Annotated in this window: 46 protein-coding genes and 1 pseudogene (1 of these 47 running past the window's edge); 10 read left to right on the top strand and 37 right to left on the bottom strand. The window is 49.6% G+C overall.

Annotation, left to right across the window (positions count from 1 at the left end):
• The 12 genes from AC6RNO_RS27110 to AC6RNO_RS27055 form a co-directional block, all read right to left on the bottom strand.
• On the bottom strand, positions 1–1311 hold the 5' portion of the coding sequence (locus AC6RNO_RS27110; protein ID WP_497107381.1) for a glycoside hydrolase family 3 N-terminal domain-containing protein. It extends 1134 nt beyond the left edge of the window; only the first 1311 of its 2445 coding nucleotides appear in the window; the start codon lies at positions 1309–1311; its stop codon lies beyond the left edge, outside the window.
• Positions 1312–1345: 34 nt separating this feature from the next.
• The gene (locus tag AC6RNO_RS27105) at positions 1346–1747 is read right to left on the bottom strand and encodes a hypothetical protein (protein ID WP_497107380.1); all 402 of its coding nucleotides are present in this window, start codon (positions 1745–1747) and stop codon (positions 1346–1348) included.
• Positions 1665–2228, bottom strand: coding sequence for a family 43 glycosylhydrolase (locus AC6RNO_RS27100; RefSeq protein ID WP_497107379.1), 564 nt, complete (start codon positions 2226–2228; stop codon positions 1665–1667). Before AC6RNO_RS27100 ends, AC6RNO_RS27105 begins: the two co-directional genes overlap by 83 nt.
• 50 nt (positions 2229–2278) lie before the next feature.
• Entirely contained in the window at positions 2279–3163 is an 885-nt protein-coding gene (locus AC6RNO_RS27095; protein WP_474683530.1) for a carbohydrate ABC transporter permease, read from the bottom strand.
• Between the two features lie 22 nt (positions 3164–3185).
• A complete protein-coding gene (locus AC6RNO_RS27090) occupies positions 3186–4142 on the bottom strand; it encodes an ABC transporter permease subunit (protein ID WP_497107378.1) in 957 nt (318 codons plus the stop codon).
• A 73-nt stretch (positions 4143–4215) separates the two neighbouring features.
• The gene (locus tag AC6RNO_RS27085; RefSeq protein WP_497107377.1) at positions 4216–5955 is read right to left on the bottom strand and encodes an extracellular solute-binding protein; all 1740 of its coding nucleotides are present in this window, start codon (positions 5953–5955) and stop codon (positions 4216–4218) included.
• Positions 5956–6186: 231 nt separating this feature from the next.
• Positions 6187–7794, bottom strand: a complete 1608-nt coding sequence (locus AC6RNO_RS27080; RefSeq protein WP_497107376.1) for a response regulator — start codon at positions 7792–7794, stop codon at positions 6187–6189.
• 5 nt (positions 7795–7799) lie between these two features.
• On the bottom strand, positions 7800–9521 hold the full coding sequence (locus AC6RNO_RS27075; protein WP_497107375.1) for a histidine kinase: 1722 nt from the start codon (positions 9519–9521) through the stop codon (positions 7800–7802).
• A 348-nt stretch (positions 9522–9869) separates the two neighbouring features.
• Complete coding sequence (locus tag AC6RNO_RS27070) at positions 9870–10799, bottom strand: SMP-30/gluconolactonase/LRE family protein (protein WP_497107374.1); 930 nt, start codon at positions 10797–10799, stop codon at positions 9870–9872.
• Between the two features lie 34 nt (positions 10800–10833).
• Positions 10834–11601: an SDR family NAD(P)-dependent oxidoreductase gene (locus AC6RNO_RS27065; RefSeq protein WP_474683524.1), complete on the bottom strand. Its 768-nt coding sequence runs from the start codon at positions 11599–11601 to the stop codon at positions 10834–10836.
• Positions 11602–11624: 23 nt separating this feature from the next.
• Positions 11625–12482 (bottom strand): fumarylacetoacetate hydrolase family protein, encoded by an 858-nt coding sequence (locus AC6RNO_RS27060; RefSeq protein ID WP_497107373.1) that lies wholly within the window; start codon positions 12480–12482, stop codon positions 11625–11627.
• A 99-nt stretch (positions 12483–12581) separates the two neighbouring features.
• Positions 12582–13217, bottom strand: a complete 636-nt coding sequence (locus tag AC6RNO_RS27055) for a GntR family transcriptional regulator (protein WP_488437033.1) — start codon at positions 13215–13217, stop codon at positions 12582–12584.
• A gap of 74 nt (positions 13218–13291) precedes the next feature.
• Here AC6RNO_RS27055 and AC6RNO_RS27050 point away from each other — a divergent pair, with 74 nt between their 5' ends.
• Positions 13292–13921 (top strand): GntR family transcriptional regulator, encoded by a 630-nt coding sequence (locus tag AC6RNO_RS27050; protein WP_488437034.1) that lies wholly within the window; start codon positions 13292–13294, stop codon positions 13919–13921.
• A gap of 51 nt (positions 13922–13972) precedes the next feature.
• Here AC6RNO_RS27050 and AC6RNO_RS27045 read toward each other — a convergent pair whose 3' ends face one another.
• The 10 genes from AC6RNO_RS27045 to AC6RNO_RS27000 form a co-directional block, all read right to left on the bottom strand.
• The gene (locus AC6RNO_RS27045) at positions 13973–14977 is read right to left on the bottom strand and encodes an alcohol dehydrogenase catalytic domain-containing protein (protein ID WP_497107372.1); all 1005 of its coding nucleotides are present in this window, start codon (positions 14975–14977) and stop codon (positions 13973–13975) included.
• Between the two features lie 16 nt (positions 14978–14993).
• Positions 14994–16142, bottom strand: a complete 1149-nt coding sequence (locus AC6RNO_RS27040) for an enolase C-terminal domain-like protein (RefSeq protein ID WP_497107371.1) — start codon at positions 16140–16142, stop codon at positions 14994–14996.
• A 236-nt stretch (positions 16143–16378) separates the two neighbouring features.
• Positions 16379–17914, bottom strand: a complete 1536-nt coding sequence (locus AC6RNO_RS27035; protein ID WP_497107370.1) for a DUF5597 domain-containing protein — start codon at positions 17912–17914, stop codon at positions 16379–16381.
• Between the two features lie 36 nt (positions 17915–17950).
• Positions 17951–19759, bottom strand: coding sequence for a family 43 glycosylhydrolase (locus AC6RNO_RS27030; protein WP_497107369.1), 1809 nt, complete (start codon positions 19757–19759; stop codon positions 17951–17953).
• 145 nt (positions 19760–19904) lie between these two features.
• On the bottom strand, positions 19905–21419 hold the full coding sequence (locus AC6RNO_RS27025) for an apiosidase-like domain-containing protein (protein WP_497107368.1): 1515 nt from the start codon (positions 21417–21419) through the stop codon (positions 19905–19907).
• A 217-nt stretch (positions 21420–21636) separates the two neighbouring features.
• Positions 21637–23646: a beta-galactosidase gene (locus tag AC6RNO_RS27020; protein ID WP_488437091.1), complete on the bottom strand. Its 2010-nt coding sequence runs from the start codon at positions 23644–23646 to the stop codon at positions 21637–21639.
• Positions 23647–23825: 179 nt separating this feature from the next.
• Positions 23826–25409 carry a family 20 glycosylhydrolase gene (locus AC6RNO_RS27015; RefSeq protein ID WP_497107367.1) on the bottom strand — a complete coding sequence of 528 codons (1584 nt, stop codon included), beginning with the start codon at positions 25407–25409 and terminating at the stop codon, positions 23826–23828.
• 207 nt (positions 25410–25616) lie between these two features.
• The gene (locus AC6RNO_RS27010; protein ID WP_488437040.1) at positions 25617–26441 is read right to left on the bottom strand and encodes a carbohydrate ABC transporter permease; all 825 of its coding nucleotides are present in this window, start codon (positions 26439–26441) and stop codon (positions 25617–25619) included.
• A 12-nt stretch (positions 26442–26453) separates the two neighbouring features.
• Complete coding sequence (locus tag AC6RNO_RS27005) at positions 26454–27344, bottom strand: ABC transporter permease subunit (protein ID WP_497107366.1); 891 nt, start codon at positions 27342–27344, stop codon at positions 26454–26456.
• An 86-nt stretch (positions 27345–27430) separates the two neighbouring features.
• Positions 27431–28771 carry an extracellular solute-binding protein gene (locus AC6RNO_RS27000; protein ID WP_497107365.1) on the bottom strand — a complete coding sequence of 447 codons (1341 nt, stop codon included), beginning with the start codon at positions 28769–28771 and terminating at the stop codon, positions 27431–27433.
• 193 nt (positions 28772–28964) lie between these two features.
• Here AC6RNO_RS27000 and AC6RNO_RS26995 point away from each other — a divergent pair, with 193 nt between their 5' ends.
• The 4 genes from AC6RNO_RS26995 to AC6RNO_RS26980 all read left to right on the top strand — a co-directional run bounded on the left by AC6RNO_RS26995 (position 28965) and on the right by AC6RNO_RS26980 (position 35234).
• Positions 28965–30782: a histidine kinase gene (locus AC6RNO_RS26995; RefSeq protein WP_497107364.1), complete on the top strand. Its 1818-nt coding sequence runs from the start codon at positions 28965–28967 to the stop codon at positions 30780–30782.
• Positions 30779–32374: a response regulator gene (locus AC6RNO_RS26990; protein WP_497107363.1), complete on the top strand. Its 1596-nt coding sequence runs from the start codon at positions 30779–30781 to the stop codon at positions 32372–32374. The genes AC6RNO_RS26995 and AC6RNO_RS26990 overlap by 4 nt, the downstream gene beginning before the upstream one ends.
• Before the next feature lie 392 nt (positions 32375–32766).
• Entirely contained in the window at positions 32767–34329 is a 1563-nt protein-coding gene (locus tag AC6RNO_RS26985; protein ID WP_474683509.1) for a PAS domain S-box protein, read from the top strand.
• Positions 34330–34586: 257 nt separating this feature from the next.
• Positions 34587–35234, top strand: coding sequence for a hypothetical protein (locus tag AC6RNO_RS26980; RefSeq protein ID WP_497107362.1), 648 nt, complete (start codon positions 34587–34589; stop codon positions 35232–35234).
• On the opposite strand, the gene AC6RNO_RS26975 is transcribed toward AC6RNO_RS26980, so the two are convergent.
• The 5 genes and pseudogenes from AC6RNO_RS26975 to AC6RNO_RS26955 all read right to left on the bottom strand — a co-directional run bounded on the left by AC6RNO_RS26975 (position 35207) and on the right by AC6RNO_RS26955 (position 39785).
• On the bottom strand, positions 35207–37102 hold the full coding sequence (locus tag AC6RNO_RS26975) for a PrkA family serine protein kinase (RefSeq protein WP_488437045.1): 1896 nt from the start codon (positions 37100–37102) through the stop codon (positions 35207–35209). The two genes, AC6RNO_RS26980 and AC6RNO_RS26975, sit on opposite strands and share 28 nt — an antisense overlap.
• 157 nt (positions 37103–37259) lie before the next feature.
• Positions 37260–37445, bottom strand: a complete 186-nt coding sequence (locus AC6RNO_RS26970) for a hypothetical protein (RefSeq protein WP_474683671.1) — start codon at positions 37443–37445, stop codon at positions 37260–37262.
• A gap of 67 nt (positions 37446–37512) precedes the next feature.
• Positions 37513–37728, bottom strand: a pseudogene (locus AC6RNO_RS26965) (IclR family transcriptional regulator domain-containing protein); the annotation flags it as partial.
• A 140-nt stretch (positions 37729–37868) separates the two neighbouring features.
• Complete coding sequence (locus AC6RNO_RS26960; RefSeq protein WP_488437046.1) at positions 37869–38069, bottom strand: hypothetical protein; 201 nt, start codon at positions 38067–38069, stop codon at positions 37869–37871.
• Between the two features lie 396 nt (positions 38070–38465).
• On the bottom strand, positions 38466–39785 hold the full coding sequence (locus tag AC6RNO_RS26955) for an iron-containing alcohol dehydrogenase (protein WP_497107361.1): 1320 nt from the start codon (positions 39783–39785) through the stop codon (positions 38466–38468).
• Positions 39786–39954: 169 nt separating this feature from the next.
• On the opposite strand from AC6RNO_RS26955, the gene AC6RNO_RS26950 reads away from it, so the two are divergent.
• Positions 39955–40674, top strand: a complete 720-nt coding sequence (locus AC6RNO_RS26950) for a DUF2161 family putative PD-(D/E)XK-type phosphodiesterase (RefSeq protein WP_497107360.1) — start codon at positions 39955–39957, stop codon at positions 40672–40674.
• 164 nt (positions 40675–40838) lie between these two features.
• On the opposite strand, the gene AC6RNO_RS26945 is transcribed toward AC6RNO_RS26950, so the two are convergent.
• From AC6RNO_RS26945 to AC6RNO_RS26925, 5 genes are all read right to left on the bottom strand, one after another.
• Entirely contained in the window at positions 40839–41789 is a 951-nt protein-coding gene (locus AC6RNO_RS26945) for an NAD(P)/FAD-dependent oxidoreductase (RefSeq protein ID WP_474683504.1), read from the bottom strand.
• A gap of 112 nt (positions 41790–41901) precedes the next feature.
• Positions 41902–43131 carry an MFS transporter gene (locus AC6RNO_RS26940; RefSeq protein WP_474683503.1) on the bottom strand — a complete coding sequence of 410 codons (1230 nt, stop codon included), beginning with the start codon at positions 43129–43131 and terminating at the stop codon, positions 41902–41904.
• A 108-nt stretch (positions 43132–43239) separates the two neighbouring features.
• Entirely contained in the window at positions 43240–44562 is a 1323-nt protein-coding gene (locus tag AC6RNO_RS26935; protein WP_497107359.1) for an extracellular solute-binding protein, read from the bottom strand.
• A gap of 144 nt (positions 44563–44706) precedes the next feature.
• On the bottom strand, positions 44707–45543 hold the full coding sequence (locus tag AC6RNO_RS26930) for an ABC transporter permease subunit (protein WP_497107358.1): 837 nt from the start codon (positions 45541–45543) through the stop codon (positions 44707–44709).
• Positions 45544–46410, bottom strand: coding sequence for a carbohydrate ABC transporter permease (locus AC6RNO_RS26925; RefSeq protein ID WP_474683665.1), 867 nt, complete (start codon positions 46408–46410; stop codon positions 45544–45546).
• Positions 46411–46586: 176 nt separating this feature from the next.
• On the opposite strand from AC6RNO_RS26925, the gene AC6RNO_RS26920 reads away from it, so the two are divergent.
• The 4 genes from AC6RNO_RS26920 to AC6RNO_RS26905 are packed head-to-tail and all read left to right on the top strand — an operon-like array spanning position 46587 to position 51538.
• Positions 46587–48374 (top strand): histidine kinase, encoded by a 1788-nt coding sequence (locus tag AC6RNO_RS26920; RefSeq protein ID WP_497107357.1) that lies wholly within the window; start codon positions 46587–46589, stop codon positions 48372–48374.
• A complete protein-coding gene (locus AC6RNO_RS26915) occupies positions 48371–49993 on the top strand; it encodes a response regulator (protein WP_497107356.1) in 1623 nt (540 codons plus the stop codon). The genes AC6RNO_RS26920 and AC6RNO_RS26915 overlap by 4 nt, the downstream gene beginning before the upstream one ends.
• A 46-nt stretch (positions 49994–50039) precedes the next feature.
• Entirely contained in the window at positions 50040–50471 is a 432-nt protein-coding gene (locus tag AC6RNO_RS26910) for a hypothetical protein (protein ID WP_497107355.1), read from the top strand.
• Positions 50471–51538 carry a phosphodiester glycosidase family protein gene (locus AC6RNO_RS26905; RefSeq protein WP_497107354.1) on the top strand — a complete coding sequence of 356 codons (1068 nt, stop codon included), beginning with the start codon at positions 50471–50473 and terminating at the stop codon, positions 51536–51538. The genes AC6RNO_RS26910 and AC6RNO_RS26905 overlap by 1 nt, the downstream gene beginning before the upstream one ends.
• A gap of 280 nt (positions 51539–51818) precedes the next feature.
• Here the strand turns inward: AC6RNO_RS26905 and AC6RNO_RS26900 are convergent, their stop codons facing one another.
• From AC6RNO_RS26900 to AC6RNO_RS26880, 5 genes are all read right to left on the bottom strand, one after another.
• Positions 51819–52073 (bottom strand): AbrB/MazE/SpoVT family DNA-binding domain-containing protein, encoded by a 255-nt coding sequence (locus AC6RNO_RS26900; protein WP_474683664.1) that lies wholly within the window; start codon positions 52071–52073, stop codon positions 51819–51821.
• Positions 52074–52281: 208 nt separating this feature from the next.
• A complete protein-coding gene (locus tag AC6RNO_RS26895) occupies positions 52282–53370 on the bottom strand; it encodes a sialidase family protein (protein ID WP_474683496.1) in 1089 nt (362 codons plus the stop codon).
• 42 nt (positions 53371–53412) lie between these two features.
• A complete protein-coding gene (locus tag AC6RNO_RS26890; protein WP_474683495.1) occupies positions 53413–54288 on the bottom strand; it encodes a carbohydrate ABC transporter permease in 876 nt (291 codons plus the stop codon).
• Positions 54289–54300: 12 nt separating this feature from the next.
• Positions 54301–55272 carry an ABC transporter permease gene (locus AC6RNO_RS26885; RefSeq protein ID WP_474683494.1) on the bottom strand — a complete coding sequence of 324 codons (972 nt, stop codon included), beginning with the start codon at positions 55270–55272 and terminating at the stop codon, positions 54301–54303.
• A gap of 120 nt (positions 55273–55392) precedes the next feature.
• Complete coding sequence (locus tag AC6RNO_RS26880) at positions 55393–56985, bottom strand: type 2 periplasmic-binding domain-containing protein (protein WP_497107353.1); 1593 nt, start codon at positions 56983–56985, stop codon at positions 55393–55395.
• Between the last annotated feature and the right edge of the window lie 686 nt (positions 56986–57671).

Genomic DNA, 57671 nt, shown 5'->3' with positions numbered 1-57671 from the left:
CATCGTGTTCCCGACATTGTGCATGGCATCGAACAAGCTCGTATACGAATAGCCGCCGAAAAACGATCTGGTGGATGCCGCATGGTGGCCGATAACGGCGATTTTCTTTTGCGCGTTCCTTTGCAACGGAAGCAGGCCATCATTCTTCAGCAGAACGATCGATTGACGCGCTGCTTCCAAGCTGGTTGCTTTATTATTAGGATCTGCATAAATCCGTTCCACGGCATCGCTCGACATCGGATAAGGATTCTCGAACAAGCCCAATTCAAACTTCGCGATCAATACGCGACGGACAGCTTGATCGAGAAACTCCATGGAGATCTTCCCGTCCCGAATACGCTGCATTAACTCGTCGTTATAGCAGTCTTTCGAAGGCAACTCTACTTCCATTCCGGCCTTCAAGGACAATTCACCGGCATCCGTTATGGTCTCGGCAACCCTATGCCTCGAATGAATCTCAGAGATGGAGACGTAGTCGGATACGATCAAGCCGTCAAAGCCCATTTCCCCGCGCAGAAATTCGGTGAGGTACTTACGGGAACCAGCTACGGGCTCGCCATCGACGGTGCTGTAAGTATTCATGATCGATTTCATGTTTGCAAGCGTCATAGCAGCCTGGAATGGCTTCGCATAAACCTCCCGAAGCATTCTTGGCGGAACCGGCGTCGACGCAGCATGAATGCCTCCCTGGGTCATATGGTAGCCGATAAAATGCTTGGCGCATGCCAGCATCCCTTCTTTGAGGTCACCATCGTTTTGCAAACCCGACACATAAGCCGTTCCCATTGCCGCCGCCAATGCCGGGTCTTCCCCATACGTTTCACCAAGACGACCGAAGCGAGGATCGCGGTTAATATCCAGCACGGGGGCGAACGCATGCGAAACGCCGACGGCCCGGGCCTGATTGCGAATAATTGTGGCCAGTTCCTTCTGAAGCGCGGGGTTCCAGGTGGAGGCTTGTCCGATTCCCGTCGGGAAGCTTGTTGCTTCAGGAAGCATTGCACCGGTTAATGTTTCCACATGAAAAATAGCGGGGATGCTGTGTTCGCTTAACTCCATAATTTTATTCTGGATGTGGGTAACATTTTCAACGACGGACTCCTTGTTATCCAATCCACCCGCGAATAACATGACGACTTCCCCTGCGCCCTGGGGAAAGTCCTTCTCCAGCTTTTCAATCGACCCTTTATCCGGCATATAGCCGACAATTTGGCCCATTTTTTCTTCAATACTCATACGCTGCAATAAATCTTCCGCACGCTCTTGAGCAGATAGGGAAGAATCCAAATAGTTAAACGTTCTTCTGTCCATGCGTATCTTCCACTCCCGTTTAAGTCAATTATTATTATTCGTAATCCTCTGTTTTCCATTCTTCCTTCCAATCCAGGTAAGCCATTGTCCCATCAAACCGGACCGGAAGCCATACATAATCGGAATTGCAAGTATCGAAATCGATCGATACAGGCAGTTTGTCTTCCTCTTTCAGCACATAGTCGATTTCCGGGTCGAAGACCGACTTATAAATGTCGGCTGCGATGCGGGATTGCGTTCCGTCCGCAAAACGATCCCCTACAAGCTCCGGAAGGTTCGGTATCCATCGATCCGCGAGCGCGATATAGAGATCTTTCTTGAACGGGTGCTTAAAGACGGACGTAATCTGCGAATTATAAGACGTGCGCGACCGGTCGTCCGGATGCGGATCCCCCAGAACCTCCGGCGCAAATGAGTTCGGAATGGACTCTTTCAAAATAATAATAAGCTTTGCCGTCCGGCGCGACGACCAAATCGAAATCGCCGGCGCCCATGTTTAAAGGGCGAATATCTTTGTTTACGACCGTGTAGGGACCAAGGATATGGTCCGCTGTCAGGATCGTAGATTTTTGACCTTCTTGCCTCATGACTTTAACCCAACATACGAATTTCTGCGTCGACTGATTAAAGATAATATGCGGTCTGTCCATATATTGTGCAGGATGCAGCGGCGAATCAACGTCATCTACGTCCGGAGGAATGATCACGCCTTTGTCTTCCCAATTGTATAAGTCTTTGGAGGCGTAGCATCTTACTCCCCAGTGCCAAATCCCGCTGCCAGCCTTCGTCTTTTCTTTGTTTTCCCCATACCAATAGAACGTATCGCCTACGGTAATAATAGATCCGCCGTGGGCCTGAATACGTTTGCCCTCGGTGTCCAGCCATACCTGGCCCGGTCTGATCGAATTGTATGTCATGCGACTAACTCCTTCGTTGTAAACATCTTTGGGATTTCTCCTGAATACTGCTATTCTTTCACGCTGCCGAGCACGATCCCACTCATAAAGAACCGCTGCAGAAATGGATACACGAGCAGAATCGGCAGCGAACCAAGGAAGATCTGCGCGGATTTAAAGGTGCGGTCGCTGATTTTCGATAATTCCGCTATCGTTTCAAGACTTGCGTTATTAAAATTTTGCTGAATAATCACGGTCTGCAAGTAGCTTTGCAGCGGGTAATTTCCCGGCGAATTCATGAAGATGAGTCCGTCGAACCAGGAATTCCAGTGGAATACCATGGTGAACAGCGTGATGGTAGCTAAGGCCGGCGCGGATAACGGCACGTACACTTTCCAGAGTGTCGTCCAGTGGCCGGCACCATCCATAAAGGCTGCCTCTTCCAATTCCTTCGGCAAACCCCGGAAGAAATTGAGCAAGAGGATCATATTAAAGATCGGCACCGCTTGCGGCAATACAAGCGCCCATACGGAATCGAGAATTCCGGTGTACTTCACCATCATGTATAACGGAATAAGCCCGCCGTTAAAAAGCATCGTAAACACAAACACCCAAGCGTAGACTGTCCGCCCCCGGAATTTGTTTACCTCTTTCGACAGGGGGTAAGCGACGAGTATCGTCAGCACCATATTGACGCTCAAACCGACGGCAACGCGTTTGATCGTCACCAGGATCGACTTGAAAAACTCTTCTTTTCCCAGAACGTACTTATAAGATTCCAGCGTGAATTCGACCGGCCATAGCTTGACGTAACCTGCGGAGGCCGCGGAACTGGAGCTGAACGATACAGCCAGCACATGAATAAGCGGTAATATGCACAGAACCGACAAGAGAGTCAGGAAAATGTAATTAAACCCTATAAACATTTTGCGGCTCAGCGTAAAGCGTTCCACCATGATTGCTCGACTCCTCTCACTCTTAGAATATCCTGTAGTTGGCGAAACGGTAGGCAAGGAAGTAAGACCCCGAAAGCATAATCAGAGAAACGACCGATTTAAAGAGACCCACGGCAGTCGCTACTCCGTACTGTGCATCAACGATGCCAATCCGATAAACGAAGGTGTCGATAATGTCGCCTGTTTCATACACTTGAGGACTATACAAATTGTATACCTGATCGAAGCCGGCATTGAGGACTTGGCCCAAAGCCAGCGTTGCTGTCAAAATAATGATCGGCGCCATACCTGGCAAAGTCACGTATAGCGTCTGCTTCCACCGATTCGCGCCGTCAATAACCGCCGCTTCGTATAATGTTGGATTAATGCCGGTCAGCGCGGCCAAATATACGATGGTATTAAATCCGAATTCCTTCCACACGTCCGATGTAACCAGAACGGAGCGGAACCAGCCGTTGCTGCCCAAGAAATAGATCGAGTCAATTCCGAGCCAATTCAACATTTGGTTAACGATTCCGTAAGAAGGGGACAAAATATCGATCAAAACCCCTCCGAGAATAATCCAAGACAAAAAGTGCGGCAAATAGACCAAGGTCTGAACCGTTCGCTTGAACAGCTCCTTGCGAATCTCGTTAAGCAGCAAAGCAACCACGACCGGAACAATCAAACCGACCACGATCTTCATCACGGCAATGATAAGCGTATTCCAGATAATCTGAAAGGATCCAGGCAAGGCCATTACATAACGGAGGTTATCAAGGCCGTTCCACTTGGAATCGAAAATGCCTCGTGCAGGGTTGAAATCCTGGAAGGCGATGACGGCGCCGAGCATAGGACCGTAACTATAGACGAGAATTAAGATCAGCCCTGGCAGAATCATCAGATGTAAGGGCAATTGAAACTTCCAAGCGCGCTTTTTCCCCGGCTTAGCCGCCGATTCCACGATTGTTATTCGATCTTCTGTCACTTTATTCAACACGGCGGATCATCCTTTCTTGCCCATATGGCCGAATTCTGCCCTCACAAAGGACAGAATTCGGACTTTTTTGCCATTAATGGGCTTTCATTAATTCATTAACTTCCTTCGTCATATCATCGCCGCCAAGCTTCTTCCAGTTCGCTACGAATTTGTCGAAGCTGTCGAGTGATTCACCGAGAATAATTTGCGTAAATGTCTGGAGTTCAAGCTTTAGCAGCGTTGCATCGCGTTTAATCATCGTCTCCGTATTGATCTGACTGAATGCGTTCGGCATCAGCAATTTGTTGTTTACATAGTTATCGATAACGGCGAATGCGGAATCCTTTGTTCCGAAGATGCGATTGATTGCCCAGTCAAACGTCTCCATTTTTTCGCCGGCAAGATACTTTTTGATCGCTGGGTATGCGGTTATTTGTTCAGAATTCAATTCCGATTCGCTCTTCGTGCCGGCAACAATTTCTTTAAACAAACGATGCGTATTCAGGTTCTTCTCCGGCTCGGCGGCATAAATAGAATACTGCCAACGTTCAACACTGCCATCAGGGCTCTTTCTTAGATTGTTGGCTTCTTCCGGGGAGTAATTCTTACCGTAGGAAGCTTCAAAGAACAGGTTGACCATTTTGAGCAGCGCCTCCGGATGCTTGGCATTCTTGGTCACCGCAAGGTATTGCGGTGTGTTTAAATAAAGGGACGGCACTTGCGATTTCGCCGGCTGCCCGTCAACGGTCACGAGCGGGAAAGACTGTATATCTGCATTCGGATCGTTGTTCTTTAGATCCTGCAATTGAAGCGGCACCGGCATGTTGCCGAACCACAAGCCTATTTTGCCGGCAACGATCAGTTCCTTCTCCTTGCTCCAATCCTTCACGCCGAATTCGGGATCGATATACCCTTTTTTATACAACTCCTGCAGCTTACCTAGCGCCGTCTTCACTTCCGGCTGAATGCTCCCGAACTCGATGGTGCCGTTTTCCTTCTTCACCCAGTTGCCTGTTCCTTGCTGGCGCGGGTATGCGCCATAGCTATTGAAGAACCCTTCCAGCCCGTCGAAGAACCCGTACAGATCCTTATCCATGGCCATACCGTACGTATCCTTCTTCCCATTGCCATCCGGATCTCTATTCACGAAGGCGTCCATAATGTTGAACACGTCCTGCATCGACTTTGGCGGCTGGAGCCCGAGCTTATTCAGCCAGTCGACACGGACCCAAACCATCGGAGCATTGTTAAGCGTTGACGAAACTGCAGGAATCGCCAGCAGTTTGCCGTCGAAGGTAGCGGAACTCATCGCAGCAGTTCCCGACTGTGTCAACATGTCTTTGGCCATTGGACTTGCGTATTTCTTGTAGATCTCGGTTAAGTCCGCCAATTTGCCCGCTTCTGCTAATTGCCGCAGCTGCGAGGCGTTGAGCGGAACGATATCCGGCAGATCGCCCGAGGCGATCGAGACGTTCATCTTCTGCTCCCCTTGTCCTCCAGGCTCATTTCCGACAACGCTCCATTTATTCGTGAGCTTAATTCCGAGCTTGTTTTCATATTCCTTATACCAGACGTTGTTGTCGATCGTATCTCCCCCCGCAAACTTTACACCAGTACCGAGAATACGAACCGTCGATACTTCAATGGGTTTGGCATACTTCCCTAGATATAGATCCTCTGGATTCGCGGACTCCGATACGGGTGTTGCAGCAGCGTTGCCATTCCCCTCTTTGCTCGCGTTATTCACAGGATCATTGTTAGAACTGCATGCGCTTACTACTAAGCTAAAGACCAACAGACTGGATGCAGCCAATAATCTGACACGTTTTTTCATGCTTTGTTCCCCCCGGTTTTGTTTGTAAGAGATCTCAATCTCTTGAATTAAGTATAGTAAAAAGGCCCCTTCACCGTATATTGCACTCTGTTTGTATTCTTTACTTTCCTTCGCAAGTTTCGTTCGCGGACTTCATCTTCAGGAGGAAAGGAAAAAGGAAAGCCTCGATTTAGGCTTTCCTTGCAATGTTCTCGTAATACGGTACCGGGACAATAGTCTCTCACTCCCAGGCTAAAGTCTGCTTCTGAATTCCTGCGGCGTTACGCCAACATGCTTCTTGAAAAACCGAGTAAAGTAAGCCGCAGTATAAAACCCGACCGCGACGGCAACATCCTGCACCTTCGCTTGAGATGTTGCTAGTAAAGCCTTCGCCCGTTCCACTCGAATCTCTGTGATGTAGTCGGAAATGTTGCGTCCGGTATAAGTCTTATACAGACTGGAAAGGTAAGACGGATTAAGATAGACGACGTCCGCGAGGAAGGCTAGCGAAAGATCCTTGTCCAGATGCTCGACGATATAGCGGTTAAGCTTGTTAATAATGCGTTCAGTGCGCTCGTCCTGCTCTTGTTTCCCATGCCGAATAAGATTGCAGCCAATGTCGCTCAGGAACTGTACCGCCTGCTCCTTTGTCTTGTGTGCAGTTACGTCAAACAACCTGCGTATTGTCATCTCGGCATCCGCATCGTCACTATTATCGTTACGGTTCATTTTGTTCCATTGATTGAGCAAAATAACGGCAACGGCATAATACGTCTGCGCATAAACGGTGAATTTATTGGGCAAGCTCCGGAACAGCACGTTTAGCAGCTCCAAGAACAACGGCATCTGCCCCATCTCGACGGCGCTCTCGATTCTGGATATGTTCAGTGCAGGTGCCTCTGAGAATTGAGCCGCATTTTCCTCGCGGTATAGGAGAATCATTTCTTCCCCGTTGCCCAGCCCCAGGATCAGACTTTGCTTCAAAAGATGATAGTTCCTCGCGATATCTTCCCAATCCGCTTGGCTTCCGTAACTAATAAACGACACCGGTATTTGCAGCAGCGCCCTGCACGTTTGCTGTATACTTTCCAGCGTTCCCTGAATGTAAGCCGGCAATTCGTCCCACTCCCTTTCACCGGAAGCCTTCGGCTGGATTAGCCATACGAAGTAAGCGCCGCCGAGCATGACGGGGAGCATGACGACCCGGTCCATGAACTCCTCGGCAATATTTTGGACTGCATATAAGAGCAGCGATTGATCGGACAGGCTATAACATTCATCCCAATGGTCGACGCGGCCGCAGACCATTATAATCGCCTCTTCGGGACGGAGCAGCGTGTCGAGCTCCCGAAGGCGGGCGGGGAGATTGTCGGTTACGGGTCTGCCCTGCTCCACGAGAGCCGTAAACCACTCGCGGCGCAGCATCGGAAGAAGCTCCTTCAATTGGCCTTTGGCCCGGATCAGCAGGTCCTCGTTGCGGAGGTCTTCCTGAATCGCGTCCGAAGCGCGCTGTAAGCTTTTGACGATCGCTTCGTCGCCTTCGGTTTTCAGAATATAGTCCACGCCGCCTCCGCGCTGCGCTTGCTGCGCAAATTGGATATCGTTAACTCCCGTCAGGAAGATCACTTTGCAGCGCGGCCAACGGGTCTGTATCCATTGCTGCAGCTGCAAACCGTCCATTTCCGGCATGCGGATATCGCTTAAGACGATATCCATCTTCGTGCGGGATAGCCACCCCATGGCTTCCTCCGCAGAGTACGCCCGGTAAATATCCAGGTCCATGTCCGGCTCATCTTGCAACATCTCGTAAAGCCCGTCCACGGTAAACGGTTCGTCGTCGACGATCATTAATCTATACATAGGTTTTAACCTCCTTGCAAAGGAATCGTGATGATGATTTGAAGTCCGCCGAGGGCACCTTTGCTTAAATGCAGGCCAGCCGAGCCGCCATATTTAATCTGTAGCCGTCTGTGTACATTGATCATGCCCGTCGTAACCGTAACGTCCTGCTGTCCGTTCAGTAGTGCCTGTAGAATGGCAACTTTCTCTTCGTCAATCCCCCCGCTGTCTTCCACGCGGATGCGCAACTCGGATTCCGTCATGCGGAAATCGACTTCGAGTATGCCGCCCTTTGCTCTTTTCTCCAACGAATGCACAAACGCGTTCTCGATAATCGGCTGCAGAATGAGCCGAGGTACGAGGAGTTGCTCTGCCTCCTTCGGTATATCAGTGAAATGAACCGTGATGCGGTTGGAGAACCGAATCGACTGAATCTCCGTATAAGATTTTGAGTGAGCCGCTTCGCTGGCTAGTGTGACTTCCTCGCCATTGTCCCGGGTGATAAACTGGAAATACTCACCGAGATGCTTCGTCAATCCCATAATCCTTTCGTTGCCGTCCTGCTTCGCCATGCGGTACAGAATAAAAAACGCGTTGTATAAAAAATGTGGGTTAATCTGAGACTGAAGATGCTTTAGCTCGGCTAGGCGAATCCGATATTGCTGTTCGTATACTTCCTGGATCAATCGTTTGACCTCCCGTACCATTGCATTCAGCTGCTTGTATAAATAACCGAACTCGTCTTTGAAGGGATATTCGATTGACACATCGAATCGGCCTTGCTCAATCTTTCGGAATGAACGGACAAGCACCATCAGTGGCCGATGTATGATACGGTACATGCTGAACGAGAAGGCGATAATAACCAACACGGAGACGCCATAGAGGATAAATCCCCAGTTGCGATACCGTTCGAGCGGTCTCTCGACCTTATCGGACGGTACCATCATCAGCAGTTTCGTGTTTAGAATTTCCGACTTTTTGACGGCTAACAGATAATCCCGGTTGTCGATCGAGACTCTTCGGTTGCCTTCCTCCGCCGTGTATAACAAGGTTCTCGTCTTGTCGTCCAATGCCGGGGCGCTTGCGCTTAATGACGACCATACCATCTGGTCGCTCGACAGAACGGCAACACTGTCTTCCAAGGCAAACTGCTTGAGCTGTGCGGTTATTTCCGAGCTTGATATCTCCACGGCAATTAAAAACAACGGCGAATCGTTGAGGTACCCATACGGCATCGTAATAAAGACACGGTTATCCCAAATAAGAAAAGGCGAATCAAGCGGATTCACCGGGACGGATAGCGCCCGGAACATTTCGTCATTGAAATCGACAATCGAATTAGAATCGGATGCTACAATCCTGTTCATCTTGGGAATGAAGACCAATGCATTCTCGATAAAAGCACTTGATTGGCCCAACAAGTCCATCTGCTGCTTTAGCCGAAGCACCGAACGGTTCCGTTCAATGACCGTCATAATCTCCGAGGTTGTGCTGAGTTTCAATAGGTCCTCATCATTAACGTACTCCCGCAGAAGCCGCATTGTCCGGTCAAAGTCTCCGTCCAGGATGTCCATGTACAACTCTACGCGCGAAGACAGCGAACCTGCGATCTCTTGTCGAACTATGTCCGCACCGGCCTCGTTCATCTGAAGCCCTAAGTAGAAAAGCGGCGTCAGCACCATCAGAAAGGTCAGCGCAATCTTCGGCAGTATCGGGAGTGAGCCTAGTTTCTTGATCATCTGCATCTTTAACCTTCCCCTGAATAAAAAGTTGGTGTCGCATCGGTAGCATCTTCTATTATCATAGCGATATAATGAGGAAAAGAGAAAGCCGCAAATCGGCTTTCCCTTGATTCTTTTCTAATCAAGCTCGATCGATGCTCGTTTTCTGGCTGCCATTCCGGCTACTATTGTATAGCGTTTAATGGACGACGACTCGAACTCGACCGAGATTTTGATTTTGCGCGAAAGCCGTCTCTTCGTGTCTCCTTCACGCTGGGACGTCACTCGAAAATTGTTGCTGTTTGACCATAGCGCGTAAGAGATCTCTCGTGATTAAGTATACAAGAGAGGGGATGAGAGGCATATTAGACTTTATTTGGATTCTGAACTTTCGTTTGTGAGTTCTGTGCACAACGAGTTGATTTTTTCCCCAAAAGGATAAGTTTGAATTCCTGTAACTGTGGTCTCCACAGCAAATAGAGCTCCTGCATGAGGTTGGTTAAGCAGCTCCTCTTCCCTTAGACCGCAAGACGCCGTTGTAATGAACAATGTCCTCAGCTCGGGACCGCCAAACATGCAGGAAGTGACAAGAGCCGCCGGTACTGAAATCCTCTCCAGGCACTGCCTTGTTGCCGGATTCCATCTGGAGACTTGCCAGCCATTCCAATGGGCAATCCACAGCATCCCCTCGGAGTCTATCGTCATTCCATCAGGCCAGCCCTCTTCCGGCCTAAAATCGATTACACAGCGAGAATTTGAAATCTCTCCGCTGGGATCGTCGTAATCAAAGGCCGTTACTTCTTCCGATGCACTGTCTATATAATACATAGTCAAACGGTCCGGGCTCCAAGCCAAACCGTTCGATATGGTTATGTTGTTCAGCATTGTGCAGCACTTATGATCCGGGTCCAGGCGATATAAACTTCCTCTATGCGGAGCATCGTCAAGATCTTTGGTCCCGGCCCAAAAGCGTCCATGTGGATCGCACTTGCCATCGTTAAAACGGTTATTGGGCAGGTCACTTTCCGGGTCATATACAGGGATCAGTTTGCCATCATTCAGCGATAGAGTGTGGTATCCTGTTTCTGATACAACCATAAGTCCCCCACCCATTTTAGGAACGACCGCACTGATCATCTGGTCGAATTCTACCACATTAACCCGTTCGGAGCTTAGTTCTAAGCTATAAAGGCGACGATTTAGGATATCTACCCAATACAATGTTCCTGTTTCAGCATCCCAACTTGGGCCTTCTCCCAGCGGCGCCCTCACAGCCGCCGCAACTCTTAGTGAATTAATCACAATGAACTTTATCCCTCCTTAGCCAAACAAACTCTTAAAGGTCTGCGGTCATACCACCATCCGCAACTAGCGTAGCTCCCGTCATAAAGGAGTTTTCGGAGCTGGCCGCGAACATAATCACAGCAGCTATTTCCTCGGGTTGTCCTACACGACCGACCGGTTGCGCTTCATTCCATTGCTTCATGATTTCTTCCCGAGGCGCATTCAGCTTTTTCACACTGCTTTCAAGCATTGGAGTTTGTACAGCCCCCGGCAGCACACTATTAACCCGAATGTTCTGACGGGCAAAATCAAGAGCAATCGCCCTCGTCATCGCTACAATGCCCCCTTTGGAAGCCGAATAGGCAGAATACCCCTCTAGCGTAGCCAATGCATGAACGGAGCTTACATTCACAATTGAACCGCCGCCATTCTGAAGCATGAACGGAATGACTTCCCTGCAGAATAAGAATACCGAGGTAAGGTTATTCGTAATCACTTGATTCCACTGTTCCAGGCTCATATTGGTTAGACAAATTTGCGGGCAAGTTGCTGCGTTATTGACTAAAACGTCGATTTTACCGAACTTTTCCAGCGTAGTACGAACAACCCTTTTCACATCAGCCTCTGAGGAAACATCTGCCTGCAAAGCGATCGCTTCTCCCCCAGCGTCGATAATTTCCTGCACTACAGCTTCCGCTTTGCTGGCGGTTCGGTTCACGACGGCGACCTGTCCACCCTGGGCAGCGAACTTGTGTGCCGCGGCTCGCCCTATGCCGCCTCCGCCGCCTGTCACGATTATGACCTTCCCCTGCCAATTCATGTGAACATCCCTCTCTTCCTAACTTATTGCTCAGATATGAAAACACTTCGAAGTGTGCCGATTCCTTCAACGGTAGCTTCTACTATGTCGCCCGGCTTAAGCCATACCTGCGGTTTTTTTGCCATTCCTACTCCCGGCGGAGTCCCGGTGCTGATAATGTCCCCAGGCCGAAGGGTTATCGTGTTCGAAAGAAATGATATCAAATAAGGAATATCAAAAATCAATTCCTTCGTATTCGAATTTTGCATAACCTCGTCATTTAAAGTTAGATATATGTTTAATTTTCCGGCATTCGGGATTTCATTCTTCGTTACAATCCAAGGCCCCATGGGTGCAAAGCCGTCAATCGCTTTCCCGCGTGTCCATTGAGGTTCGTTCAATTGAATATCGCGGGCGCTAACGTCGTTTAGAACGGTATATCCAAAGACGTAATCCATGGCGGAATCCTTTGAGACTTTCTTTGCCGTTTTTCCGATTACGACAGCCAATTCCACTTCATAATCACACTGAAGCACCTCTTGGGGAATGACCACCTTCTCGTTGTGTCCGACTAGACAGTTATTATATTTCGGAAATAGAACCGGCACCTTCGGAACTTGCATGTTGGATTCAATGACATGGTCATGGTAATTCAACCCGATACATATGATTTTCTCGGGGTCTGTCAAAGGAGACAACAGCTTAACCTCATGCAAGTCATAAACCGGAGACCCTTCCGTAATATTTGCAACATCCGATTCGCCCATCTCGTTAAATTGAGCTATGAAATCCTTCGCGGTACCCCGAATGTTTAATTCTTTAATCGTATCGGTTCCTTCCAAGATTCCAACTTTAAGCTGCTGATTTTCATCATTCAAGCTATAATATTGCACTATTTTCATGATCGATTCCTCCACCTGAAGCTTAAAATACTTATTTCATCTATGGATTAAAGGTAGCACGAGACCGTTTACATCTACAAGATGTCTAACTTGTATACATCAAAGCATAATCTTTTTTACATACTGAATATGATTGTAAACCAATTGTTCCGTAGCAGCCGGGTCATTCTCTTCAAGCGCTTTGCGAATTTGCTTATGTTCACTCAAACTTCCCCATAAACGGCTATGATTTTTGTAAAATGTGGCCCTCACCGCCATCAAAAACTTATCCTGCAGCCTGGACATCGCTTCCGTGTATTCTTCATTATCCAACCCCTTGATCATCATCTCATGAAAATAGCGATCTAACTGCACGAAAGCTACGATATCCTCTTGCTGGACGCATTGCTCCTGAAGAGCTAGATTTTCATCCAAACTACGAAAAAAATCCGCATCCATCTTGCCTGTCAGTTCTTTGGCCGCGAAAGTTTCCAGGGATAGCCGCAACTGATAAATATCCATTATTTTTTTTAATGACATCTCCTGAACGATCACACCCTGGTTCGGCGTTAACTTCACTAGTCCAAGCATCTCGAGTCTGTCCATAGCCGATCGGATCGGCGTTTTGCTCATACTCAGAAGTTCGCTCAGCCGCTTCTCCGAAAGAAACGTCCCCCCTTCCCACTCACCGCTGACGATTTTCTGCTTGATCGTTTCAAAGGCAATTTCCCTTAAAGTGGTTCCTGTTGCGATCATACCGAATTCTTCCTTTCCAGATTTAATTGATTTATTATGATTATAAACATTTCTAATCGGAAAGGAAGCTGCTCATGAGTACATCGTCCTTACGTCATCAAGCCTATCTAACGATACATCAATGGATTGTTTCCGGAAAATTACCCAGGGGAAGAGCGACTTCCGAGGTAGAGTTAAGCGGCATGCTGGATATGAGCCGAACTCCGGTCAGAGCCGCTCTTCAACAGCTGGAGCAAGAAGGCTATCTGCGAATAGCGCCCAAACATGGAGTCATTATTCTGGATTCATCCGCCCAAAGGATAAGCGACCTTCTGGAAATCACAATTTCCTTCCTATTGTTCTCCGTACATTATGCATGGGATGTAAAACAATCTGAACTGGCGGATTATTCCGCGAAGAAACTTCTTTCCTTCAGGAATTTGCTGAAAGAGGCCGCTAGTCACCCTGGCGCTCTGATCGAATTTGAATATGACCTGTTGCTCGGTTTAATCGATATTTCCCGCAACGAAGAAATGTCCAGACTGTTTCGAAACACCGCATCCAGATTATTTTGGACTTCCAATACGAAAAGATGGAAAGCGCCCAACTACGGTGAAACAACTAAAATATTGGATCAACTGATCGAAACGATTCCAAGTGATTTAGCGGTATTCCGCGATGCTTTATTTCATTATCTTCAAGTATTAAAACGAACGTGGGTGTAGGCTTGTCGGCCTAAAGTAAAGGGGCGCATAGCGCCCCTTACCTCGTGACTGTTACCAGCTCAAAATGATTTTTGCGACCTTGCCCGGACCGGAGATCAGCTTCTCGAAGCTCTCGCTGCCCTGACTCATGGAGGCGAATTCAACCCAGGGGAGCATATTGACTTTCCCTTCCTCTATCCAACGCAATGCCGTATCAAAGTCTTTAGACGAGTATGCGAATGCCCCCATGGTTATCGTTTCGTTGCGTATCATATCATTTACTTGCAGCTTGCTTTCCACTTCATGCAAGCCTGTGAACACTACTTTACCGCCAGGCCGCACCGCCTGTATGCTGCCTCTGCGTGTCGCCTCCACGCCAACTGCGTCTATCGCAGCGTCAAAGTCCCCGCTCCATGACGGCTCCAGCTGTTCCAGGCCGGTTGCGGCGATTCCGCCGAGCTCTCTTACAATCTCGAGTCTGGCCTCGTTGCGGTCAAGCACAACAATATTCCGAAGACCATGCACTTGAGCAGCCTGAAGTGCGAATAGTCCGATCGGGCCGGCACCGTAAATAAGCAATTGGTCTTGCGCATTTAACTCCAACAGACGGCATACATGAATCGCGCAGGCAAATGGTTCGGCAAATGCACCTTCCCCGAAAGACACGTGATCATCGAGTTGATACACATTCCTTGCCGGGACTGCAACGATTTCGGCAAATGCCCCCGGCCTGTGGGCCCCAAGCAATTTTCGTTCGCCGCATAATTGAGATTGACCATTACGGCAGAAGCGGCAATGCCCGCATGTCACAAGCGGGTTGGCTGTAACGCGAGCTCCGACTTGCAACCCGTGCGATTCGTTTACTTCCGATCCCAACTTTTCAATAACGCCTGAAAACTCATGGCCCATGATCAGGGGCGGCTTGCGCAAAGAATTATGTCCCAGGTAGCCGCTGAGTTCGGAGCCGCAAATGCCCACCTGCTTCACCCGAATCAATACCTCATCGGAAGCGCAAACGGGGACGGCAACCTCACGAATGTTCAGGGACCGCGGCCCCTCATAAACGAGTGCTTTCATGCCCATTTCCTCCCCTTTACTGAACTCGTTCCCGTTTTTCCCAACCTTGCCTGAATAACGGCAGCCAGTGCCCTGGGTCATACGGATGCTTCGCAATTTCGTCCAAATTAAGCTCGAAACCAAGACCCGGCCTATCTGGCGGCTGGAGGTAGCCGTTCTCTACTTTGAACGATGGAGACAATACTTCCTGAGCCCATGAAGCATTAAATTCATCAAAAATTTCATGAAGGAAAAAATTCGGACTGGCCATATTCAAATGAGCGCAAACAATGGAGCAAATAGGGCCTTGCGCACTATGCGGAGCGGTTACGCCATTATGGGCGTGCACCATGCCGCAAATCTGTTTGGAAGCGCTCAATCCCAGGAATTGCGGCTCCAGCTGAACAATATGAACGGCATCATGCTTAAGAAGCTCCGCGAATTGCTCACGATTGTAGTAGTCTTCCCCGCATGCGATCGGTACCGGGCTTCGCTTGGCTACCTCAATCACAGACGATTGACGATACGGCGGAACCGGCGCTTCAAACCATGTCGGATAATACGGCGCCATCGCCTCTGCAAATTGGAGAGCTGTATGTACGCTAAAACGGTTATGCCCCTCAATCAAAATATCCACATCCTGACCGACGGCCTCGCGGACAACCGATATTTTACGGATGGCGCCAGCGAAATCAGCTCGCTCTACTGTTCGCCAAGCAGCCCCGAACGGGTCGAACTTCAAGGCCGTATAGCCCTTCGAAACTACTTCTCTAGCTTGGTTATACAAGCTTTCCTCGTCGGTACCGCCTCGATACCAACCGTTTGCATAACAGCGAAGTTTATCCTGGCACTTGCCCCCAAGCAGCTTATACACCGGTTGCCCTGTCGCCTTGCCCATAATATCCCAACACGCCGTTTCGATTGCCGCGAGTGCGGAGCCTTGAATTTGACCGCCGTCCGAGTAGACGTCGCGAATCATTTTTAAGGAGATCGCCTCCACATCAAACGGACTCATGCCGATTACCAGATGCTTAAGTTCATGAATCGCCGCCTCGACCGTTTTGGCAAAAGCATTTAAAGTTCCCTCGCCGATACCGGTAATTCCTTGATCCGTTTTCACTTCGACAAAAAGCCAGTTCTTCCAGGAGTTCCCCACGATATAAGTGCGGATATCCGTGATTTTCATGTTCAACACCTCCCTCGATCTATAGGATAAAAGTAGCACGCAATCGTTGGTATCCACAAGATGTCTAACTTGTATACATCAAGTTTCGAATTACGGGCCGATCTTCCCTGCTATCTCTAATAGTTTTAAAGAGTTAGCGGGGAAGGCGGGCACCTTGCCTTTAAGGAAAATATTCGATGCCCCGATCTCATACGAGCTATCACTCCATAAAGGCGCACATCCTGAAATGTTTTTTCTTATTCATACTGATAAAGTTCCACTCGAAGAATTTCGGGATCCTTGCCAAGCCTGACGTGATACACACCTTCATCCCCGTTCAGCACCCTACCTCTCCGCCAATTATCATTTTCAAACTCACCTTCTTCAATTCGGATAATGCCTGCTTGCTTGCGTTCATTACGCTTAGGCAAGAAGTTTACGGTATAACCATAGCCTGCCAGAAAAAATTCATTCTCACCGGTCTCAATGACAATACCTCCCGCAACAGGCCTGCCCTCTTCCGGCGTACCAAATGTGATTTTAATGTCATACTTGGTAAAGGATAATAAGCATCCCTTTTCTCGATTCTGCACGAACCCGGTCATGGCTCCAGTGCCGTTGTAGCGCTGAATCAATCCTAACATGTTGCCGAGCAGCTTATAGCTCTTTGCGAGATAGGGTCCAGTTCCATTTAATATAAAACCGGATTGCTCAATATTTAGCGCCGACAAAAGGGAGGCATCCACCGCGTCCACATTTTCTGAAAGGAAATCTTCAATTCCAAATGGAGAGAACCCTATAGCATCATGCTTGCCGAGTGCATAAAACACATTAGCGGCCGAAACCAGATCTCTTCTCGCCTCCGGAATGAATAGCGGGTTCCCATTGGTTGTGTATTCCTGGCAAATTTCCTTAAAGTTAGGCAAATAAATATCAGGGGCATAAATAGAAATCGTCGGTGCACCTACTTTCCAGACCCGCATCATTTTCGCTATGGGCCCTCCGCTGGGATACGTGCCCGGTATTCCCGGAAACTGTTCCAGCCAAGCGTTGACCATCATGGGCAGTGGATAGACCTGTTGACCTGCATTGGAAATCCGCTCCACCGCGCAGGCATAGTGATAAGCCATAAAGGTCTCATCAGCATCCTCGCCGAATGCTTCTTTCCAAGTTCCTTCAACTCCGAACGCATTTGACAAACATTCCGGAACTTGACCACTGAATAAGAAGTCAGCCTCTTCGGAGAAGTCTCGCGTAGCGCCCAAAAATCCAATTTCATTCTCGACTTGCATCATAATGACCGTATGTTCTTCGCCATCCACTTCCCTCAAATGAGACATAAGACGTTGAAATGCTCGGGCATCCGCCTCGACGGCCGCTTGGCAAAGCGGGGAAATAGTCTCCGACGCGATTTTACCTGGGTATCTTGCACGAAAATAGGTGCGATGATCTCTCTTCACCCAAGAAGGTGCGTAACTCGAAAGTCCATTCTTCCAAAGCCCGAACCAAAGAAACACAATGCGTACTTGTTCCTCTCTTGCACGGGTAATAATGCCGTTAACGAGTTCAAAGTCGAACTTCCCTTCCGCTGGCTCAAGCAACTCCCAATAAACCGGTACAATGACAGTGTTAAGATGCAGTCCCCTAAGGTAAGGCCATACTTTCTCGTCCATGTAACGAAGACTAGAAGCACTGGAATTATGAATTTCTCCGCCCAGAGCTATAAATGGGTGTCCGTCCACGTAGAGCCTGGTAACTCCGGCTTCATTTCTTAAGTGCGGTAAAGGTTTCATTTAGCTATCTCCTCCCGATATATGGCTGCGGGATCATTACCAGATGACTTGAAATACGTCACCTTCGGTGATTCCCTTCTCATTAAAGGTATCGACTCTTACATATACCGGTTCCCCTTTGATTAATGCGCCAATTGTGACCTTATTACTCCCCAATACCATATAACTATGATACAGTTTATCCGGTGCGAAGCCCCACAGAACATTGTATCCAACAACTTCTGCTTGATTCCAATTCACATAAAGATCGAGTTCGCTTACCATTTCGGTTTTGATTCCGGTTACTTTTTCCGGAAGTTCCCCTTTGCCAATTCCAAATACTCGCAAACCGGAAATACACGCTGCTTGATTGTAAGGAAGCTCCTTAACCGTACATCTAATATATTGAACTTTCATTCCATTTTCTCTTACGATAAAATCATGCGGTAAATCCGTAGCTGCATTGGTTTTATCTTCTATGACAAAATACTCTTTTCCATCCACTGACCCTTCCAAAAGCCACCTGGTATGATGCTTACGTTGATCAATGTGTCTCCCCTCTTGGAAATCTGCTCCCTCAGGAATAGGAATATTCAACGCATCATCTGCAAAATTGACTTGAATCGCGTAGACGTCGCAGGAGTGTAAGAGATCGATTTGAAGCCATTCACCGGGACTATTGGACGCTGCTTTCCACCAGGTACGAACGTTTTCATCTATAGCTTTCGACGCATCTTTACCCGCTTCAAAAGTTGATGCAGCTGCCGGTTTGCCATACGAGAGAAGCATCCATTCAGGGTTACTCCATGGGTTCATCACAGCCTGTTCGACCTTTATCGGCCAGTCTCCATATCGTTGGTTACAGAACAGTTCTCCATCCTGATCGAAACCGGCTGGCCAGAACCCCAACCGTCTTTCAAAATTGTGGTTGACACTGATTCTCATAGTGGAGGCGTGCCAATAGTTTCCATGATGATCCTCCATTGTCGATCCATGTCCGGCACCCGGAATAAATCCTCCCGGCTTATAGGAGTATGGATTGTTTTTGGCGAGTGTAAATGGACCCAGCGGATTGTCCGACACATAAACGGCATCTGAGTACGTGTTAAACTCTGTAGCCGGACTGGCATATTGTAAATAGTATTTGCCGTTATGTTTATCCATCCATGCGCCCTCGATGTACGGATCATTCTCAAACACTGTTCTCAGATGATTCAACTGTTCATCCGTAATATTGGGGATATTTCTCGCATTCAGTTGAACCAATTCCTCAATCTGTTCCGGGGTTCGGGGCGTAATATGGTTTTCGCCATTTCTTTCATACCCTTTAACGGATGGGTTACTGAAGATCAGCGCGACCGGCTCCGTTGTCGGCTTCATCCCCTCAGGGTTTAACTCTACTCCATAGATGGGTTTATCATTGGAACATCCCCAGTAAAGGTACACTCTGCCATCGTCATCCAAGAACAAATTCGGATCCCAGAAGGGGAAGGTCCCTTCAATCTCCTCGAAAGATCCGTTGATCGGATCTTTCGTTCGGTAAAATGAGCAGTTACGAGAAGAATTCGATGCGGAAAAGTACATGTATTCTCCAATGACTCGAACATCCGGGGCGTAATCGTAGATCGGCAGATCCGTTAGAGGATGGAATTCCCAATCGGCTAGATTGTCACTCCAAAGAAATCCAGCCGTCATGGACGGGAAAAGATAATATTTCTGATTAAAATAAATCATGGATGGATCGGCGGCTTCCCTGTTGATTTTCATAATTCCGTGCTGTTCAATAAATTGATATTTGTATGGCATGTTAATTGGATTACAGATAAATGTCATTTCCTCAACCCCTAACTTTATATCTTGGAACACTACAAACCACCAACTGTACAATCAGCCCTCGGCAGCTATAATTCGAACGCCCCACGGCTCGATATTGAGCGCCTCTCCTTGTTCCACACGTTCACCGGACAGCAGTTCAATCCCGCCTAGGTACGGATAGAAAAAAGTCTGCGTATTATCTATTATTCTTTGACTTTAAGTGATAAACAGTCCACCTCTTGATAGGCAGGGTACCGGTATTAGTAACGGTTAGCCGCTCAATTTCCGTGCAATTCCAAACATCATATGCAATTACCTCATACTCATACTCAGTGCCGTCGAACGGTCCGCACCAAAGTCCTTTTCCAGGGAGATCGTAACGGCAGAAAATCAGGTATTCGTCCATATCCCGGTGTAAGGTAAAATAGTGATGCCCATCCGTGTTTAGCGCATCCCTTTCCATACTTTGGAAACCGCATGTTTCTATGATCTGCTTCATGAACTTGAGTCGAGGTGCGCTTTGGCCTATCAACGTGCCACCATACGACCAAAATAGATCTTTCCCGTTACCGTTAGACTTGATAACCTCACCGTGTGTTGCATATCCCCCGGCCATTGCCGAAAGCCAATGCCGCAAGACAGTTGTTTCGGCGTCACTACTGCCCCATTCTACTTTCATGTTTCCTTCGTACTGATATTCATCATTCACGATTGGTTTCATGTATTTGTTTTTTAACTCAAGAACGAGTGTATAAGTATCCGGATGTTGATAGCTGACGTGAGTCATCCAGTCACGGTTAGGATAAATAAAACCAAACGGAATATTATGAATTGATATTGGATGACTGTAGGGGTCATTCGCCTTGATTGTCGCACCGAACAAATCCCAATCTTTACGATCCATCCGTACATAAGTTTTACCTTCCGGCGTATTATCAACGTCAAACTCATTGGCCAAAGACCACCATACGTTCCTGTACGCAGACAAGCGCGCGATAATATAGTTAATATAGGTTAGATGATCATCCTGTTTCATTCCAAGATCAATTCCCCAACAATCGTAAGGATGGAACAGTATCACGTCAGCTTCAATCCCAAGTTTTAATAGATCCATGACTCGATCTTCTAAATTTTGAAAATACTCAGGACAAAACCGCTGAAAGTCAAAAGAATTTGGTTCGCCTTCAAACGGGAATACGGGCGGCTCGTAGGAGATATCGATCTCGCTCACCTCGCCACCAATTCGCATGAATTTCGGAAATACGAGCATACGTATTTTATTAAAACCATACTTGGAGGAAGATTCCAGCGTCTTCCGTCGAACTTCTTCCGGACGGTAAGTCCAGGCGTATGCAGTAGTACCCATAACAAAAAAGGGAGTACCGTCTGCGTAGGAAAAATGTGTACCTATTACTCGGATAGGTCCATGATTTCCCTGAGAAGGGGCTGCTACATGAAACATACCTTCGAGTCCTTCAAAATCTGCATAATCTGATAACACCCTGAATCGATATTCCCCCTGCGATTCCGGCATATACCGAATTTTCCAAGTATCGCCTCCATCATGAAAGCCCCTAATTCGCTTCCATCCCTTCCCACTCCAAAACTTCCCATAAAGGTTCACATCCCTGAATGGATTAATGAAGGTATGAGAAGCCTGCAATTCAACTTCAAATATGTCCCACTGCTCAACGTTGTGTGTAAATTTCATCTCGTTTCGCGCCTCAATTCAATTGTAAATGCCAATCTCAAATTGATGTTCTTTAATTCCGTCCCTGCTTCCGGGCCTTTTGCGTAATCGACATGACAGTCACAGAAACTAAAAACACTCGAGGTGCAGCCGTTATGTTGCCAACTTGTATGCACGATACCCAATAGAACTAATTACAGTCAGGACCAGACATCGCTTCATTCCACCAACCGTACAATCAGCCCTCGGCAGCTATAATTCGAACGCCCCACGGCTCGATATTGAGCGCCTCTCCTTGTTCCACACCTTCACCGAAGAGCAGCTCCGCCCCGCCTTGGTACGAATAGACGAACGTCTGCGTATCGTCGGAATAGTTGAAATAGAACCGTACCGTCCGGCCCGCTCTGTTCACGCCGGTCTTCACAATCAGCGGAAACGCGAGCTGCTGGTCCGTTCCCCACAGCCCCGCCGCATCGACGGCCGACCGAAGCACGCGCCGCATCGAAGCGGCATCAAACAGGCCGCCGATATACGTCGCGCAGCCGCTTCCGTGCCGGTTGCGGGTCGCCGCAGCATATTGTCCCCAATGCGGATGGACGTAGGAGGCGAGCACCTCGGCCTGTTCGGACATGGGCGTCAGCAGCTCCATAAAGCTTTCCACCGTCCCCGCTTCCTCAGCACCGTCGAATAGTTTGCCCGCAAGTCCGACACCTTTCGGCTCGACGAACATGCTGTACGAGACGCCGCAGGCTTCCGAGATGATGCCCGGTTGACTCGTAGTCCGCACCTTCACCGTATCATCGGCGAAGCCGCTCTTGAAGGAGTAGACGACATGACCGCCTCCCGCTGTATAAGCGTTCAACCGCTTCAGCGCTTCGTCCGGCACCGCGTAAAGCGCAGGCACGACGATCAGTCCGTAATCGTCCAGGCATTCGAAGGACGGATGGATAAAGTCGCAGGACACATTCATCTTATAGAGCTCGTCGTACATCCGGCGGACAACATCGTTATACGTTCGTCCGTCGGGAAGCTTGAACCATTCCAACGCCGTCAGCGCTTCGTTGCTGACCATGACCGCGACCCGATTCGTCTTGCGCAAGCCGATCAGCTCGTCAGAGAGCCGGGCGAAATCGTGGCCAATCGTCATCGCTTCGTTATAAACCGGGTTCGGCTGCAAATCGTGACTCAACAAGCCCTTCCAGTACGTTTCGATCGAGTTGTGAATCGAATGCCAGTGCCAGTAGGCAACCATCGAAGCACCAGATGCGACATGGCTGAACGCCAGAAGCCTCAACTGGCCCGGGTACGGCGTCATGTTCGGAAACGCCTGTGCCTGAGTCTCTAGTACAAGGTAGTTTGCCCGTTTCAGCGAACGCGCCATGTCCCCGCCGAACGATACCTCGATGCCGGTCAGCTTGCTTTGGGAAGGATGGTAAATGTCGACGCCCGCAATATCGAAAGGCGCCGCTGCAGCGAAGTGGTCCACCGACGGCTGCACACCGTACGAATACCCTCGCCATTCGAAGTCAAAGTTCTGCGTGACGAACTGGCCGGGACGCTTGTATTCGTTTACGATAGCGACCTGCCAAGCGAGGAAGTCAGTCACCAGCTTCCGCTGGAAACGTGCGAATTCAGCTCCTAAACTGCCGTTGATCGTGCCAATGACAGAAGGGAAGTCCTCCCAGCTGTTGATGCGATTGCTCCAATAGTCTAGGCCAAACCGCCGGTTGATCTCATCCAAGGATCCGAATTTCCCTCGCATGTATTTGACAAATTGAAGCTGTACATTTGGTCCTGCCGTGTTATAGTGCTTCGTTTCGTTATCCGTTTGATACCCAATAACGGCGGGATGACTAGCCACTCTCGAAATCAGCTTGCGAATAATCCGCTCTGCATAGAATAAATAGACCGGGTTTGTAATGTCCATAATCTGTCTGGGGCCATATTTACCCGGCCCAAGCGGCGTGATGGCAAGCACGGCGGGATGTTCCTTCACCATCCAAGTCGGGACAGCATAGGTCGGCGTGCCGACAATAACGTGAATGCCGGCAGCGTGCATCGCGTCAAGTACCCGGTCTACGGAACTGAAATCGAAGTCGCCGTTCTGAGGTTCATGTGTACTCCATGTCGATTCCGCGATTCGGACTACGTTAATACCGGCTTCTCTCATCATCCGAATGTCTTCGTTCAGCCTGTCATTAGGCATGTACTCATCATAATAAGCAACACCGTAGAGAAGTTCTTTAATCATTACTTAAATGCTCCTTCTGCTAATTGGACGTATATTAATCTGAAGTTTTCTAGATATTACCTATTTAAAAAATCCCGGTCATAGACCGGGATTCTGAAGGTGTTCAGCCGGTAGCCAAGATGGAATGCAAAGAGGTTCTTGGACTAATTGATCATCCTAGCTTCAATTATGATGCGTTAAGGCGCTGATCCAACGCTTTGGATTATTGATTGAAAGTCTGCGTAGGTTGTGACAAGCGGAGCAGACTCCCAGGTCTTCTGTGCCATCACCCGCAGCCTCGGGAAGATCGATGCGGCCACTTGCTCTTCGGTCAATCCGTTCACGTCGTTCCAGAAATTAAGTGAAGAACCAAGGTTGCGGGGTTCAGCCGCTCCAACGTCATAGAGCGGTGTCAGAGTCCCGCTGCTTCCATCCTGATAGTTGTATGCAAAACCGTGGAAGAGATTCACGGCCCAGTCCTCGTACATGTGCTGGATCGACGGCACGGGCGTGTAGCCGTAATCAGGAAAGTCGTACGTAGGCCAGAAGCCGGAGTTCTGGATGGTGTACCCCTCGAGCAGGAGCTGTTGAGGTGATACCGGATTCGTAGGACTAGGGTATGGGGTGTTCAGGTCCGTCCACCAATCTATGACGACGTTTTTGTCGATCGGAATGGTATGATCCGGTGTGGTAGAATCGTTCCAAATCCGTAGTGTTTTACCTTTGGCACGGACCAACCCATTGATTTCATTAATCAATCCGTGAACACCGTCCTTCGCCGTGGCAAGCGGCCCATATGTCTGTTTGGCGTACTGCTCGAGCTGCGGATAGTTCTGATATTCGCTGTCACCAAGGAACTCATCAGCCCCCACGTGCCAGTACTTCCCCGGGAATAGCGGGAGATACTCTTCGATCAGATTATGCAAGAACTCCCGAGCAGCAGGGATCGTGTAGTCGATCTTATTGGGGACGGCTACACCATTCTGGTCTTTCAGTTGAAACTCGGGGTGATTCTTCAGAGCCCAGCCCATGTGCCCCGGCATGTCGATCTCGGGTATGACCGTGATATGGTAGCTCGCCGCAAGCGTCACCAGCTTTCGAATCTGATCTTTGGTGAGGAACTGTGGCGATTGAAGGCCCTGGCCGCTTTCAATGCGCCAGCCCTGATCATCCGTGAAATGGAGGTGGAGATAGTTGAGCTTCAGATAGGCCATTTCCCGAACCCGCGCCGCAAGCCAGTTGTACGAAATGTTACGGCGGGCTATGTCCATCATCAGTCCGCGCTCGGGATAGCGTGGCCAATCCCGAGCGGCGCCAGCAGGTACTGAAGGGGACTGTTTCAGCAACTGGAGCAAGGTGCGAGTCCCGTAGAAGGCGCCTGCCGATGTGGTCGCCTTGATGTTCACGGACGATCCGACTGTGAGCTTATATCCTTCATCACCAATCTGGGTATCCTGTGAGCCAAGCTCAAGCAATATGTCACCTGGATCGGGATCCTTTTTTGTAATCTTGATTTTGACTTTTTTTCCGGTCAACGCTTCCAAGTCATCGGCAAAGACCTCGGCATCGGAACGAAGTCGAGATTCGTCTGATGGATGAATAAGAACATAGGGGTGCTTACCAATTTGGAACGATCCTGACGATCCCGTCCACTCACGCAGAGCCGGGATGGTTGTTGGCCGCGACGAATTAGACGAATCAGCTTCTGCTATCGCCCCCACGTTCAGCAGCATTACGACAGCCAACGCAGAACCGACTACACCTTTCCATACTTGTTTCATCTTTTGACATCCTCCTAATTATTAAAGAATTTTAGGGTATAGTCGAAGCAGGTGGTACAAGATTCCTTTAATAACCAGAATTTTTCCTCTCACCCCTCCTTTCATTCTCATTTAGTTCACTTCCATTCTTCAATGCAACTTAATTTGGGTCTAAACTGCTCATCTTCTCCCAGAAAATCATTTCTCTTTAAATGGTTCTGACCCAAGCTACCCTTTTACCGCGCCTGCCGTAACACCTTTAGTAATCTGTTCGTTAAATAGCGCGTAGATAAGTATTGCTGGTACCGATATCAATACCATTACGGCAAACTGAGAGCCGTAATCGGATGAGTACAAACCTGTAAAATTCTGAACTGAAAACGGCAATGTCTTATAAGTATCCCTACTTAAAAACGTTGCTGCCATAATGAATTCATTCCAACAAGTCAAAAAGGAGTTGACCGCAACCGTGACGACGGCAGGCATCATCAATGGAAGGATAATTTGAAATACAAGTCTAAAGATACCGCAACCGTCAATGATCGCTGATTCTTCAAGCGCAGACGGAATAGTACGCATAAATCCTGAAAGGATAAACATTCCTAATGGTACATTTACAGCTGTATAAGGCAAAATCAGTGCCCAGTAACTATCCCTCAACCCTAATGTCTTAAACATAGCAAAGGCAGGCAGCAAAGTTGCGTGAAGAGGAATCATGATACCAAGCAGAATGATCGTATAAAAGATGCCTCTGAATTTCCACCTCATTCGGGTGAATGCGTAGGCCAGCATTATAGATATTAAGACCGTAAGAACAATCGAGACGCCTGATACGACGATGCTATTTGTAAGATATTTCAAGAAATTACCATCAACCCAAGCATTTGCGTAATTTCCCCACTTTGGTGAGCTCGGCCACTTAATAAGTTCCGATGAATAAAACTCACTGCTATCCAAGAAAGAGTAATTCACCAACCAGATCAGAGGAAATAACTGCACAAGAGCAGCTAAGATACAACATATCCATAGACAAACTTTCTTCAATGATTTCATTCCCCAAACCTCCTAATACTCAACTGAGTTGCGACTCGTGATTTTATTGCTGATGTAGGAGGCAATTAAACAAATGATAATAAACAATATCGAGATTGCATTGGCATATCCATACTCACTTGCCTTGAATGCCTTGTTATATAAATAAACGGCTAAAAATTGCGTGGCATCTCCAGGACCGCCGCCCGTGGTCAAATAAACTCCTTCCATTTGTTTCAACGCCGCGATAATCGCCAGAGTAACCTGAATCGTAATTACCGGGGATAAAAGAGGGACCGTGATCTTCCAATGAAGTTTAAATCCAGAAGCCCCATCCAATCGCGCCGCCTCATACATATCCTCCGGTATTCCTTTGACTCCCGCATAGTAAAACAATAATCCCCATCCAAATCCCGACCAAATTAAGATAAGGAGCATTGCCCCCAAAGCCGTGTTCGTATCAGCCAGCCAAGCATGTTTTAACGACCCCAAACCGATTGAAATAAGGAACTTATTAAATATGCCAAAATTGGGATCGAGAATGGACAGCCACATTTTTGCGATAACGACAACTGAAATTACGCAGGGGATGAAGAAAATCGTGCGAAAAATCTTCTCAGCCTTACCTCCGATCCGGTCCAGCAAGAGAGCAAAAAAGATACATAGCGGATGTTGGATAAAGATGAAACCCAGACCGAGCAGAAGAGCATTTCGTAACGAAACCCAAAACTGCTTGTCATGAAACAGTAAATTTCGATAATTGTCCATACCAACCATCGTAATCTTCGTTCCTGGTCCCATTGTTTCCGTGAAAGAATAATATCCACTTAAAATAATCGGAGCCAGAAACATAAATAAAAATAACAGTAACCCTGGAAAAACAAAAATTAAAATGGACCATCTATTACTGAGTACTTTTTGCATGATGCACCACCTCATACTTTTAAAAGTATGGAGCAGGTACTCAGCCCTACCCCACACATTTAGCCTAGCCCTGACCCATACTTTACTTATTTTGATTGTTTATCAATTGCTGCCTGTAACCTGTCGACCAGTTGTTCAGGCGAAGATGATGCACTGAAGAATTCACCGAATACATTTTGGATATCATTTTTTAAGCTAGGGGTACCATGGTCAATCCAGGAGATACCAGGTGTGGATGTGGCACTTGTAAGAATGTCACTCATTTGCTTTTGGACTTTGGATTCATTGCCTGCCAATTCATATTTTTGTGCCGGCACAAGGCCTCCAACTTGCCAGCTTACTTTAGGCCATTGCCCAGCACCCATCATGTAATCAAAAAATTTCTTTGCTTCTTCCGGATGCGGGGACGCACTGACTAGGGAAACGCCTCCACCATTCCACGCCTGCAAATCGGTATCTTTGCCCTTTCCGCCGCTTACGACAGGAAATTTAATAACTTCCAGGTTGTTTCGGAACTCTTCAGGAAGGCTTGCATTTGTAGCCATGCCAGATTCCCAAGAGCCCATATACCACATTGCTGCTTTCCCTTGCGTAAACAGGTTTTGGGACATTCCGTAGTCAGCCGTCATAAAGCCATCTTGGAACAGACCTGCATCCCGGAACTGTTTGAAAATCTTCGCCCCCTCGAGGAAGCTTGGATCATCTTTTAAGGACTTCTTGCCGTCCACTGCATCCAGAATGGCTTGCTGATCGCCATTTACGCGCTGAACAACGTTTTGGTACAACTCCGCCAGATTCCACTGATCCTTCCCATTCATAGATATTGGAGCAATGTTCTTTTTACGGAATTCCTTCGCGGCAGCGATCAGTTCATCGGTTGTCGTCGGTATTTTCACGCCGTTATCTTCAAACAATTTTTTGTTGTAATAAATGACTTCATAGTCGCTGCTCCTAGGTAGTCCGTACAGCTTGCTCTCATACGTAAAGTTCTTAAGTGAACCCGGCAGGAAACCGAAGCTATCGTTGTTATAATCTTTAGGATTCAATTCCTTTACATATCCGGCTTGCCGCAGAGCATTTAGTTCTGCTCCACCAAATACTGCAGTGATATCAATTGGTTCGTTCGATGCCATATAAGTTCTTAACTTATTCGAGAAAGGCTCCCCTAGTGCTTCAACCTCGATTGTTACATTCGGGTTCTCTTTCATGTAATTGTTAATAATCGTTTGTTCAGCAAGTCCTTGACCAGCTTTCCGATCCGGCAAGTTCGAGAAGAAACGTAACGTTACTTTTTTAGCCGGTGCTGCAGAATCCGTAGCGGAGTTTGGACTGGAACTCGAATTGCCATTGTCATTGTTGCATGCTGTCAATAGAACCATCAGACCTAGTGATGCGAAGAGCAATTTGCTTGCAGTCTTTCTATGCATTTGTATTCCCCCTTGGAAGTTCATTTTGTTGCTACGTGAGCAATCTTATCATGGACATCGTGAAATTTCAGCGGAGAAAAAGACAGTAAGGTTGAAATTTCGTAACTGTTAGCAACACCCATATTGTTCCCGTTCGAACACGTGATTATAATTGATAGAATGACACCTTGATGAGGAAAGGGCGGCGAACCTTATGAAAAGACTTTACTTGGATTTAAGCATACGTCTCAAAATTTTCGTCGTATTCTATTCGGTTATTGCACTAATCACGTTTTCAATAGGTTTTTATTCGTACCAGACAGTCAAAAAACAGATTATCGATAAAGTTAGTACGACCAACATTGGAATCATAAGAGAAATCGGGAACAGCATATCCTCCATGCGTAAGCAAGTTGAGGATTGGGCAACCGTATTCATTTCTTCTCAGCCCATTCAATCTGAACTTTCACAAGGAGGCAGCTCAGGTGAGTCACTAGGGAACACCCTTTATAATGGACCAACAGCCTCCATTATGGATTACATGCTGACTACCCGCATTTTTGATTACTTATCCCTTTATGGAGCCAAGGAGAATCCTCTTTTTAGTGAATCCACTGGCAACGGCAGCAATCCCTATGCGCTTTCCGATATTCACGAAAGTCCAACTTATTCGGAAATTCTTCAGAAAAATGGTGCTCCACTTTGGTTTCCGTTAACGGATAAAAAAAATACATTTGTTCACGATGACCAAAATGAAATGATTGGCATGAGCAGAATCGTACGTAATGTTTACAACGGAAAACATATCGGATTATTGTTTTTGGGCATTAACACGGAAACGGTCCGAAAGCTTTATCTAAAAAATCTTTATGATAATGATCATGGTATCGTCTTATTGGATCAGAAAGGTACGCTATTAATGCAAGCAGGAATGCCACAATATCAGATGGATGGGTTCATAAAGGTTTTAAACGGTATAGATGACAAATCGCTAACAGGGACCAAAATCGTAACAGTAAACGGTGAAAAATTGCTAGTCACCTTTAGCACGATGGATTCCTTAGGTTGGCGTGTTTTTTACACGGTCCCCCTTGCTTTCCTCACAAATGAATTGAATGCTATAAAAGAATTCACGTTCATCTTAATTTTTATATGCCTAATTCTAAGTTTGCCATTAATGCTGGTTTGCACAATCTTCCTTACAGCACCAATTAAAGCTTTGCAGAGATCTATGAAGAGGTTTCAAAATGGAAATTTCGAAGAACGTGTGAACATCAAATATCGGGATGAGATTGGTGAACTTGGTAGGGGATATAACAGTATGGTTTTGAAAATCAAAACCTTAGTAAATGATGTCTATCTGCTTAAACTTAGCGAAAAAGAGGCAGAGCTCAAAGCCCTGCAAGCACAAATTAACCCACATTTCCTCTATAACATGCTGGATACAATCTTTTGGGAAGCTCAGACTTCCGGAAACAAAAAAATTTCCGATATGATTATTAGTCTTTCTCGGCTGCTTCGGCTTAATTTAAACCGTGGCAGCAGTCTAACCAGTGTAGTGAAGGAAAAAGAACTTATTGGCCATTATCTCGCTCTTCAGAAGATGAGATTTGAGGAAAAGCTTCAATACAGCATTGAAATCCCATCTAAGCTGGATCATTACGTCATTCTAAAACTGATTCTTCAACCTTTTATTGAAAATGCAATAATACACGGAATTGAGAAAAAACATGAAGGTGGAGCAGTTAGAGTTTCTGGTAATTTAGCCAACAACAATCTTGAATTTCTGATAGAGGATGATGGAATCGGGATGGATGAAATTACAATAAATAAAATTATGAATTACGTCCCTCCAAGCAGGTCCAATCTTTCGAGCGATACCAGCGGCTACGGAACTCACAATGTTTTTGCACGCTTGCAGCACTTTTATAATGATCAATATACGCTAAGAGTGGAGAGTCAGATTGGTGTGGGTACAAAAGTATTTCTTCGAATCCCATTAAATCAGGGCGAGAGGGAGGTAATCTTATGATTAACTTACTGATAGTTGACGATGAAAGGCGTGCCCGTGAAGGGATCCGAAATGCAATTGATTGGAATTCGCATGACATCCATATTGCAGGTGAAGCTTGTGATGGGGCTGAAGCGCTCAAGATAATTAAACAATTCCCAGTAGACATCATGATCACTGACATTCGAATGCCAGTTATGGATGGCCTCGAATTAATTAAGGAAGTGTCGGTATTATATCCTAACATTCGTAACATTATTTTCAGTGGATACGATGAATTTGCTTATGCTCAAAAAGCCATGACGTTCGGCACATGCGAATATTTATTAAAACCGAGCCGGCCGGATGAGATTCTGGACGTTATCAAGAAACAAGCAAATCATATTAACGAAGAAAAAAAGCAAAGTGAAGCGTTGGACCAATTACGCATTGGTTTTCAAAGTAGCTTGCCTTTGTTACGGGACCGGACATTGAGTCGCTTGGTATTATCAGAGCGTCCCCCATCTGATCGTCTTGAGGCGATGCTAAGCCTTAACCACATTACATTTCCAAAGATGCTGTTTGGCGTTCTGGTGCTTGAAATTGATAATTTTTACACGTTGGAACAAAAATTCAATTATAAGGAGATTGAGCTGTTTAAGTTTGCGATTAAAAATATCACGGAAGAAATACTTTCGCAAACGCTCGTTTGTGCAGCCTTTGAACATCAGGACAGCATTGTATTGATCCTTAACACAGATCAGTGGATTGATACGATGGCTTTCCAGGGGATTATGATGGAGTTACAAACGGGAGTTAGTCAGCATCTTCCACTTACAATTTCAATAGGTGTTGGAAGTATGGACAAGGGAATTTCCTACCTTCATTCATCTTACCGTGAAGCTGTAGATGCACTAGAAAAACGGTTTTTTAAAGGCTCGGAAAAAATCGTTAATTACATGGAGGAGGATATAGAAGCAACTTCATATCCCCTTTCTGAAGAGAAAGCCATTATTCAGGCCATTATCTCTGGTAGTCGGGAAGTAATGGTCGAAAAGTTTAATGCATTTCATTATGCATTAAAACCCGAAAGCAGCTCGAAAAGCCATGTTCTCAACTCCATGCTTGCTCTAGCTTTTAGTTTGTTTCACTTTTGTATCGAAAAAAACATAAATACCGATGAAATCTTCGTCGAGGATTTCCCAAAGCTGTCAAAGATCCTCACTAGTTCAAGCATGGATGTGATTAAAAGTGTAATAACAGGGATTATGTGCAGAATAAGTGATCAAATAAACTCATCCAAAAACAATAATAGGATATTTCTAGAAGCTCTGGCTTATATAAATCAAAATTACAACAAAGATATCAGCCGAGACATAGTGGCAAGAGAAGTTTTCATAACCCCTGGCTACCTGGGTATTCTTTTTAAACAGCAATTAAACATGGGTTTTTTAGAATATTTGCATAAGATCCGAATCGACCGTGCCATAGAGTTGCTCTCTAATCCTGGGATCAAAATTAGTGAAATCGCCTATCAAGTCGGTTATCAAGATGAAAAATACTTCTCTCAAGTTTTTAGGAAGTACACTGGGCTGACCCCAAATCAATATCGAAATAATTTGCCTATACGATGAGAAATTGAGCAGGAGGGGGCTAGTCGTCCCCTTCTCTAACCACCAATGCAGTTATTTTGTAACTTGTACATGAAACGCTAAACACTTCAATCCACCTGCCGGACAATCAGCTCAGGATATTCTTGTCACAAAAACACCCGTTCCGATTCCCGGAATTGGTGATGAGCGAAAGTGAGGTAAACATAAATAACACTTGATTTATCAAGGTTTTCTTAGATTGAACTTTTTAAATTTACAAAAATGTTACATAATGTATATAATTGTATTAAATCGTTTTCATACTTTGTTTTGAAATCCCGTTTTTGCTCCGATTTTATACGAAATAAAGAAATATTTCACAGAAAACTGTATAATGAGATTCATACAGCATGAATGGACCAGGAGTTGAAAGTATGCCCAAGATACCCGTTACTCGCGATGGTAAACGCGGTTCGAAAACGCTGCTCATCTCATCAGAAGACGTAGTCAAGATTGAATGTATCCGCAACAAGGAGTACATCATCCATACGCTGGAGGACGCTTATTATTACTGCTCCTCTCCCGATGCTTTTGAAGAATGGCTGTATGAAGACGGATTCCGGCTGATCGATCAGACGAATTTGGTCAATATGAACTATATTACCGACTACGATCCTGGCAAGGGCATCGTCTATTTGGGCACTCCAGGCAAGCAGTTCTCCAAAACGGCCTCCGCGGCGCGCATTCATCGCGAACATATCACCAATGTGATGGAAATGCTTCGCATTGCCAGCCACGAGCAGGATAAGGGCTTCCCTGCGGACAGCGATTCCGACGAAAAGCTCCGTAAAATGATTTCGCAGAACGGCGACGATCAGTTTTACAGATCCTATGCGATGATTCAGGCGATCTACGAACGGGCGCGGGCCGAAAAGCTGTTGGAGCAAAGCGAGCAGCGGTACAAGTCATTGTATGAAAACAATCCCGATGCGATATGTTCGTTCGATTCGGACGGCATTTTTATAAGTGTCAATCCGGCTACGGAGAAAATAACCGGCTACCCTGCGAACGAACTGCTGCAAAAATCGATGAAGCACATGATCGTTCCGCAGGACGTGGAGCATTGGGAGCAGCATTTTCAAAAAGCTTTGGAGGGCGAAACGCAAACTTACCGGATTTCGTTCATTCACAAGCTCGGGCAGCCGGTATCCTTAAGCGTGATCAACGTGCCCATTATTGTCAACGAGCAAATCGCCGGCGTATATGCGATCTGCAAAGATATATCGGAGGAGCAAAGGTCGGAAGAAATGCTGATCAAGTCTGAAAAGCTTTCCATCGTCGGACAACTCGCCGCCGGTGTCGCCCATGAGATCCGCAATCCGCTTACTTCGCTCAAAGGATTTGTCCAGCTTTTGCAAAACAAAACTACCGATTACCGGCATTATTACGACATTATGCTCTCCGAGCTGGACCGGATTAACTTTATTGTAAGCGAATTCCTCGTCATCGCTAAACCGCAAGCCGTTTCTTTCCAGCCCAAAGATATCAAGGAGATTTTAACGAACACGATTGCCCTGCTCAGCTCTCAGGCGATCATGAACAATGTGGAAATCGCCAGCAATTTGGCAGACGGCCTGCCGCCGATTCACTGCGATGAGAACCAGATCAAGCAGGTGTGCATCAACATCCTGAACAATTCGATTGACGCCATGCCGGATGGCGGGGAAATATTCGTCGAGGCCCGGCTCCACGGTGAAAACGAAATCGCCCTGGTCTTTACCGACTACGGCGTCGGCATTCCGGAGGACAGGCTTCCGCGGCTGGGCGAGCCTTTCTATACGACGAAGGAAAAAGGCACCGGACTCGGTCTCATGGTAAGCTACCGGATCATCGAAAACCACCACGGCCGCATGCACATCCGAAGCAAAATGAACCAGGGCACGGTTGTCGAAATCACGTTGCCCACTTATAAAAATATCAAGGGGGTCTCCCCTTGATACGGAATAAAGCCTCCATATCCGTAAGGGATGGAGGCTTTTGGGCGCTGAGCGGCCGGAGGGCCGGCGCGGTGGTTTTCATCGTTCCGCCGGCCCCGGGCGGAGCGTTCCCTCCACGGTACGATCGTTCCGTGGAGGGTTTGACGTCCATCGGGCCGGAGGGGCCGATGCAGCAGCTTTCGCGAAACCGGCGAAAGAGGACTCAGAGAGGGCGCAGCCACTCTTCCCCGCCGTCACGCTCGGGTTGGCACGCCGAAGTGGGAGGCGCAAAGCGGCTGGCAGGGAAAAAACCTGCGAAAGTGCAGGTTTTTTCCCTAAAAATGGCTCATTTCAGCGAAAAGCCTGCAATTGTACAGGAATTTCCGATCAACGTGGGCGGAGACCCGCATTTTAGCAAAAAAAACTGCAGATTTGCAGGAATAATCCTCATCCGGCATATCGCGGCGCAAAAAGATGCACTTTTGCAGGCTTTTTGCGTGCGGCGGCCGACGATGGTGCTTTTGCAGGCGTTCTGCGTGGTGGCCGCCGACGGTGGTGCTTTTGCCGCTTTCCGCGCGCGGCGGCCGCCGACGGTGCTTTTGCAGGCGTTCTGCGTGGTGGCCACCGACGGCGGTGCTTCTGCCGCTTTCCGCGCGCGGCCTCCGCCGATGGTGCTTTTGCAGGCGTTCTGCGTGGTGGCCGCCGACGGCGGTGCTTCTGCCGCTTTCCGCGCGCGGCCTCCGCCGATGGTGCTTTTGCAGGCGTTCTGCGCGCGGTGGTTTTTACATCACACCGGGAGCACCGGGTGCGAGTTCTCTTCGCGGCACGCCGGTTTTCATCGCGCCGCTCCCCTGAATCCGCAAATTCGGGAGGCGGTCTTCGTTTCGACCAAGCGGGATTACCGGTTTAACAGGCTGCCTACGTAGCGAAGCAGTTCATTCGCGCAAACCGGGCAGTATCCGTGCTCGTCGATCAATTGTTTCGTTACGTCGTTGATTTTCTTAAGCTGCTTCTCATCCGGCGTTTTGGTCGATGTCGTGATTTTTACAATATCTTTCAGGTCGGCAAACAGCTTTTTCTCAATCGCCTCGCGGAGCCGTTCATGGCTGCTGTAATCGAATTTTTTGCCTTTGCGGGAGTACGACGAAATGCGAATGAGAATTTCTTCGCGGAACGCTTTCTTTGCATTTTCGGAAATGCCGATCTGCTCCTCGATCGAGCGCATCAGCCGCTCATCCGGATCCATTTCCTCGCCGGTAAGCGGATCTTTAATTTTGCCCCAGTTGCAGTAGGCTTCGATGTTGTCGAGGTAATTGTCAAACAGCGTTTTGGCCGACTCCTCAAAAGAGTAGACGAACGCTTTTTGCACCTCTTTCTTGGCGATATCGTCGTATTCCTTGCGCGCTATGGAAATAAAGTTGAGGTAGCGCTCCCGCTCGTCTTTTGTGATGGACGGATGCTGATCCAGCCCGTCTTTCAAGGCGCGAAGCACATCCAACGCGTTAATGCACTGAAGATCCTGGCGGATCAAGGCGCTTGAGATGCGGTTAATGACATACCGCGGATCGATTCCGCTCATGCCTTCCTCGATAAACTCGTTTTGCATCTCTTTCAAATCCGCTTCCTTGTAGCCCTCGACGGCTTCGCCGTCATACATGCGCATTTTTTTGACAAGATCCATGCCTTGTTTTTTCGTTTCCTTCAGTCGCGTGAGAATCGAGAAAATAGCCGCGACTCTCAAGGCGTGCGGAGCAATATGAATGTGCGACATGTCGCTCTGCCCGATGAGTTTGTAGTAAATTTTTTCCTCGTCGGCAACTCTGAGGTTGTAAGGAATCGGCATCACGATCATCCGCGATTGCAGTGCTTCATTTTTTTTGTTGGCGATAAACGATTTGTACTCCGTCTCGTTCGTATGCGCGATGATCAGCTCGTCGGCGGAAATAAGCGCAAACCTGCCTGCCTTAAAGTTGCCCTCCTGGGTCAAAGACAGCAAGTTCCAAAGAAACTTCTCGTCGCATTTGAGCATTTCCTGAAATTCCATGATGCCGCGGTTCGCCTTGTTCAATTCCCCGTCAAAACGGTAAGCCCGCGGGTCGGATTCGGAGCCGTACTCCGTGATGGTCGAAAAATCTATACTTCCCGTCAAATCCGCGATATCCTGCGATTTGGGGTCCGACGGGCTGAACGTCCCGATGCCGACCCGCCCTTCCTCGGAAATAAGCACGCGCTCGACGAGCACGTCCTCGATGCATCCTTTGTACTCCGTTTTCAGACGCATTTGGCAGGACGGGCACAAAGTTCCCTCAATGCGCACGCCGAGCTCGCGCTCCACTTCGGAGCGAAGCTCATGCGGAATCAAATGAAGCGGATCTTCATGCATCGGACAGCCTTTAATGGCGTAGACGGCACCGCGGTCCGTTTTGGAGAATTGTTCAAGCCCCCGCTTGAGCATGGTCACAATGGTCGATTTTCCTCCACTGACAGGCCCCATCAGCAGCAGTATCCGCTTGCGGACATCCAGACGGCGGGCGGCGGAGTGAAAATATTCTTCCACCAGCTTCTCGATAGCGCGGTCAAGGCCGAACATTTCCTGATTAAAAAATTTGTAAGATTTATTGCCGGTTTCATCGTTAATGCCTTGCGACGCGATCATTTCGTAAACACGGGAGTGTGCGGTTTTCGAGAGGCCAGGGTTACTGCGAACCAGCTCTATGTACTCCGCGAACGTACCGGTCCAGGCCAGCATTTCCTTCTCCGTACGATGCTCCGTGATTCTTTTAAATATGTCCATGGGTACCTCCTTTCACAGCCCCCTTTGTGATGCCAGGTCGGCTCGTGATGGTGAATTGTGTATTACAATCCTATGCACTCATGGAGGATAAGTTTCCCGAAATTTTTGCCGCAGACGTGAAAGACCGGCTTTCTTGCCGATGCAAAAGGCCAAAAAATCAGCCCTGTTCGGAAGCGGAGCTGAGCCCCATAGCTTTCGTAATTTCAAGCGCGCAGAAGGTCAGTTCTTTCCTTAAAAGCTCGATCGCCAGTTGCCTCCCCGATACGATCAGGCTGGGCACGGCCACAGCGGCCGCCAGCCCGACCTTCGGATTGCCCGCCAGCACGGCGATATCGCGATCCACATATGGATTTCATATCCAGCTCCGAGACGATGCACTGCCGCTCTTCGGCATCCGCCGCTTGATACCCCTCGTGTTCCGCCAAATAACGCTCTCTTTCTTCCTGCTGAAGGTGAGCGAGCAGGAGCCGCCCCGATACCGTATGCAGCGCGTCGAATTTGGAGCCCACTTCGATGGAAATGCGGATCTTTCCGGGGCTCTCCGCCTGGTGCAGCACGACTAACTCACCATCGTGCAGAACGCTTAAATGGCAGGACTCCCACACCTTCCGCGCCAGATTGCGCATAGGAATGGAGGCGAATGCCCCTCCTCTCATGTAAGGGGAAATTCATTGGACTTTTTCGCACCGCGCGTAACTCCCAGTGCGTGGTGTTGCGCTGCTTGGCGGCGGTCGGTCGATCACATTTGCGGCTTTTTCCACCAAAACTACCGTTCTAGTCCATCTAAACTGGAGATTCCTGCATAATCGCAGACTTTTCCCCGAAACGGCCCGTTTGCATCGACAAAGCTGTACTTTTCAAGCTGCACCAGAAAACGAACATTGGAGAGACGGAACTCTAAAAACGCGTAAAAAACCTGCGAAAAACAGATTGTTAGGTTAGAGGGGGCATAGCCGCTCTTCTCCAATCCACGCCACTCCATGCTCGGATTGCAGAGCTGAAGTGGGGGGATCAAGCGGCTTGGCAGGGAAAAAACTGCGAAAGTGCAGGTTTTTTCTGCAAAAATGGTTCATTTGGTCAAAAAGCCTGCGATTGTGCAGGAATTTTCGATGAAAATGAATCTGAGCCCATGTTCGAGGCGAAAAAGCTGCACAATTGCAGGAATTTGTCGTGGATAACGTATCCGTCGAGCAAAAACTGTACTTTTGCAGGTTTTTTACGCGCAACCAGGTAGATGGGTTACCGGCTCCGGCGTGTTGGTTTCAAGGCAGACGCTGCGCTGAGCGAGCGGCGCTCCCAAAGGACGCCAACAAAAAGGCGGCAGAAAGCAACGAAGATCGCTTTCTGCCGCCTTGCTCGGCGCTTACAGCAGCCGCTGCAAGCGCAAGATCGTGAACCGGTTGCGCACGAACAGCGCATCCCGAAGTGACGCCTCAACCAGCTCCGGCTCCACGCCGAGCTGCCCGGGCGTCACCGGTCCCTGCACCGCCGCGAGCCACGCGCTAAGCTGCTCGGGTGCAGGGACCGTACGGGCGATGTCCTGCACATCGCCCCATTTTTCCGCGATGCGCGCCTTCAGCGCGCGCGCATCGACGGCCGCAGCATCCGCCGGGAAATTCTCGGCGATGACCTGCCCGGCCATGTCCCCGTAGGCTTGCCGGATGCGCTCCGCATCCGCCGCGCCGCCCAGGACAGCGCTTTGCGCGAGGCGCGCGGCGGCCTCGCCGGCCGTGACCGCGAGCAGCGCCTGGTAGCGCTGCGCCATCATCACGGTCGCGACGCCGACCTTCGCGCCGTGCAGCAGCGCCCGGCGGCGCTGCTGCAGAAGCACCATCTCCCAGTAATGGGAGAGATGGTGCTCCGCCCCCGAGGCCGGCCGCGAATGGCCGATCAGGAGCATGGAAATGCCGGATAAAATCAGGCCTTCCATCAGCTTTTGCATGCCGAGATCGCTGCGCGCGGCGATCTCGTCCAAATGGGCCGTGCACAGCTCCACGGCCTGCACGGTCAGCCGCGCGCACAGCTCGCAGTAGTGCTCGTCCAGCAGCAGGCGGCCCAGCGCCCAGTCGGCAAGCGATGTGAACTTGCCGAGCATGTCGCCGAAGCCGGCCGCGACCATCGCCTGCGGCGCCTCCGCCAGCAAGGCGAGGTCGGCGAAGATCGCCTCCGGGGCGGAGCAGGCGATCGTCTGCTTGAAGCCGCGGACGATCAGCGGCGCGCCCACGGACGCGAAGCCGTCGACGGACGGGGCCGTCGGCACGGACAAGAACGGCCGCTTCGTCCGGTGGGCGGCGAAGCGCACGATGTCGTGGACGGTGCCCGCGCCCACGGCCACAAGCGCCTGCGACGCCAGCGGCGTATCGAGCAGTACCTGCACGATCGCCTCCTCGTCGGCGGCAACCTCGCCCAGCGTGTTCTCGCGAATCACGCTGACCGAAACGTTCAGCTGCGCCGCTTCCAACAGCCCGCGCAGCTTTTCTCCCGCCGCATGCTGCGTCTTGCCGTCCGCAACAAGCGTCACATGGCTGTAGCCGGCTTCTTTCACATAGCCGGCCACCGCCTCCAATGCGCCGCGCTCGATGACGATGCGGCGGATCGGCACCTCATGCCGTTTGCCGCATTCGCAATCAAAGCTTTGGTCCAGCCATGCGTCCAATACGGAATCCCCTTGAGTCGATTTCATTGTCCTCATCCTCCCACGAATTCGTGCAATTGCCCCATAAAGCCCCCGGTCGTCCCGGGCATCCCCTCTGAACATGTACGTACAAGTAGATCTGTCCCTATTCTATCAAATCCTGTGCTATAATGGTACAACTACTTCAGCATTCCAGCGCAGGAGGACGTTTGCCGTTATGCCGATTCAAAGCGAAACGGAGCTGTACGCTCCGATCAAACAATACTTCGAAAAGCTGGGATATACGGTCCGCGGCGAGGTGAAGCATTGCGACCTGGTCGCCATGCGGGGCGAGGAGCCTCCCGTCATCGTCGAGCTTAAAAAGAGCTTCAACATTCCGCTGCTCGTGCAAGGAATCGACCGCTTGAAAATGACCGATCAGGTGTACGTCGCCTTCGAGCTGCCGAACAAAGGGCGCGCTCCGCACCGCTTGCATTGGGACGACGTGCGGCGCTTATGCCGGAGGCTCGGCCTCGGGATCATAACCGTGCAATTTTACAAACGCAAACAACCCGCAGTCGACATCGTCTGCGAGCCCGTTCCTTACACGCCGCGCCACAATAAGCGCGCAGCCGCCCGGGTCGTTCACGAATTTCGCGAACGGAGCGGAGATTACAACGTAGGCGGCAGCACCCAGCGGAAACTGATGACCGCCTACCGCGAAAAATCGTTGCACTGCGCCTATCTGATCCGCCGGCAGGGGCCGTTAAGCCCGCGCCGGCTTCGCGAACTGACCGGCAACAAGGCGGCCGGCGATCTGCTGCAAAAAAACTTTTACCGCTGGTTCGTCCGCCAAAGCCGGGGCATCTACGGCATTACCCCGCTCGGCGAGCAGGCGCTGGATACATATTCGGAAGTAGCGTCCGCCTTCAGCGATCCCGCTTCCGAGGCTCCCTAGGAGTCTCGCCATCTACGCTCTTCTCCCGAGCTTATCAGCTCCGACGGCGCTTTCCGACCAAGCTCCGCTTCCTGCCGTCTGACCGGAAGTAGCGTCCGCCTTCGACGAGCAGGTTTCCGAGACTCCTTAGGAGTCTCGCCTTCAACGCTCCTCTCCCGAGCTTATCAACTCCGAACCGGCTCTTTTCGCCCAAGCTCCGCTTCCTTCCGCTTGATCAGCGCCTTGTGCATCCAAATCGCGGCCTGGGAGCCTTCGCCCATGGCGATCGTAACTTGCTCCGCATGCACGCCGACATCTCCGGCCGCCCAAAGGTTCGGTACGCTGGTCATTTTGCTGCGCGGATCGGTCATGATGTGGCGGTTCTCCAGCCGTTCCGCGCCCAGTTGGCGGGCCAGATCGGATTTCACTTCATTGCCGCCGAAGGCGATGAAGCCCCGTTCCGCCTCGATCGGCCTCCCGTCCGCGAGCCGGACACCGTGAAATTCGCCGTCCCCGCTCGACGACACTTCCTTGATATCCTCCGCGATGCAGGCAATGCCGAGCTGCTCAAGCCGCTTCATAAGCTCTTCCTTGACCGTTTTTTTCCCGTGATTGATATAGACGATCTCCCTTGTCCGGCTGCTTAACGTTATCGCCATACCGGCTCCCGCGTCGCCTGAGCCCAAGACGATCGTCCGCCTGCCGCTGATTTCGTAGCCGTCGCAATCCGGACATACGTAGACGGTAAGGCCAAGACAGCTTGTCAAGCCGGGCAGATCGGGAAAGCTGTCCAGCAATCCTGTCGCGAGCAGCAGTGTGACGGCCTCATAGCTTTTGCCCGTTTGGTCCCACAGCTCGAATCCCGCACCGTCTTCGCCCTTTCGGACCGCCTGGACCGCTTCGCCCCGGACGAAAACGACGCCGAGCCGCTCCGCCTGCAGCCTGCCGAGCCGTCTCAGCTCGCTGCCGGATATGCCGTCCGGCCAGCCGAGCACGTTGTGATAGCTGCGGCATAACGTAGAACGGCCATAGCCGGCGTCGATCACGAGCACCCGATGCTCGTATCTTCCCAGCTGTATGGCCGCTTGCAGACCGGCGATGCCGCCGCCGACGATTATGCTGTCATAGTGATCCATTAGCCTATGCGCCCTCTTTTCCCGCATTCTTCTGCAATCTGGTTGTATTTACACTTCCTGTATGTAGGATACCCGCACTCGGACGATTCAATGCCGTACCCGGACGATGCCGCTAATGATCTTTAATTAATTTCACAATGCCGAACTGGGTAAGCGATGCGGCGGTCAAAATCCAGGGAATCGACCCTCCGTCCAGCCCGCCCCCGAAAGCGATCAGGCACAAAATTGAAATGACCCGGCCGATGTTCAAAAAGAGCTCTCTGGTGACAACGCTCTCTACGCGCAGCTCGCCTTTGAGCGGCAGCTTGGCGATCAGCCCGTAGTAATAGCCTGTCATCGTGTTTCCTTGCAAAGGTGAAAATATGGAATATAAAATCATAAAGCAGATGACCGAAGCCAGATTCATGCTGCCGATCAAAAGCAGCGAGCCGATGACATAACCTGCCGTCGATATGGTCAAATACAGGCGTGCTTTGCACGCCTGCGCATATTTGGAAATGAAAATGCCCGTCACGATGCTCAAGCTGGAAAACAGCACCCCCAGGTATCCGACCAAATCTTCCCGCGGCAGCACTTTAAACAGCAGTATGTTCGGAAGAAACAGCATCGTCCCCTGCAGCAGGCCCATGCCGAAAAATCCGAACAAAGAATACCGCCACCTGCGGTCTTTTTTCATCAGCAGCCCGGCGAATTTCAAATAATAAGCTTTGTGATGACCGCCCGTCGCCTTGATTTTCAAGCTGATCAGCGTAGCAATCAGGAACATGACGAACGCGATGGAAAAAACGATCGTATAGCCGCGCAGCCCTTCCTCCTGACGGATGATGAAGCCTGCCAGCGCAGGGCCGGCGAGCGTCGCCGCCGTAAAAAATATCATATTGAACGCCAAATACCGGATCCGGTTCTGTTCCGTCGATACGTCATACATCAGCGTCAAATAACCGACCCAATAAAAAGCCGCCGCCAAACCGTTGAAAACGGCAAAAAGCATGTAGTAATCGACCAGCTTCCCCTGCGCAAGGATGACGCACAAATAAAACGCGGCGATCAACGTGATTCCCAGTCTGTACGATACCATTCTGTCTTTTTTCTTGATCATCCAGCCGCCAAGCGCGAAGCCGATCGGAGTCAGCAAATAAACGATGATGTTGTACGTGCCGTTGACAGCCAAACTTTGCGTGAGCCGCCACAAATACAAGTTCAGGAATACTCCCGACATCGAAGCGCCGAATTGAAAGGTCGAATGAATGGTGAGCGAAATGATGGCTTCCCGCGATAGACGTTTTTCCAGTGGAAGCGGATTCTTTTTGGCCAGAAGTCTTGTCTGAATTTGACCTAACATATGCGGCAACCCTCCAATCTTTCTCATTGTATCAGGGTACCTGGGCCCTGTTAAACGGCAAAAAGCCCCAGCAAAGACGCTGAGGCTTCATTAAAGCTCGTTATCGACTTACTTCTTGAGGCTATCCCACGTTTTCTGGAATTCATCCAGCATTTGATCCTTCGTATACTTTTTCGCGACATAGCCTTGCATCGCATCGCCGAATTTTTTGCTCGACGCTTCGCCACCTGGGAATTTGAACCAGTTCCAGCTGAGCGTTTTGTTCGCTTTGCTGTAAGTGATAATATCGGCGGCCAACGGCCCGAGCACTTTCTCGTCGGCATTGATCGATTTGAAGGCAGGGATAAACTTGAATTCGTCGGTAATATATTTTTTGCCTGTATCCGAGGTCACGAGCCAGTTCAGGAATTTTTTCGCCTCTTCTTTTACAGGCGAGTTTTTGTTGATAACCCAGTTGTTCGGCACGCCGACAAACAGTTTATCGCTGGCTGTCGCGTCATCGCTGATCGGCATCGGCAGGAATCCGATTTTAATGTCAGGATTCGTTTTGGAAATTTGCACTTGCGTCCAGTTGCCCTGCTGCGTCATAGCCGCTTTGCCGGTTGCGAAGTCAGTCACCTGCGTGTTGTAATCCGTTTGCAGCGGGTTTTTGTTGCCGTATTTCAACTGAAGGTCGAACAGCTTCGTCCAATTATTGAACACTTCGTTGCCCGGAATTTTCGCCGTTCCTTTGTTCAATCCGTCGATGAACGCATTCGGGTCCGGCTGATAAGCGAACGGAAGGTTCACGAAATGGTTGCCCAGTACCCACCACTCCGCATAGCCGTTTTCGAAAGGTGTGATGCCTTTAGCCTGAAGCTTTTTCGCGGCATCTTCCAATTGCGTTAGCGTTTTGGGCAGTTCGGTGATGCCTGCTTGGGAGAACAGGTCTTTGTTGTAAATGAATCCGTAGCCTTCCAGATTGAGCGGCTGGCCGTACAGCTTGCCGTTTTTGGTCATCGGCTCTTTGGCTACGTCGACCAGATCTTTAACCCACGGCTGATCGGAGAGATCTTCCAGATTGTCGATATATTTGTCCAGGTCGGAGAAGCCGCCGTTGTTGAAAATGTCCGGTTTGTCGCCGGAGTTGAATTTCGCCAGCAATGCCGCGCCGTAGTCGGCACCGCCGCCTACCGTATCCACCTGGATTTTCACATTCGGATTTTGCTTCTGATATTCTTGTACGAGCTTCGCCAGTTGGTCTGCGATCTCTACTTTAAATTGGAACATTTTAATGGTGACTTCTTTGCCGCCGGCCGCCGGCGCTGTTGTTGCCGCCGTTCCTGCCGTCGAAGACGGAGCCGGCGCTGTCTCATCTTTTTTTGCGCATCCGGCCGCTGCCACAGATAGAGTGAGCACCGCCGCCATGCTGAGCATCGTCAATTTTTTCATTTGAGTGAGCCTCCCTTTTTATGGTTCGTTTCGCCTTACACGGTTTATTGTAAGCTGCTGCGTAACTCCGCAACACGGACAATATTGAACATTAAGGTGGAAGATATTAAACAAAACAGCTATTTATTAGATACAATGCTTGTTCTATCCTTTGACCGATCCTGCCGTAATGCCCTCGACAATATGCCGCTGCAGCGACAGGAAGAAGATGACGATAGGAAGCACGCTGAGCGTCAGACCTGCAAGGGCCAAATCCCACTGCTTCGTATACTGGCCGAAGAAAGAGAACGTAGCGAGCGGAATCGTGCGCAGTTCCGGACTGCCCAGGACGAGCGACGGCAGCAAATAATCGTTCCATATCCACAAGCTGTTCAAAATAATAATGGTGATCGACATCGGCTTCAGAAGAGGAAACACGATTCTCCAAAACACGCCGTAAGCCGAGCTTCCGTCGACTGTCGCCGATTCTTCGATCTCCAGCGGGATCGATTTGATGAAGCCGTGGTACAGGAACACGTTCAGGGAAACGCCGAATCCGTAGTAACACGCGACGAGCCCCAATTTGCTGTCCATCAGTCCTACCTGGCTGGCCACGCGCACCAGCGGAATCATAATGGATTGGAACGGAATGACCATGGCCGCCACGAAAGCCAGAAACACCAGATTGTTGAACTTGCTCGGCCTTCTTACCATCCGGTAAGCGGCCAACGAGCTGATCACGACGAGACCGATATTGCTTAGAGCAGTAATGAACAACGAGTTGAAGAACGCTTTCGGGAACTTCATGATCGACCATACTTTAACGAAATTGTCGAAGTTCAGGCTCTTCGGAAGCTTGGCCGTATTCGCCGCCAACTCGGGGAATGTTTTCATCGAATTGACGATGACGAAGTAAAAAGGCACCAGAAACAGCAGCGCGACCAGAATGCCGAGCACTTCAAGCGACAGCAGGCGCGCGGAATATTTTTTGGCTGCATCCATTTACACTTCGACCTCCTTCCGTTTGGTATACATCACCTGGATAGTCGATATGATCGCAACCACGATGAAAAATATGAACGCTTTGGCCGTGCCCAGACCGTACCGGTTGTTGCGGAACGCTTCCTGATAAATGTTGATCGAGACCGATTCCGTCGAATTGAAAGGACCGCCCTTCGTCAGCGAGAAGTTCAGGTCGAAAATTTTGAAGGACCACGAAATCGTCAGGAACAGGCAGACGGTTACAGCCGGCATAATGAGCGGAACGATGATGCTGCGCAGCACCTGCATGCGCGACGCGCCGTCGATGTAAGCCGCTTCCAGCATATCTTTGGGCACGTTCGACAGAGCTGCGATGTAGATGATCATCAAATATCCGGCCCCCTGCCATACGCTGACGATGACGATTCCCCAGAAAGCCGTCGGCGCGTCGCCGAGCCATGGCAGTTCAAAAAATCCGATGTGCGTCAGGTCGCCGAGCGTAGCGAAGCCTTTGACAAAAATGAACTGCCAAATAAATCCGAGCAGCAGCCCGCCGATGACGTTGGGCATAAAAAATACCGTGCGGAGCACATTTCTCGTTTTGAGCGCCTGAGTGAGCAGCAGCGCCAGCAGAAACCCGACCGCATTGGTCAAAATGACGTTGGTTACGGTCAATCTGGTCGTGAACCAAAACGCATTGCGGTAATCGTCGTCATGCAGCAAAATTTGCTTAAAGTTGTCCAAGCCGTTGAATTTGACGTCCGTAGTAACGCCGTTCCATTCCGTGAACGAATAATAAATGCTCATGAGAAAAGGGATAACGACAATGACGAGGAAAAAGAGCAGTGCCGGGCCGACGAATACCCATTGCTGGAGAAGCCCTGCCATTCCTTTGTTGTTTTTCACGGGATTTGCCCCCTTGCGATGAAATAACTATATACCAAGTATAGATTCGTTGCGGGGAGCCCAACACCGACTATGGTGACGCTTTAGGTGGAATTTGTTGACCTCACCTGCTACAATTGTAGGGGAAAAACACCTACAGCGAACCGAGTTGATGCCTTTTGATCAAAAACAGCATCCGCAACAAGCTGATTCTTTTTTTGCTGGCGGCTCTGCTTATCCCCTTTGCCACGTCTTTGATCGTTTCCTATTGGTTTACGAATCAGAAGGTGACCGAGGATACCATCAAGAACAATTCCGCCCTGCTCGCGCAAGGCAAGGCCAATTTGCTGAATTACCTGAACAGCGTTATGCAAACGTCGCTGACGATCTATACGAATGAGAAATGGTACAATATTTTGCTCTACAATCAAGAAATCGACTACCAGAGCGACAAGGAAGTCACGCTCAGCCTGCTTGACATGTACCATTCCATCAAAGAAATCAAACAAATCTATATGTATGCCGGTTCCAGCAACCGGTCCTACCTGATCGTCAATGAGATCCGCCGCAGCGCAGAGGGCAAATATCCGGAGTTGAAGCCATTTCCGGAGCACAAAGTCATCTACTTCGAGACCACTCATATGAGCGGCAATTATGACATTCCGCTTACCAGTTATACTGCTCCCGAACCTGTCCTGTCTATGCATCGCAAAATTATTTACTCGCCCGCAAACGATACGCTCGGCGAACTGGTCATCGATCTCAATCTGGATCTGATCGCTTCCATCTGCCGCAATTTATATGAAGAGGGCAAAGAGGAACTGTACATTTTGGATAACGAGGGCAAGATCGTATTCGGTCCGGACCCGGCCAAATGGGGGCAGCCTTTGCAGGAAGCCTGGGTGAGCGAAGCCGTACATAGCGAGCAGGAGCAGGGAACGATCGAGTGGAAAAAAGGCAGTCTCGCAGGCATCAATCTGTATGAAAAGATGAAAACCGATTCCGTGGACTGGATCATCGTGAAACGCCTGCCTTACGGCAAGCTGTACGAGAACGCCCGCCAGTTGACGCTGATCAATTTGTTCATCCTTACGCTCTCGCTTATTATAGCTATTATCGGCACGATCTATATCTCGATCCGCTTCACAGCTCCTATCAAAAAGCTGATCCGCTACATCACGCGCATTCAAACGGGCCAGATGCACGCGGATATCGAGCTTGAACGAACCGATGAGCTGGGCATTCTGGCCAACCGCTTCCATACGCTGATTCAGGATTTGAATCAGATGGTGCTGAGGGAATACAGGCTGGAGCTTGCCAACAAATCCAATCAGCTGATGGCGCTGCAGGCGCAGATTAACCCGCATTTTTTGAACAATGCCCTGCAATCGATCGGCACTTTGGCCCTCCAGCATGAGGCGCCCAGAATTTACGCGCTCATCTCGTCTCTGGCGAAAATGATGCATTACAGCATGAACACAAGCGAATCCGTCGTGCCGCTGCGCAAGGAGCTGGATCATGTCAAATCGTACCTGGAGCTGCAAAAACAGCGCTTCGAGCAGCAATTAGACATTTCTTTCAGCATCGAAGAGAGCACCTATGCGATACCGGTGCCCAAAATGATTTTGCAGCCGCTGGTGGAAAATTATTTCAAGCACGGCTTCAAGCCGAGCCTTGGACCGGGGCTGCTACGCATTCAAACGACGAAAATTGTAGAAGATCATCGCAATGTGCTGCAAATTCAGGTCGAAGACAACGGACAAGGCATGACGGAAGGACGTTTGCAGGAAGTCAGGCAAACGCTCCGCAAAGTGTCTGCCGACGATGACGGCATCGGCCTGAGCAACGTGCTGCTGCGCATACGGCTTTATTTTTCCGATGAGGCCGACTTGCAAATCAGCGCCAACGAGCCGCAGGGATTGCGAATCGTCATTACCATACCATTACAAAAGGATGCAACGGAATGAAAGCACTCATCGTCGACGACGAAAAACATGTCCGGGATGCGATTCGCCTGCTCGTAGATTGGCGGCAGCACGGGATCGACACGGTTCTCGAAGCTGCGGATGGCGATGCGGCCATGAGCTGCATCCGGTCGGAGAAGCCGGAAATCATTATGACGGACATGCTGATGCCGAATAAAAACGGCGCGCAGCTGCTCGAATGGCTGTACGCTCACGCCCCGGAGAGCAAAACGATCGTGATCAGCGGCCATGACGATTTCGCTTTGCTGAGACATACGGTGAAATACGGCGGAACCGACTATATCCTCAAGCCGATCGACGCCGAGCAGCTTAACGAGGCGCTGGAGAAGGCCATCCATGCCTGGCGCAAGGAAGAAGAGCTTCGCCAGACGGAGCTGAACCGCAACATCGAAATGAATCAGCTGAAGCCGGTCTATTGGGACAAGCTGCTTTCAGGCCTGCTTGCCGAGCCTTCTTCCTACGACAGCTGCGCGGAACAGCTGGAAAAAGAGCTTGGACTTGCGCCAGGCACGGCAAGCTGCAGAGCGGCCGTCCTGAGCCTGGATACGATGGAGCGCACGCTCAAGGACAAATTCGCCCAGAACCTGGATTTATTGTTTTTTTCTCTCATTAATATTTGCAATGAATTTTTGCGCGTCAGGCAGCGCGGCTTTGCCTTCCGTTACTGGAACAACGGCAACGAAATCGTGCTGTTGCTATGGAAAGAGCTTGGCGAGGCGGAGACGCTGCTCGCGCAAATTAACGACGGGATGCGCTCGGCGCTGCGCAGCCGCGTTGATTTGGGCCTGGGCAGCGTCATGCCGTTCCCGGCCGGTCTCTCCGCTTCGTATCAGGAAGCGCGGGATGCGCTCAGACAGCGCAATCTGCTGTCCAAGGAAACCTGGATACATAGCGCCGGCAAGCCGCTTAAGCCGGCCGGCCGGATGCCGCAGTTCAGCGATTTCGAGGAGCGCATCCATCTTGCCGTCCAAAGCAGCAGCGCCGAACAAATTCAAACGGCCGTAAAGCTGTGGATGGATGCCATCAAGCAGCTGGATACCGTGACGCCCGATCACCTCGACCGCTGGTGGCGGGAATACTGCGTGCTGAAGCGCCGCTGGGTGCAGGAAATGAACCCCGGCCTCAGCGAGGACGAATACAAGGAAATCGTCGCGGACGATCCCGCTGGCATCATTATTCCGCTGGATGAGCGCGGCATTTTGTCCTTGTCCGTATGGCAGCAGGAGCTCACGCGCAATATGGTGCAGCTTTCCAAGGTCATGATGGCGCACCGGCAGCAGGATAAAAACGTCATTTTCGAAATTTCCAAATATTTGGAAAATCATTATCATGAGGATATCACTTTGCAGGATATTGCGGGCCGCTTCTTTCTCAGCCGGGAGTACATTTCCCGCAAATTCAAGCAGGAGTTTTCCGTCAATCTGTCCGACTACCTGGGGCAAATCCGCATGGACAAAGCGAAGCTGCTGCTGCTGAATCCGCACCTGCGCATCTCGCAAATCGCCGAAATGGTCGGATACCAGGACGAGAAATATTTCAGCAAAGTGTTCAAAAAACAAGAGGGAGTCTCCCCGAACGAATACCGCAAAAAACAGGTCTAAGACTTAAACGGCGTTATGCTATACTACTATGACAGAGGTGATTTTCATGAACATGCCTATCGAGACGACTGCCGCGAACGCAATTTCGAGACCATCGAAGGCATCCAAGGCAAAGAGAAAAACGTACATCTACCTGTTTCTGGGCTGGGCTCTCCTGATCGCGATCGGAGTGACGGCAACCGTGCTGTACACCGAGCATTTGAGACAGCAAATCGCAGCGGACATTGCCGGCCAGACCCAACAGCAATTGCAGGCGATTCAAGCGGATTACCAAAAGCAGGTCAGCGATTTGAAGCAAAGCGTGACCACGGACATGTCCGCCCTGCAGAAGAAAGTGGACTCGCTCAACGAACTGCTCGCTTTTACGAAAGATAGCGCAAACAGCAAAACAGACAACAGCAACCAGCTGTACACCCAGCTAGCCGATGTGAAGAAAAAGCTGGACGAGCTGGAGAAAAGTCTGGATGTGTTGAAATAATGAATTCGATTCAACAAATCAACCGTCTTTTTTTGCTCGCTTTGGCCCCCTTTCTCGGCATGCTGGTTTGGCTGCTCTTCGTGAACACGCATGTGCAGATGCCGGGACTTGCCGCCCCAGCCGCGTCCGGCTTTTCGATCCGCAGCGAGGCGCAGGTCATGAACGGCAAGCTGGATCAGGCGAACGGCGATGCCGCGGCAACCAAATCGACGATCGAGAAATATTTTGAACTGTACGAAAAGAGCAACGCAGAAGTGGCCGGCATGCTCACAAGCGCCATCGCCCAAGCCGCGAAGCCCGGCCTGATCTACGACAACCGGATTACCGCGAAGCTGGGCAGCCCGATCCGGCAAGCGTCTTCCGGCAATATCGACTTGAAGCTGTTCGCGCTGAGCGACAGCAATTATTCCGGGTATGCCCTGAAAGTGAACCTCAAGAGCGATAAAGCGGTCAAACTCGTGCTGGGCAACGACAAGATGGGCAGCAGCGAAACGACGCTGGATGCCGCCAAACGGTACGGCGCGATTGCTGGCGTGAACGCCGGCGGTTTTGCCGACGACAGCAAAGGCAGACGCTTTCCGCTGGATACGACGATCATCGGTGGCAAATATGTAAACGGATTTTTTCCGAGCAACAACGATTCGATCTTTATCGGACTGAACAAAGACCGCAAGCTGATCGGCGGCAAATTCAGCAGCCAGTCGGAGCTGGACAAGCTGAACCCGCTGATGGGCTCGACCTTTGTTCCGACGCTGCTGAAGAACGGCGGCAAGACGTCGATTCCCGCCGTATGGCAGAGCTCGCCGGCCAGAGCCGCGCGGACCGTCGTCGGCAGCTACAAGCACGACCAGCTCTTGTTCGTCGTCACCGACGGGCAGGATGAAAGCGGCAATTCCGGAGCGACGCTGGCGGAGCTGCAGGACAAGCTGCAGCAGCTCGGCATCGTCGACGCCTACAATCTGGATGGGGGCGGGTCCTCCACCCTCATCTTCAACGGCAGCGTCATTAACCGCCCGTCGGACGGAAAGCTGAGGCCGCTCGCCACGCACTTCCTGTTTTTCAAATGAGAAAATTTCACATTAATTTGTTTCTTTTTTTTCGCAGGTTGGGTATAATAGATTTTAATTGTGGCTGTAAGCGTTCAATTTTATAGGAGGTGCACAATATGTTTGGATTATCATCTACCTTTTGGCTGGTCATTACGACGTTCGTGCTGTTTATTGTCGCCATGATGACGGCTGCTTATAACGAGGATAAAACCAGAGGCCTGTAAGCCATGCGCCTCTTAAACGCAAAAAAAGCATCCGTTCTCCGTTGAGAGCGATGCTTTTTCTTTGCGTCGACAGCTTATACTTGGGTTTTCAGCATGTTCATTTCGCCCAGACATACGCTGCAAATATGGCGCTCTCTGAACTCGCTGACAGCCTCCATATTTCCGCAGAACACGCATTTGGGGCGGTATCTTTCCAAAATGATATGGTCGCCCTGAACCAAAATTTCTACAGGATCCCCTTCATTCATTTGATACCGTTTTCTAAGCGACTTCGGCAGTACAATCCGCCCTAATTGATCGACTTTTCGCACGACCCCTGCTGGTTTCATCATAGGACCTCACCTCTCTTTTTCTTGATTTCCATGTCCCTGGCACTACTTCAATATATGTAGGTGCACTGAGTACGTACCTATTTCGCCGCCTTTTATGAAATTCCTTCTAGTTCTGGCTGAATTTTTTTATTTTTCTATTGATCATAAAAAGAGAACCCGGGATGATGACAACCATCGTCCCGGGCTTCTCTTTGAGCGCGTTCATTTATTGCCGCAAATTCAGGATCGTGCCTCCGATATACCGAACTCCGCCCCGCTGCTGGACGATGTCGTGACGGTCGTTAAAATAATAGGAGGCGAGCATTTGGCCCGGGGTTATTTCTACGGCCCGCGGATAGCCGAGATCGTTGCTTCCTCCATCGTCGCGCAAAATCAGCTCGGGCCCCCACGTCAGCCCGTTGTCCTCGCTGACGCGCGCCCGGATGCCGAACGGCGGCCGTCTGTACCCGTACACGGCAAACAGGCGGCCGTCTTCCATCCGCGTCAAATGCACCGTATCCCCGTGATCGTTGATCCGCGAGACTAAGCGCCAGGTCAGCCCGCCGTCTTCCGAGGCGTAAAGCTCATCCCACGCCGCAACCATGGACGGCTTGCATCTGACCGCCACGACAATCGTGCCGTCCTGCAGCATAACCGGTGACGGGCAGATGACCCGGTATTCGTTGCTGTGCGGCATCAACGAAACGAGCGCCCAGTTGCAGCCTTGGTCGAAAGAGGCGAACACGACCGGACGGTCATGAACGTTATTGTGCGGTCTTGCCGTCAAGAACAGCAGCACGACTCCGTCCGGACGTACGATGTACGACGGTCTTCCCTGATAGCGCGGAATTCCGCAATCGGGAAGCATCACCGGCTCTCCCCACGTCTCTCCGCCGTCGCTCGACATTTTCACCCATGCCTGCGCATGGCCGACCGCCGAGTTTGGCGTGCACCAGCATTCCAGAAGCGTATTCGGATCGGCAAAATCCCAGCCTTCCGTGCAGATGTGCGGCCTGCCGTAATGAAGTTCGTCGTTCAGTTTGTTGTTGTCGGCGATCTCGATCGGCCCGCTCCACGTTCGCCCGCCGTCTCTTGTCCGCACCCCGATAATTTTACCGAACGTCTCGACCCGGTCATGGTTCAAATTCCCCGGGATCGAATAATCGCAGGCAATGTTCATAAAAGCGACCAGAATGTTGTCCTTGGCGATTCTCCACATGCCGCCGTTAAACGGCCAGGAGCAAAATTCGCCGGAATTTCGATAAATGACGGTATGCTCCATTTGTTCAGGCGTTACAGGTTTGGCGTATTTCACGTTCATGCCCCCAATCGTCAATGTCCAAAAGCAGCAGGCGGATCACCCCTTGACGGAACCCAGCAGCATGCCTTTGGTGAAATATTTTTGCGTGAACGGATAAACAAACAAAATCGGCAAAACCGCCAAAAAGATCGCCGCGGCTTGAAGATTTTGCGGCAGCAGCTGATAGCCATTGACAGTAATGTTCTCAAGCGTCGTTCCCGATTTACTGGAATTGATGATCATGTTGTATAAAATCACGGTAATCGGCTGCAAGTTCCTGTCCTGCAAATAAATGACCGGAATCAAAAATTGATTCCAAATGAGCACCGCGTTGAAAACCGTAATCGTAGCGATGATCGGCTTGCACAGCGGGAAGAACACTTTCCACATCATTTTCCAGTCGTTCGCCCCGTCAATAAAAGCGGCCTCTTCCAGCTCGTACGGCAAAGCGTCCAAAAACGATTTCGTAATGATAAGCAAAAACGTGTTGACAGCCATTGGCAGTATCATGACAAGCCGGGAGTTCACCAGATCGAGCGCGTTATATATGATATAGTTCGGAATGATTCCCGCTTCGAAAACCCAGGTGAAAATGAAAACCGTCATGATGACGTAGCGTCCTTTCAGCCTTTTCCGGGACAAAGGGTACGCTGTCATGAACGTTACGGCAACTGCGACGATTCCGCCGACGACCGTATAGAACAGGGAATTGATCAACCCTGAAGTCACGCCGATTCTGGAATTTGTCAAAATATATTTATAGGTCTCGAAATTAAAGCCCTTGGGGAGCACATACACCTGCCCGGAAGCGGCATAGGCACCGTCGCTCAGCGAAGTCGCCAAAATATTGAGAAACGGGTATACGCACGCCAGGGCGATGATGATCAAAATCGTATTGTTGACCAAGTCGAAGGCTTGTATTTTTGTGCGCATCACTATCGCCTCCTAGAACAATCTGGATTCAGAGAATTTTTTCGAACCCTTGTTGGCGGCGATGACCAGTATGAAAGCGACAACCGACTGCGCCAAGCCGACAGCGGCCCCGAAGCTGTAATCGGGGAAACCCGTATTCGCGAATGCGCGGCGGTACACATAGCTTTGGATCACATCCGCCGTATCGTAAACGCTCGGGTTGTACATGAGCAAAATTTTGTCCAGGTCGACGGTTAATATTTGGCCGATGTTCACAATAAACATGACCGCAATCGTGCTGGAAATCGAGGGCAGCGTCACTTTCATTATTTTTTGCCAGCGGTTCGCCCCGTCGATTTCGGCTGATTCGTACAAGCTCGGATCGATGCTCGTCATCGCCGCCAAATAAATAATCGAGCTGTAGCCGAACAGCTGCCAGACGTTCAAGCCCACATACAAGGAGCGAAACCAGCCGGGATCAGCCATGAAAAAAATAGGCTCGATTCCCATCGCCCCGAACGCCTGGTTGACCAAACCGCCCTGCGGAGAGAGCAGTTTGTACAAAATGCTCACCATGACGGCGGAAGAAATAAAGTACGGGAAAAAGCTGAACGTCTGAACAAACCGCTTCACAAACGAAATGCGGACTTCATTCAAAAACAGCGCAAAGACGATCGGAATCGGAAATACGAACAGCAGGTTGTAAAAAGCGAGCAAAAGCGTGTTCGCCACAAGTTTCCAGAAATAAGGATCGTGCGTAAACGTGACAAAATGCTTCAAGCCGACCCATTGGCTGCCAAACACGCCCTGAAACACGTTATAATCCTCAAACGCGATCACGAGTCCGAACAAAGGCAGCAGCTTGAATATGATCATATGGACAAGGCCCGGCAAAAGAATGAGATACAGCAATCTCGCATCCCATATCGGCTTTAGCCAACTGCTGCGGGTCCGAGCTGCGGTTCTTACATTCCCGACGGTTTTCTTTTCGGTTAGTACATTCATATGGAATCACCTTTTTTCGATGGGTTGAAAGCCCGTTCCCGTTCCCGTTCCTGTTCCGACATGCGTTTGAGCGTTCACTCCATCCCTTGCGTGAACGGATGGAGTGAACGCTGCCGCAAGCTATTTTTTCATGGCGTCGAATCCGGCTTGATCGATTTGAACGATTTTGCCGTAACCCAATTGATCCATCTCTTTCAGGAACGCATCCCACTGGGACATATCCCGCTTACCGGTAATGAACTTGACGAGATTGGCGTTCAGCTCCGGCTTCACGGCGGCCAGCAAGCTTGTTCTTTCCTTTAACTGGTCGGCCGAATATTTGATAATCGGCAAATCGAGAGCAGTAAACTTATCAAAATAAGTCGTTGCAAAAGATTTCGTCAGCGGGTCCATCCATTGATAATAAGCGGCGTTGTTGACCGGCGCCGGGAACGTCAGTCTGTCCTGCAGGAAATTCCAGACAGGCGTGCCGAGCGGCTGGTTGCCTTCTTTGGCAAACTCGACGGTAAATTCTTTTTTGCCGCCGTTTTCTTTGTAGGATTGGCCTTCCACGCCATAGTCCATCAGCGTTCTCCCTTGATCGGAGAACACATAATCCATAAACTTGACGATAGCCTCCGCTTTATCTTTCGATTTGGAATTGATGACAAACACGCGGTCCGTTTTGTATTTTTGTGCCGCAGGCGGAACCTTGCTTTGCTGTCCGCTTATCGTCATGAACGGATCCATGACCTTGATGGAGTAGTTCGGGTCATTTTTCGGCCCGCCATTGTTCATAAACCACGACGGACGCGTAAAGAAGTCGTTGCCGATCGCTCCTTTGCCTGTGAGCATTTTCGTCTGCCACGTTTCTTCGGTTGCGGTGCCGGCCACCCACTCCGGATCGATGAGCTTATCCGCATACAGCTGTTTGTACCATTCGATTTGCTTTTTGAACCCGGCGCTGTTCAGATCGAAGCCTAGACCGTTCTCATAAATCCCGTGTACCTTGCCGCTGGAATCCACTTTATCGTTAGCGTCGAACACTTCGGCAAATTTGAGATAACCGTCGCGTCCGGTGAACGGATAAAAGTTAGGATCACTGCTGTACGTATCTTTCAGCTTTTTCAAATCGTCCGTAAACTCTTGTATCGTTTTGGGGTTGCTTGCAATACCGGCCTTTTTAAACATGTCCTCGCGATAAAAAGTAACGCCGGTAATAGTCGGGTATTCCTGCGGCAAACCGAAGATGTTACCGTCCTTGTTGGTCACCAGATTTTTGTAGTCGGGATTTTTGTCCAAAAAGCTTTTTATATTCGGCGCGAATTTGTCGATGAGAGGCTTCAAATCCACAAACACGCCCTGCTTGCCGTAAACCTCGGATTGGGCCAGCGATACGATGCCGGCATCGGGGAATTGACCCGATCCGATTTTCAAATCCAGATTTTTTTGATAAACATCGTCGTCTTCCCCGCCGTTAACCAAATTGACCTGAGTGCCGGTTGCTTTTTGCAGTTCCGGAAACCATTTCAAATCCTTCAGCCAGTTCACGTACTTGCCCGCCATCATATAAGAGAATGAAGCGCTTCCATTTGATCCCACAGCAGTGCTGCCGGTTGGAGCCGCGCTTGCCCCGGCGCTGCCTCCGCCATCTTTGCCGCACGCGCTCAATAAAACTAACGTCGCTGTCAAAGTCACAGCCGGTATTACTTTCATAGCCCGCTTCATGTTCATTAAAAGCTTCCCCTTTCGATTTGTTTTACCAAGGCAAACGCTTTCAAGAAATCGGAGAGTTTTCAGTGACATATTGCATTTAGCAACATTAACCTCCTAAATTTTCTATTTTCATGAAATATAACGCTTACAAGAATAATTTATATCATTTTACAACAATAAATCAACCTTTTTTTGAAATAAAATATTATTAACGGACAAAATTGATGCAAAAAAGATTAGAACAGGAAGCCCACCTGTACCGCCCCCGCCCGATTGAGTTCAACATAACACAACTGCCGAACAGGAAAATAGAATCAAAATTTTCCTATCGTCTCATGCCTTGCCCCGCTTCCGCCCCTCATCCGCCGGCGCTTCCCCGGTCTAGCATCGCGCAGAAAACCTGCACTAACGCATTACTGATCAGCACCGCACGCAAAAACCTGCAAAAGTACATCTTTTTACGCCCTGATTCGCTCGATGCGGAATATTCCTGCAAATGTGCAGGCTTTTCCGCCCAAACTCTCGTTCAGACCCGTTTTCGGCAAAAATTCCTGCACTTTTGCAGTCTTTTCCCCTAATCGAGCCACTACAGCCGAAAATTCCTGGTCGAGTAGGCGGGGCCTTTCCTTCTCGGATTGTGCCCCATACCCCTCTCAGATCCGTACGTGCGCAATTCACGCATACGGCTCCTCACTTCGATCATT

This window comes from Paenibacillus sp. sgz302190, from assembly GCF_059820445.1.
This window is presented reverse-complemented; position numbering and strand designations above follow the sequence as displayed.

Coding starts and splice junctions, on each gene's coding strand:
- AC6RNO_RS27060 (WP_497107373.1), bottom strand. CDS start 12,482: ATGAAAATAGTGCAATATTATAGCTTGAATGATGAAAATCAGCAGCTT.
- AC6RNO_RS26890 (WP_474683495.1), bottom strand. CDS start 54,288: ATGCGCACAAAAATACAAGCCTTCGACTTGGTCAACAATACGATTTTG.
- AC6RNO_RS26900 (WP_474683664.1), bottom strand. CDS start 52,073: ATGAAACCAGCAGGGGTCGTGCGAAAAGTCGATCAATTAGGGCGGATT.
- AC6RNO_RS27055 (WP_488437033.1), bottom strand. CDS start 13,217: ATGATCGCAACAGGAACCACTTTAAGGGAAATTGCCTTTGAAACGATC.
- AC6RNO_RS26915 (WP_497107356.1), top strand. CDS start 48,371: ATGAAAGCACTCATCGTCGACGACGAAAAACATGTCCGGGATGCGATT.
- AC6RNO_RS26930 (WP_497107358.1), bottom strand. CDS start 45,543: ATGGATGCAGCCAAAAAATATTCCGCGCGCCTGCTGTCGCTTGAAGTG.
- AC6RNO_RS27085 (WP_497107377.1), bottom strand. CDS start 5,955: ATGAAAAAACGTGTCAGATTATTGGCTGCATCCAGTCTGTTGGTCTTT.
- AC6RNO_RS26910 (WP_497107355.1), top strand. CDS start 50,040: ATGAACATGCCTATCGAGACGACTGCCGCGAACGCAATTTCGAGACCA.
- AC6RNO_RS26985 (WP_474683509.1), top strand. CDS start 32,767: ATGCCCAAGATACCCGTTACTCGCGATGGTAAACGCGGTTCGAAAACG.
- AC6RNO_RS26885 (WP_474683494.1), bottom strand. CDS start 55,272: ATGAATGTACTAACCGAAAAGAAAACCGTCGGGAATGTAAGAACCGCA.
- AC6RNO_RS26945 (WP_474683504.1), bottom strand. CDS start 41,789: ATGGATCACTATGACAGCATAATCGTCGGCGGCGGCATCGCCGGTCTG.
- AC6RNO_RS27095 (WP_474683530.1), bottom strand. CDS start 3,163: ATGGTGGAACGCTTTACGCTGAGCCGCAAAATGTTTATAGGGTTTAAT.
- AC6RNO_RS26975 (WP_488437045.1), bottom strand. CDS start 37,102: ATGGACATATTTAAAAGAATCACGGAGCATCGTACGGAGAAGGAAATG.
- AC6RNO_RS27000 (WP_497107365.1), bottom strand. CDS start 28,771: ATGCATAGAAAGACTGCAAGCAAATTGCTCTTCGCATCACTAGGTCTG.
- AC6RNO_RS27015 (WP_497107367.1), bottom strand. CDS start 25,409: ATGAAACAAGTATGGAAAGGTGTAGTCGGTTCTGCGTTGGCTGTCGTA.
- AC6RNO_RS26955 (WP_497107361.1), bottom strand. CDS start 39,785: ATGAAATCGACTCAAGGGGATTCCGTATTGGACGCATGGCTGGACCAA.
- AC6RNO_RS26990 (WP_497107363.1), top strand. CDS start 30,779: ATGATTAACTTACTGATAGTTGACGATGAAAGGCGTGCCCGTGAAGGG.
- AC6RNO_RS27045 (WP_497107372.1), bottom strand. CDS start 14,977: ATGAAAGCACTCGTTTATGAGGGGCCGCGGTCCCTGAACATTCGTGAG.
- AC6RNO_RS26950 (WP_497107360.1), top strand. CDS start 39,955: ATGCCGATTCAAAGCGAAACGGAGCTGTACGCTCCGATCAAACAATAC.
- AC6RNO_RS27005 (WP_497107366.1), bottom strand. CDS start 27,344: ATGCAAAAAGTACTCAGTAATAGATGGTCCATTTTAATTTTTGTTTTT.
- AC6RNO_RS26995 (WP_497107364.1), top strand. CDS start 28,965: ATGAAAAGACTTTACTTGGATTTAAGCATACGTCTCAAAATTTTCGTC.
- AC6RNO_RS27080 (WP_497107376.1), bottom strand. CDS start 7,794: ATGTATAGATTAATGATCGTCGACGACGAACCGTTTACCGTGGACGGG.
- AC6RNO_RS27100 (WP_497107379.1), bottom strand. CDS start 2,228: ATGACATACAATTCGATCAGACCGGGCCAGGTATGGCTGGACACCGAG.
- AC6RNO_RS26925 (WP_474683665.1), bottom strand. CDS start 46,410: ATGGCAGGGCTTCTCCAGCAATGGGTATTCGTCGGCCCGGCACTGCTC.
- AC6RNO_RS26940 (WP_474683503.1), bottom strand. CDS start 43,131: ATGTTAGGTCAAATTCAGACAAGACTTCTGGCCAAAAAGAATCCGCTT.
- AC6RNO_RS26905 (WP_497107354.1), top strand. CDS start 50,471: ATGAATTCGATTCAACAAATCAACCGTCTTTTTTTGCTCGCTTTGGCC.
- AC6RNO_RS26880 (WP_497107353.1), bottom strand. CDS start 56,985: ATGAACATGAAGCGGGCTATGAAAGTAATACCGGCTGTGACTTTGACA.
- AC6RNO_RS27025 (WP_497107368.1), bottom strand. CDS start 21,419: ATGAAATTTACACACAACGTTGAGCAGTGGGACATATTTGAAGTTGAA.
- AC6RNO_RS27065 (WP_474683524.1), bottom strand. CDS start 11,601: ATGAATTGGCAGGGGAAGGTCATAATCGTGACAGGCGGCGGAGGCGGC.
- AC6RNO_RS26935 (WP_497107359.1), bottom strand. CDS start 44,562: ATGAAAAAATTGACGATGCTCAGCATGGCGGCGGTGCTCACTCTATCT.
- AC6RNO_RS27075 (WP_497107375.1), bottom strand. CDS start 9,521: ATGCAGATGATCAAGAAACTAGGCTCACTCCCGATACTGCCGAAGATT.
- AC6RNO_RS27035 (WP_497107370.1), bottom strand. CDS start 17,914: ATGAAACCTTTACCGCACTTAAGAAATGAAGCCGGAGTTACCAGGCTC.
- AC6RNO_RS27050 (WP_488437034.1), top strand. CDS start 13,292: ATGAGTACATCGTCCTTACGTCATCAAGCCTATCTAACGATACATCAA.
- AC6RNO_RS27040 (WP_497107371.1), bottom strand. CDS start 16,142: ATGAAAATCACGGATATCCGCACTTATATCGTGGGGAACTCCTGGAAG.
- AC6RNO_RS27010 (WP_488437040.1), bottom strand. CDS start 26,441: ATGAAATCATTGAAGAAAGTTTGTCTATGGATATGTTGTATCTTAGCT.